Origin of the sequence: Nocardia higoensis NBRC 100133, from assembly GCF_000308595.1 — a bacterium.
GTDB lineage: Bacteria > Actinomycetota > Actinomycetes > Mycobacteriales > Mycobacteriaceae > Nocardia > Nocardia higoensis.
Map to the genome: position 1 here is coordinate 57,328 of NZ_BAGA01000079.1, position 56,489 is coordinate 113,816.

General features: G+C 69.9%; 58 protein-coding genes (2 of these 58 only partly in view). 40 read left to right on the forward strand and 18 right to left on the reverse strand.

All coding sequences use genetic code 11. The features are described from left to right. Window positions 1-216: the beginning of a YncE family protein gene (locus tag ON26_RS14185; RefSeq protein ID WP_040796584.1), read on the reverse strand. 807 nt of this gene lie to the left of the window's left edge; 216 of the gene's 1,023 nt are visible here — the first part of the coding sequence; the start codon lies at window positions 214-216; its stop codon lies off the left edge, out of view. Between the two features lie 146 nt (window positions 217-362). Between ON26_RS14185 and ON26_RS14190 the strand changes: the two genes are divergently transcribed. From ON26_RS14190 to ON26_RS14210, 5 genes are all read left to right on the forward strand, one after another. Continuing rightward, window positions 363-722 (forward strand): hypothetical protein, encoded by a 360-nt coding sequence (locus ON26_RS14190; RefSeq protein WP_040796585.1) that lies wholly within the window; start codon window positions 363-365, stop codon window positions 720-722. 6 nt (window positions 723-728) lie between these two features. Then, the gene (locus ON26_RS14195; RefSeq protein ID WP_040796586.1) at window positions 729-1,268 is read left to right on the forward strand and encodes a WKL family lipoprotein; all 540 of its coding nucleotides are present in this window, start codon (window positions 729-731) and stop codon (window positions 1,266-1,268) included. A gap of 72 nt (window positions 1,269-1,340) precedes the next feature. After that, the gene (locus ON26_RS14200) at window positions 1,341-3,380 is read left to right on the forward strand and encodes an MMPL family transporter (protein WP_245545852.1); all 2,040 of its coding nucleotides are present in this window, start codon (window positions 1,341-1,343) and stop codon (window positions 3,378-3,380) included. A gap of 127 nt (window positions 3,381-3,507) precedes the next feature. Continuing rightward, entirely contained in the window at window positions 3,508-4,395 is an 888-nt protein-coding gene (locus tag ON26_RS14205) for an NmrA family NAD(P)-binding protein (RefSeq protein ID WP_040796648.1), read from the forward strand. A 50-nt stretch (window positions 4,396-4,445) separates the two neighbouring features. After that, window positions 4,446-4,910: an NUDIX domain-containing protein gene (locus tag ON26_RS14210; protein ID WP_040796588.1), complete on the forward strand. Its 465-nt coding sequence runs from the start codon at window positions 4,446-4,448 to the stop codon at window positions 4,908-4,910. Window positions 4,911-5,157: 247 nt separating this feature from the next. On the opposite strand, the gene ON26_RS14215 is transcribed toward ON26_RS14210, so the two are convergent. The 4 genes from ON26_RS14215 to ON26_RS14230 are packed head-to-tail and all read right to left on the reverse strand — an operon-like array spanning window position 5,158 to window position 9,171. Continuing rightward, a complete protein-coding gene (locus tag ON26_RS14215) occupies window positions 5,158-6,030 on the reverse strand; it encodes a heme ABC transporter ATP-binding protein (protein WP_051027066.1) in 873 nt (290 codons plus the stop codon). After that, window positions 6,027-7,136: a FecCD family ABC transporter permease gene (locus tag ON26_RS14220; RefSeq protein WP_040796589.1), complete on the reverse strand. Its 1,110-nt coding sequence runs from the start codon at window positions 7,134-7,136 to the stop codon at window positions 6,027-6,029. Before ON26_RS14220 ends, ON26_RS14215 begins: the two co-directional genes overlap by 4 nt. Beyond that, on the reverse strand, window positions 7,133-8,161 hold the full coding sequence (locus ON26_RS14225; RefSeq protein ID WP_051027067.1) for a heme/hemin ABC transporter substrate-binding protein: 1,029 nt from the start codon (window positions 8,159-8,161) through the stop codon (window positions 7,133-7,135). Before ON26_RS14225 ends, ON26_RS14220 begins: the two co-directional genes overlap by 4 nt. Before the next feature lie 47 nt (window positions 8,162-8,208). Continuing rightward, on the reverse strand, window positions 8,209-9,171 hold the full coding sequence (locus ON26_RS14230) for an aldo/keto reductase (protein ID WP_040796651.1): 963 nt from the start codon (window positions 9,169-9,171) through the stop codon (window positions 8,209-8,211). A 202-nt stretch (window positions 9,172-9,373) separates the two neighbouring features. Between ON26_RS14230 and ON26_RS14235 the strand changes: the two genes are divergently transcribed. From ON26_RS14235 to ON26_RS14265, 7 genes are all read left to right on the forward strand, one after another. Then, entirely contained in the window at window positions 9,374-10,315 is a 942-nt protein-coding gene (locus ON26_RS14235; protein WP_174375400.1) for an undecaprenyl-diphosphate phosphatase, read from the forward strand. 53 nt (window positions 10,316-10,368) lie between these two features. Then, window positions 10,369-11,106, forward strand: a complete 738-nt coding sequence (locus tag ON26_RS14240; RefSeq protein WP_040796590.1) for a histidine phosphatase family protein — start codon at window positions 10,369-10,371, stop codon at window positions 11,104-11,106. Window positions 11,107-11,160: 54 nt separating this feature from the next. Continuing rightward, on the forward strand, window positions 11,161-11,745 hold the full coding sequence (locus ON26_RS14245; protein WP_040796653.1) for a DUF3090 domain-containing protein: 585 nt from the start codon (window positions 11,161-11,163) through the stop codon (window positions 11,743-11,745). 3 nt (window positions 11,746-11,748) lie between these two features. Then, window positions 11,749-12,573 carry an SCO1664 family protein gene (locus tag ON26_RS14250; RefSeq protein ID WP_040796591.1) on the forward strand — a complete coding sequence of 275 codons (825 nt, stop codon included), beginning with the start codon at window positions 11,749-11,751 and terminating at the stop codon, window positions 12,571-12,573. A 162-nt stretch (window positions 12,574-12,735) separates the two neighbouring features. Continuing rightward, window positions 12,736-13,974, forward strand: a complete 1,239-nt coding sequence (gene mshC / locus ON26_RS14255) for a cysteine--1-D-myo-inosityl 2-amino-2-deoxy-alpha-D-glucopyranoside ligase (RefSeq protein ID WP_040796592.1) — start codon at window positions 12,736-12,738, stop codon at window positions 13,972-13,974. Window positions 13,975-14,017: 43 nt separating this feature from the next. Further along, on the forward strand, window positions 14,018-15,103 hold the full coding sequence (locus ON26_RS14260) for an MBL fold metallo-hydrolase (protein WP_040796593.1): 1,086 nt from the start codon (window positions 14,018-14,020) through the stop codon (window positions 15,101-15,103). Window positions 15,104-15,188: 85 nt separating this feature from the next. Next, window positions 15,189-15,734 (forward strand): DnaJ family domain-containing protein, encoded by a 546-nt coding sequence (locus ON26_RS14265; protein ID WP_083884077.1) that lies wholly within the window; start codon window positions 15,189-15,191, stop codon window positions 15,732-15,734. Here the strand turns inward: ON26_RS14265 and ON26_RS14270 are convergent. Next, the gene (locus ON26_RS14270; RefSeq protein ID WP_051027068.1) at window positions 15,721-16,194 is read right to left on the reverse strand and encodes a nitroreductase family deazaflavin-dependent oxidoreductase; all 474 of its coding nucleotides are present in this window, start codon (window positions 16,192-16,194) and stop codon (window positions 15,721-15,723) included. The genes ON26_RS14265 and ON26_RS14270 overlap by 14 nt on opposite strands. 197 nt (window positions 16,195-16,391) lie before the next feature. Between ON26_RS14270 and ON26_RS14275 the strand changes: the two genes are divergently transcribed. The 4 genes from ON26_RS14275 to ON26_RS14290 are packed head-to-tail and all read left to right on the forward strand — an operon-like array spanning window position 16,392 to window position 19,525. Next, window positions 16,392-16,796, forward strand: coding sequence for a TOBE domain-containing protein (locus ON26_RS14275; RefSeq protein WP_040796594.1), 405 nt, complete (start codon window positions 16,392-16,394; stop codon window positions 16,794-16,796). Continuing rightward, the gene (modA, locus tag ON26_RS14280; RefSeq protein WP_083884078.1) at window positions 16,796-17,617 is read left to right on the forward strand and encodes a molybdate ABC transporter substrate-binding protein; all 822 of its coding nucleotides are present in this window, start codon (window positions 16,796-16,798) and stop codon (window positions 17,615-17,617) included. The genes ON26_RS14275 and modA overlap by 1 nt, the downstream gene beginning before the upstream one ends. Beyond that, window positions 17,614-18,426, forward strand: coding sequence for a molybdate ABC transporter permease subunit (gene modB / locus ON26_RS14285; RefSeq protein ID WP_040796595.1), 813 nt, complete (start codon window positions 17,614-17,616; stop codon window positions 18,424-18,426). Before modA ends, modB begins: the two co-directional genes overlap by 4 nt. A gap of 49 nt (window positions 18,427-18,475) precedes the next feature. After that, window positions 18,476-19,525 (forward strand): sulfate/molybdate ABC transporter ATP-binding protein, encoded by a 1,050-nt coding sequence (locus ON26_RS14290; RefSeq protein WP_040796596.1) that lies wholly within the window; start codon window positions 18,476-18,478, stop codon window positions 19,523-19,525. A 45-nt stretch (window positions 19,526-19,570) separates the two neighbouring features. Here ON26_RS14290 and ON26_RS14295 read toward each other — a convergent pair whose 3' ends face one another. Beyond that, window positions 19,571-20,119: a helix-turn-helix domain-containing protein gene (locus ON26_RS14295; protein ID WP_040796597.1), complete on the reverse strand. Its 549-nt coding sequence runs from the start codon at window positions 20,117-20,119 to the stop codon at window positions 19,571-19,573. A gap of 89 nt (window positions 20,120-20,208) precedes the next feature. On the opposite strand from ON26_RS14295, the gene ON26_RS14300 reads away from it, so the two are divergent. The 9 genes from ON26_RS14300 to ON26_RS14335 all read left to right on the forward strand — a co-directional run bounded on the left by ON26_RS14300 (window position 20,209) and on the right by ON26_RS14335 (window position 27,668). Further along, window positions 20,209-20,427, forward strand: a complete 219-nt coding sequence (locus ON26_RS14300) for a DUF5808 domain-containing protein (protein ID WP_040796598.1) — start codon at window positions 20,209-20,211, stop codon at window positions 20,425-20,427. Window positions 20,428-20,546: 119 nt separating this feature from the next. Next, the gene (locus ON26_RS14305; RefSeq protein ID WP_040796599.1) at window positions 20,547-21,269 is read left to right on the forward strand and encodes a dienelactone hydrolase family protein; all 723 of its coding nucleotides are present in this window, start codon (window positions 20,547-20,549) and stop codon (window positions 21,267-21,269) included. Window positions 21,270-21,438: 169 nt separating this feature from the next. Next, window positions 21,439-22,182: an SDR family oxidoreductase gene (locus tag ON26_RS14310; protein WP_040796600.1), complete on the forward strand. Its 744-nt coding sequence runs from the start codon at window positions 21,439-21,441 to the stop codon at window positions 22,180-22,182. A 319-nt stretch (window positions 22,183-22,501) separates the two neighbouring features. Further along, window positions 22,502-22,678, forward strand: coding sequence for a DUF8730 family Cys-rich protein (locus tag ON26_RS35215; protein ID WP_085999011.1), 177 nt, complete (start codon window positions 22,502-22,504; stop codon window positions 22,676-22,678). Between the two features lie 98 nt (window positions 22,679-22,776). Further along, window positions 22,777-24,948: an MMPL family transporter gene (locus ON26_RS14315; RefSeq protein WP_083884079.1), complete on the forward strand. Its 2,172-nt coding sequence runs from the start codon at window positions 22,777-22,779 to the stop codon at window positions 24,946-24,948. A gap of 83 nt (window positions 24,949-25,031) precedes the next feature. Next, complete coding sequence (locus tag ON26_RS14320; protein ID WP_040796602.1) at window positions 25,032-25,301, forward strand: metal-sensitive transcriptional regulator; 270 nt, start codon at window positions 25,032-25,034, stop codon at window positions 25,299-25,301. A gap of 44 nt (window positions 25,302-25,345) precedes the next feature. Beyond that, window positions 25,346-25,591, forward strand: coding sequence for a YgaP family membrane protein (locus ON26_RS34555; protein ID WP_040796603.1), 246 nt, complete (start codon window positions 25,346-25,348; stop codon window positions 25,589-25,591). A 44-nt stretch (window positions 25,592-25,635) separates the two neighbouring features. After that, the gene (locus ON26_RS14330) at window positions 25,636-26,034 is read left to right on the forward strand and encodes a DUF302 domain-containing protein (protein WP_040796604.1); all 399 of its coding nucleotides are present in this window, start codon (window positions 25,636-25,638) and stop codon (window positions 26,032-26,034) included. Window positions 26,035-26,078: 44 nt separating this feature from the next. Further along, a complete protein-coding gene (locus tag ON26_RS14335) occupies window positions 26,079-27,668 on the forward strand; it encodes an FMN-binding glutamate synthase family protein (protein ID WP_040796605.1) in 1,590 nt (529 codons plus the stop codon). A gap of 4 nt (window positions 27,669-27,672) precedes the next feature. On the opposite strand, the gene ON26_RS14340 is transcribed toward ON26_RS14335, so the two are convergent. From ON26_RS14340 to ON26_RS14365, 6 genes are all read right to left on the reverse strand, one after another. Next, window positions 27,673-30,015 (reverse strand): heavy metal translocating P-type ATPase, encoded by a 2,343-nt coding sequence (locus ON26_RS14340; RefSeq protein WP_040796606.1) that lies wholly within the window; start codon window positions 30,013-30,015, stop codon window positions 27,673-27,675. A gap of 225 nt (window positions 30,016-30,240) precedes the next feature. Next, window positions 30,241-31,197: a non-homologous end-joining DNA ligase gene (gene ligD / locus ON26_RS14345; RefSeq protein ID WP_040796607.1), complete on the reverse strand. Its 957-nt coding sequence runs from the start codon at window positions 31,195-31,197 to the stop codon at window positions 30,241-30,243. A 40-nt stretch (window positions 31,198-31,237) separates the two neighbouring features. After that, the gene (locus tag ON26_RS14350; protein WP_083884081.1) at window positions 31,238-31,633 is read right to left on the reverse strand and encodes an SDR family oxidoreductase; all 396 of its coding nucleotides are present in this window, start codon (window positions 31,631-31,633) and stop codon (window positions 31,238-31,240) included. A gap of 90 nt (window positions 31,634-31,723) precedes the next feature. Beyond that, a complete protein-coding gene (locus ON26_RS14355) occupies window positions 31,724-32,506 on the reverse strand; it encodes a crotonase/enoyl-CoA hydratase family protein (protein WP_040796608.1) in 783 nt (260 codons plus the stop codon). Window positions 32,507-32,581: 75 nt separating this feature from the next. Next, on the reverse strand, window positions 32,582-33,235 hold the full coding sequence (locus ON26_RS14360; RefSeq protein WP_040796609.1) for an enoyl-CoA hydratase-related protein: 654 nt from the start codon (window positions 33,233-33,235) through the stop codon (window positions 32,582-32,584). Further along, complete coding sequence (locus ON26_RS14365) at window positions 33,232-33,855, reverse strand: TetR family transcriptional regulator (RefSeq protein ID WP_040796658.1); 624 nt, start codon at window positions 33,853-33,855, stop codon at window positions 33,232-33,234. Before ON26_RS14365 ends, ON26_RS14360 begins: the two co-directional genes overlap by 4 nt. Window positions 33,856-34,015: 160 nt before the next feature. Between ON26_RS14365 and ON26_RS14370 the strand changes: the two genes are divergently transcribed. Continuing rightward, window positions 34,016-34,567: a TetR/AcrR family transcriptional regulator gene (locus ON26_RS14370; RefSeq protein WP_040796610.1), complete on the forward strand. Its 552-nt coding sequence runs from the start codon at window positions 34,016-34,018 to the stop codon at window positions 34,565-34,567. Between the two features lie 46 nt (window positions 34,568-34,613). Here the strand turns inward: ON26_RS14370 and ON26_RS14375 are convergent, their stop codons facing one another. After that, complete coding sequence (locus tag ON26_RS14375) at window positions 34,614-36,824, reverse strand: molybdopterin oxidoreductase family protein (protein ID WP_040796611.1); 2,211 nt, start codon at window positions 36,822-36,824, stop codon at window positions 34,614-34,616. Here ON26_RS14375 and ON26_RS33400 point away from each other — a divergent pair. Continuing rightward, on the forward strand, window positions 36,808-37,167 hold the full coding sequence (locus ON26_RS33400) for a hypothetical protein (protein WP_157171898.1): 360 nt from the start codon (window positions 36,808-36,810) through the stop codon (window positions 37,165-37,167). The two genes, ON26_RS14375 and ON26_RS33400, sit on opposite strands and share 17 nt — an antisense overlap. A 592-nt stretch (window positions 37,168-37,759) precedes the next feature. On the opposite strand, the gene ON26_RS14380 is transcribed toward ON26_RS33400, so the two are convergent. Both ON26_RS14380 and ON26_RS14385 read right to left on the reverse strand, forming a co-directional pair. Further along, the gene (locus ON26_RS14380) at window positions 37,760-38,683 is read right to left on the reverse strand and encodes a DUF5995 family protein (RefSeq protein ID WP_040796659.1); all 924 of its coding nucleotides are present in this window, start codon (window positions 38,681-38,683) and stop codon (window positions 37,760-37,762) included. 172 nt (window positions 38,684-38,855) lie between these two features. After that, window positions 38,856-39,881 carry a zinc-dependent alcohol dehydrogenase family protein gene (locus tag ON26_RS14385; protein WP_040796612.1) on the reverse strand — a complete coding sequence of 342 codons (1,026 nt, stop codon included), beginning with the start codon at window positions 39,879-39,881 and terminating at the stop codon, window positions 38,856-38,858. A gap of 248 nt (window positions 39,882-40,129) precedes the next feature. On the opposite strand from ON26_RS14385, the gene dinB reads away from it, so the two are divergent. Then, window positions 40,130-41,335 carry a DNA polymerase IV gene (gene dinB / locus ON26_RS14390; protein WP_040796660.1) on the forward strand — a complete coding sequence of 402 codons (1,206 nt, stop codon included), beginning with the start codon at window positions 40,130-40,132 and terminating at the stop codon, window positions 41,333-41,335. Between the two features lie 50 nt (window positions 41,336-41,385). Here dinB and ON26_RS14395 read toward each other — a convergent pair whose 3' ends face one another. Together ON26_RS14395 and ON26_RS14400 are read right to left on the reverse strand one after the other, a co-directional pair. Continuing rightward, the gene (locus ON26_RS14395) at window positions 41,386-42,825 is read right to left on the reverse strand and encodes an FHA domain-containing protein (RefSeq protein WP_051027069.1); all 1,440 of its coding nucleotides are present in this window, start codon (window positions 42,823-42,825) and stop codon (window positions 41,386-41,388) included. Next, a complete protein-coding gene (locus ON26_RS14400; RefSeq protein WP_051027070.1) occupies window positions 42,822-43,046 on the reverse strand; it encodes a hypothetical protein in 225 nt (74 codons plus the stop codon). Before ON26_RS14400 ends, ON26_RS14395 begins: the two co-directional genes overlap by 4 nt. Before the next feature lie 153 nt (window positions 43,047-43,199). Here ON26_RS14400 and ON26_RS14405 point away from each other — a divergent pair, with 153 nt between their 5' ends. The 12 genes from ON26_RS14405 to nuoL form a co-directional block, all read left to right on the forward strand. Next, complete coding sequence (locus ON26_RS14405) at window positions 43,200-43,610, forward strand: Rv3143 family two-component system response regulator (RefSeq protein ID WP_040796613.1); 411 nt, start codon at window positions 43,200-43,202, stop codon at window positions 43,608-43,610. A gap of 351 nt (window positions 43,611-43,961) precedes the next feature. Then, complete coding sequence (locus ON26_RS14410) at window positions 43,962-44,342, forward strand: NADH-quinone oxidoreductase subunit A (protein WP_040796614.1); 381 nt, start codon at window positions 43,962-43,964, stop codon at window positions 44,340-44,342. Window positions 44,343-44,389: 47 nt separating this feature from the next. Next, window positions 44,390-44,944 (forward strand): NuoB/complex I 20 kDa subunit family protein, encoded by a 555-nt coding sequence (locus ON26_RS14415; RefSeq protein ID WP_040796615.1) that lies wholly within the window; start codon window positions 44,390-44,392, stop codon window positions 44,942-44,944. Further along, window positions 44,941-45,729, forward strand: a complete 789-nt coding sequence (locus ON26_RS14420; protein WP_083884082.1) for an NADH-quinone oxidoreductase subunit C — start codon at window positions 44,941-44,943, stop codon at window positions 45,727-45,729. The genes ON26_RS14415 and ON26_RS14420 overlap by 4 nt, the downstream gene beginning before the upstream one ends. A 56-nt stretch (window positions 45,730-45,785) precedes the next feature. Further along, a complete protein-coding gene (locus ON26_RS14425) occupies window positions 45,786-47,093 on the forward strand; it encodes an NADH dehydrogenase (quinone) subunit D (protein ID WP_040796664.1) in 1,308 nt (435 codons plus the stop codon). Further along, window positions 47,090-47,833 (forward strand): NADH-quinone oxidoreductase subunit NuoE, encoded by a 744-nt coding sequence (gene nuoE, locus ON26_RS14430; RefSeq protein WP_040796616.1) that lies wholly within the window; start codon window positions 47,090-47,092, stop codon window positions 47,831-47,833. Before ON26_RS14425 ends, nuoE begins: the two co-directional genes overlap by 4 nt. Next, on the forward strand, window positions 47,830-49,155 hold the full coding sequence (gene nuoF, locus ON26_RS14435) for an NADH-quinone oxidoreductase subunit NuoF (RefSeq protein ID WP_040796617.1): 1,326 nt from the start codon (window positions 47,830-47,832) through the stop codon (window positions 49,153-49,155). The genes nuoE and nuoF overlap by 4 nt, the downstream gene beginning before the upstream one ends. Next, window positions 49,152-51,662: an NADH-quinone oxidoreductase subunit G gene (locus ON26_RS14440; protein ID WP_051027071.1), complete on the forward strand. Its 2,511-nt coding sequence runs from the start codon at window positions 49,152-49,154 to the stop codon at window positions 51,660-51,662. Before nuoF ends, ON26_RS14440 begins: the two co-directional genes overlap by 4 nt. Then, window positions 51,655-53,481, forward strand: coding sequence for an NADH-quinone oxidoreductase subunit NuoH (nuoH, locus tag ON26_RS14445; RefSeq protein ID WP_040796618.1), 1,827 nt, complete (start codon window positions 51,655-51,657; stop codon window positions 53,479-53,481). Before ON26_RS14440 ends, nuoH begins: the two co-directional genes overlap by 8 nt. Next, window positions 53,478-54,317: an NADH-quinone oxidoreductase subunit J gene (locus ON26_RS14450; protein ID WP_040796619.1), complete on the forward strand. Its 840-nt coding sequence runs from the start codon at window positions 53,478-53,480 to the stop codon at window positions 54,315-54,317. The genes nuoH and ON26_RS14450 overlap by 4 nt, the downstream gene beginning before the upstream one ends. Further along, window positions 54,314-54,613 carry an NADH-quinone oxidoreductase subunit NuoK gene (gene nuoK / locus ON26_RS14455; RefSeq protein WP_040796620.1) on the forward strand — a complete coding sequence of 100 codons (300 nt, stop codon included), beginning with the start codon at window positions 54,314-54,316 and terminating at the stop codon, window positions 54,611-54,613. Before ON26_RS14450 ends, nuoK begins: the two co-directional genes overlap by 4 nt. A gap of 16 nt (window positions 54,614-54,629) precedes the next feature. Continuing rightward, window positions 54,630-56,489: the 5' portion of an NADH-quinone oxidoreductase subunit L gene (gene nuoL / locus ON26_RS14460; protein WP_040796666.1), read on the forward strand. It continues 24 nt past the right edge of the window; the window shows 1,860 of its 1,884 coding nt (coding positions 1-1,860); it begins with the start codon at window positions 54,630-54,632; the stop codon falls past the right edge of the window.

The window sequence follows — 56,489 nt, forward strand, 5'->3', positions numbered from 1 at the left end:
CAGCCCGGTGCCCGATTCGGCGAGCAGGACATCGACGGGGCCGGGCAGCGCGAACAGGTCACCGGCCGGGGTGACGGTGGTCGGCGGGGCGGGAGCCGCGGTGGCCGGCTCCCTGGTCGCGACCTGCGCGCCGGGATCGTCGGAACCGCAGCCGGTGAGTACCAGCAGCGAGGCCACCACCACCAGGATCGGGGAAACCGGACCGCCAGGGCGCATCCACCGAACTCCTTCACCACCGGAAAAATCGACACTCCATCTGACCATGCGACCCCGACACACCGACCGACCGGGGTCCGGCGGGTCGCCGTGTCGGTGATCGGCGTTACGGTGAACGTCCCAGCGTCCGACCCAGGGAGAAGTGTGTGGCCGCCGAGCAACGATCGGGGTTCGCCGTCGACGATGTCACTCTCGGCCGGTTCGCGCACGGCTTCGGCACCGCCGAGGACGGCAGGCCCTTCGCTTTCCGCACCGTGCGTGCGGTGCTGTCGCTGGAGATCTACCGCGCCGACCTCGACGCGGGCGCCGTGCCCGGACCCGAGGACATCGTCGCCGTCGCCCAGGCGCGGGTGACCGATGTCGACCTCGACGACGAACGCAGCGTCGTCGCACTGGTCCGTGACCTGATCCCGACGGCCGAGGCGGTGCAGCACGACCCGACTCCGCGTGGGGTGACGGTGCGGGCCCTGCTGGGGCGACTGGGATCTGTCCTAGATGGTAAGTAGGTAGTGATGCACCCCACTCGTTCGTTACGGACCGCGCTCGTCGCAGCCGCCCTGATCGTCCTCGGCACGGTGACCGCCTGCGGGTCGGACACCTCCGACGACGCCGCTGTCGACGCGGCCCGCTCCAAGGCGATCGCCGCCTTGTCGTCCTCGGCGGCCGCCACATCCAGTTCGATCGCCGCGCGCACCATCCCGACCGCCGCGGAGCTGGACGCGCAGATCAAGCGTGCGCTGGACCCGGCGCTGCCCGACAGCGAACGCACCGCCCTGATCGAGGACGGTGACGCCTTCCGCGACGCCATCCCCGACATGTACAAGGCGTTGCAGGACAACCCGCGCGCGGTCTACGGCGTCACCGACCCGGTCTTCGACAACCACGACGGCACCCTGACCGCGACGATGCGCCTGGACAAGGACGGCACCGGCACCGCGGTGCGCACCACCATCGTGCACTTCGTCTACCTCGACGACCGGTGGAAGATCTCCCGCGACGATCTGTGCGGGATCCTGCGTTCGGCCGATTACCGCACTCCGGCCTGCGGATAGAGTCCCGACGCGCTCATGTTGCATTCCGGTTCCCTGCGGTGGGGGCGTTTCGTCCACCGTCATCGTTTCCTCGTGCTCGCGTTCGTGGCGTTCACGGTTCTGCTGTCGGGCTGGTACGGCCGTGATCTGGGTGATCGGTTCACCCAGGAGGGCTGGTTCGACGAGTCCAGCGAGTCGGTCGCCGCGGCGAAGCTGGCCGACACCACCTTCGGCCGCGACACCGACTCCGACCTGATCCTGTTGTTCACCGCCCCCGAAGGCGCCACCGTCGACGATCCGCCGGTGCGTGCGGCGGTCACCGGGTATCTGGCCGAACTGTTACGCGACTACGACGAGCAGATCCTCAAGATCGACAGCTATTGGGACAGCCCGTTCGCGGGCCAGGCCACCGACGCCACCCACACCCACGCCTTCGCCAGCGTCGGATTGCGCGGGGACGGCGGCACCGAGACCGTCGAGAACTATCTCGAGATCCAGGCCGCGCTCGATGCCGGTGTCGTCGGCGGCGGTCCCGGCGGGACGACGGTGCAGCTGGCCGGATTGCAGCCGATCGTCGAGGGCATCAACATCGGCATGCAGAACGACATCCGGCGCGCGGAACTGATCGCGCTGCCGCTGGTGGCCATCCTGCTGTACTTCGTGTTCGGCGGCGTGGTCGGCGCGCTGCTGCCGGTGCTGATCGGCGGCATGACAGTGCTGGGCACCCAGGGCATCCTGCGCGGCCTCACCGACCACATCGACGTGAATGTGTTCGCCAGCGCGGTGATGACGCTGGTCAGCCTCGGTCTGGCCATCGACTACGGGCTGTTCACGGTGACCCGGTTCCGGGAGGAGCTGGCCGCCGGGCGCAGCGTGGAGGAGGCGACCGCGCGCACGGTCGCCACCGCCGGGCGCACGGTGCTGTTCTCCGCGGCGATCATCGCGGTGAGTCTGGCGGCGCTGTTCATCTTCCCCAACGGCGTGCTGCGCTCGGTTCCCTACGGCGGTATCAGCTCGGTGCTGCTGGCGGCGGTGCTGTCGGTGACGGCGTTGCCTGCGGCGCTGGCCATCGCCGGACACAATATCGACTTCCTGGGCTGGAAACGGTTCTCGCGCACCAAGACCGAAGCCGAGATCGATGCCGGGTTCTTCTCGAAGCTGGCGACGGTGTCGATGCGGCGGCCGTGGACGGTGACGCTGTCGATCGTGTTCGTGCTGCTGGCGCTGGCGGTGCCGTTGCGCCACATCGAGTTCGGCGGGATCAGCGAACGCTATCTGGCCTCGGACAATCCGGCGCGGGTGGCGCAGGAGGATTTCGACGAGCTGTTCCCCGGTTTCCGCACCGAGCCGCTGCGGCTGGTGGTGGTCGGCGCGGATTCGGCCCAGCTGGGCGAAATCCGCCAGGCCGCCAACCAGATCCCGGGGTTGACGGGCCGGTTCGAACCGGCAGTGCCCACCACCGACGGCATCAACGTCCTCGACGCGGGGCTGCGGGACAAACGCGACGCCGACGCGGTGATCGCGGCACTGCGCGCGATTCCGGAACCCGAAGGCGTGGAAATCATGGTGGCCGGGGTGCCCGCGCTGGAACGCGACAGCATCAACGGCCTGCTCGAGGGCCTGCCGCTGCTGTTGCTGATCCTGGTCGCGGCCGCGCTGGCGATCATGTACGCGGCGTTCCGGTCGGTGGTGCTGGCGGTCAAGGCGGTGGTGATGAGCGCGTTGAGCCTGCTCACCACCCTCGGCATCCTGACGTGGGTGTTCGTGCAGGGGCACGGCGCCGGGGTCTTCGATTTCACGCCGGGGCCGTTGATGTTCGCGGTGCTGGCGTTGATCGTGGCGGTGATCTTCGGGTTGTCCACCGACTACGAGGTGTTCCTGCTCTCGCGGGTCAGCGAAGCCCGCGCGGGCGGCGCCGAACCGCAGGAGGCGATCCGCTACGGCATCGCCCACACCGGCAGCGTGATCACCTCCGCGGCGGCGATCCTGATCGTGGTGACCGGCGCGTTCGGGTTCTCCGACCTGGTGCTGATGAAGTACATCGCCTACGGCATGATCGCCGCGCTGCTCATCGACGCCACCGTCATCCGGCTGATGCTGACACCCGCGGTGCTGAAACTGATCTGGAGATGAACCGGCCGAACCAGGGATCGGATACCGCTGATCGAAATCCTTGATCGGCGTTTCGGCGGGCATTGTGCTCGAGCGGCAGGGGCGCGGCATCCGGCCGTGCCCGGTACGCCTGGGAGAGGACGAATCCATGATCTTGGTGACGGCGGCGACCGGTTCCATCGGCAGTCATCTGGTGCGCCGGCTACGGGAACAGGGCGCGCCGGTGCGGGCGCTGGTCCGTGACGACGCGAAGGGGCGCTCGCTCGGAGTCGACTACGTGGTCGGCGATTTCGACGACCCCGCGTCGCTGACGGCCGCGCTCGACGGCGTGGAGCGGGTGTTCCTCAACGGGCCGGGCGCGCTACCGGTCGAGGGGGAACAGCCCGCGGTGCGCGGGCAGAAGGCGGTGATCGATGCCGCGCGGGCAGCGGGCGCCTCGCATGTGGTGAAGGTGTCGGTGTGGGACGCCGCGCCGGGGGCGCCGCTGTCGCAGGGCGTGCACTGGGAGATCGAGGAGTATCTGCGGGCGTCCGGGCTGGGCTGGTCGGCGTTGCGGCCTGCCGGGTTCATGCAGAACTTCCTGGCACCGACGGCGTTCACCCCCGACGGCCGGTTGATCGCCTCCTACGGTGACGCCGCCGTCGCCTACATCGACGCCGCCGATATCGCCGCGAGCGCGGCCGCCGTGCTCACCGCCGGGCAACCGGATTCGGGTGGGGTGGTGCTCACCGGCAGCGAAGCGCTCACCGATGCCGAGGTGGCTGAGCAACTTTCGAAGATCCTGGGCCGCACCGTCGAACTCGCGCCCTTCCCCGCTTCCTCGATCGCCTCCGCGCTCAGCGCCCAGGGCCTGCCCGGCTGGTTCGCCGCACAGCTCGCGACGCTGGTCGAGCAGGTCGCCGGGGGCGCGCAGAGCGTCCCAACGACGGGGGTGGCGGAGCTGACCGGACGTCCGGCGCGCAGCTTCGCGGAGTTCCTCGCCGACAATGCCGACGCGGTGCGCGCGGCGGCGGATTCGGCGGCTACCGGCCTGTAAAGCGTTTCCGTCCAGTACTTCTGGCGGAAGATCCTGCCAGACTCGCAGTCATGAGCGACTACATCGCATGGCTGCGCGGATTCGTCGGCCACGCACCGATCCAACTGCACTACGCCGCCGCGGCCGTCATCGACAACGGGCGGGTGCTGCTGCGGCGGCGCGCCGAGGACCAGGGCTGGGGACTGCCTTGCGGCACGGTCGAATTGGGAGAGACGGTCCGCGACGCGGCGGTGCGTCAGGTGGCCGAGGAGACCGGGTTGGAGGTGAAGGTGAACGCCCTGCACGGCGTGTACAGCGGGTATCGGCACCGCTTCGCCAATGGTGATGTGGCGCAGACGATCACGACGGTGCTGCGCTGCGGCATCGTCGGCACGCACGCCCAATCGCTCGCCCCGCAGGTGCAGGAGCTGCGGTTCTGTGATCTGGACGAGGAGCTGCCGGGGCCGCTGATCGACGAACTGCACGCCGACCTGCTGGCCGATCTGCGTGCGGGCCGGGTCAACGTACTGCGCTGAGGGTCGCGGGCTGACCGTCGTCACGGTCGACGCGCTGTCGCGGTGACAGGCGGTCAGGCCATCGGCGAGCGAGCGGCCCCGGCAGGGTCGGGCCGACACCGAGCCCGGTCCCTGCCGCGGTCGCACCGTGACGATGCCGTCCGCCGGCCCCGGCCGCGGCGGTCGGCCGCGCAAGGACGACGACGGCGGCCGCGGGGCGACGACGTGGCGGGAGACTCCGGGTCACCCGGGGCATGGCCGGCGGTGTTCAGCCGCGGGCGGGCAGGACGAGCTGGGCGCCGGTGACCGGGTGGTCGAAGACGTCGACGGGGTGCTGGTAGACGCGGCTGAGCAGGTCGCTGGTGAGCACCTCACGGGGTGGGCCGTCGGCAGCGATACGGCCGGCTTCCAGGACGGCGACGCGGTCGGCGTAGGCGGCGGCGATGCCGAGGTCGTGCAGCACGACCACCACGGCCGCGCCGGCGGCGGCGCGGGCGGCGGCCAGTTCGAGCACATCCTCCTGGTGGCCGAGGTCGAGGGCGGCGGTGGGTTCGTCGAGCAGCAGGGTGGGGGTGTCCTGGGCCAGGACGCGGGCCAGGGCGACGCGGGCGCGTTCACCACCGGAGAGGGTGGGGAAGGAACGCTCGGCGAGGTGGGCGACATCGGCGTCGGCGAGGGCCTGCGCGACGATCCGCTCGTCGTCGACCTCACGGGGGGTGCGGGCCCAGGGGGCGCGGCCCATGGCGACGACTTCGCGGGCGGTGAACGGGAAGCCGACGGTGTGGCTCTGCGGCAGCACGGCACGGCGGCGGGCCATGTCCAGGGGCGTCCAGTGGGTGAGGGGGCGGCCGTCGAGTTCGACCTGCCCCGCACCGGGGGTGATTTCCCCGGCGAGGGCGGCCAGCAGGGTCGACTTACCCGCGCCGTTGGGGCCGACGAGGGCGACGAGCTCCCCGGCGGCGACCTGGAAGCCGACGCCGTCGAGGACGCGACGTGCGGGGCCGGCACCGCCGCGGCGCGACACCGTCAGGTCGACCGCGCGCAGGGTGAGCTGTCCCGGTTCGGGAGTGGCGGGCAGGTCGTGGGTACGGGTGAGCGCGGCCAGACGGTGGCGCAGCGACAGGGTGTCGGTGGTGGTCATCCCCAGCCTCCGGATCGGGCGCGGGTGCGGCGCAGCAGCCAGAAGAAGAACGGCCCGCCGACCAGCGAGGTGAGCATGCCCAGCGGCAGGTCGGCATTGTCGACCAGGGAGCGGGCGCCGACATCGGCGGCCAGCAGCACCACCGCGCCGACGATCGCGCTGAGCGGGATCAGCACCCGATGGCCCGGTCCGACGATCATGCGCACCACGTGCGGCACGATCAGCCCGACGAACATGATGATGCCGGTGAACGCGACACCGGCGGTGGCCAGCACCGCGACGATGACGATGACAGTGCGCCGCAGCCTCTCGACATCGACGCCGAGGTGGCGGGCCGCGGATTCGCCGAGCGCGAGCAGGTCCAGCCGCGACGCCACCGCCGCGGCGGCCACCACGCCGACGCAGGTCAGGGTCGCGACCACACCGACCGCTTCCCAGGTGGCGCCGTTGAGGCTGCCCAGCTGCCAGAACACGAGCTGGTCGCGGGCTGCGGGGGAGGCGATGAACAGCAGGAAGGCGATGAGGCCACCGGCGAAGGCGTTGATGGCGACGCCGGTGAGCACCAGGGTCACCACTTCGGTGCGCCCGTTGGCGCGGGCCAGCACATACACCAGCATCGTGGTGATCAGTCCGGCGACGAACGCGGCCAGCGCCACCGACCAGGAGGCGACGAACGCCCCGCCGAGCACGATCACCGCGCCCGCGCCCACAGCCGCGCCCGAGGACACCCCGATCACGCCGGGCTCGGCCAGCGGGTTGGCGAACACCCCTTGCAGCAGCGCGCCCGCGGTGGCCAGCGCCGCACCGACGAGGATCGCCAGCAGCACACGCGGGAACCGCACCTGCCACAGCGTGACGTCACCGGCCGGATGGGCGGGCATCGGGCCCCAGTCCAGGCCGATGCGGTGGAAGACGCTGCCGGCGACTTCGGCGGGGCTCGTGGGCACCTGCCCGATGGCCGCCGACGCCGCGGCCAGCACCACCAGCGCGAGGACGGCGACGGTGAACGCGACGACCGCCCGCGACCGGGTCCGCGCGTGCGGCGGCGGGCTGGTCGGGGTGGGGTGGGTTCCGGGGGCGGCGTCGATGTCGGCGCGGCTGCTCATGCCTGCGCGCCGTACACCGCGTCGGCCAGGGCTTGCACGACGCGTCCGGTGTTGGGGCCGAAGCTGAGCAGCACCGCATCGGACATGTCGACCACGCGCCGGTCGGCGCCCGCGGGGGTCTGGGCGATGCCGGGCACTTTCAGCAGTCCGTCGATGCCGCCGAGGGAGTTCAATCCATCGGTCATGACCAGGATCACCTGGGGCGCGGCGGCGATCATGGCCTCGCTGGTGATGGCGGTGAACGGCTCGGTGAGCCCGGCGGCGGTACCCGCGTCCTGTCCACCGATGGCGGTGATCAGCGAGTCGGCGCCCGAACCGGGGCCGGCGAGCATGGTGATGGCGCTGCTGCGCAGATACAGGAACGCGATACGCGGCGAATCCTGCCGCGCGGGCACGGCCGCGCCCGCGGCGTCGATCTCCTGGCGGGTGCGTTCGGCCAGCGCCTGCCCCCGCGCGGGTACGCCGAGGGCGTCGGCGACGGCCTGGATCTGCGGGCCGACCTTCGCCATGCTGCGTTCCGGGTCGAAGTAGACGACGGTGATGCCGACCGCACGCAACTGTTCGCGCACGGCGGGGGAGGCGCTGGTGCTGTCGGTGAGGAACACCGTGGGCCGCAGCGCGAGGATCGCTTCGACGTTGAGCGAACCGCTGCCGCCGGTCACGTTCGGCACATCGCGCACCGCGGGGAACGATGCCGCGACGCTGCGCCCGACCAGCCGCTCGCCGAGGCCGAGCGCGTACACGGTCTGGGCGAGGGTGCCGTAGCGGTCGGCGGCGATGATGCGGTCGGCGGAGGTGACGGTGACCTCGGCGCCGTCGAAGCTGCGCACGGTCACCGGGAGCGCCGGTTGCGGGGCCTCGCCGATCGGGACGGGGTCCAGGTCGGTGAGGGTCGCGGTGGCGGGACCGGCGCCGTCGCCGGAGCTGCCGGAGCCGCAGGCGGTCAGCGCCGCGATCACGGCGAGCGCCAGCGCCACCAGCAGCAACCGCACCGAACCGGACCGGACACCGTCGCGCACCTTCATGAAGGCAAGCCTAATAGGCCTCCGGTCGGCGGGCCCGCGCGCGGACCTCAGTCGGTGCGGGCGCTCACATCGTCGAGGGCGGCGGCGATGGCGCGCGGCAACTCCAGGGTCTCGGCGGCGAGCACGCCGGTGAGCTGGCCGATGTCGCGGGCGCCGACGATCATGCTCGACACCCCGGGCCGGTCCCTGATCCAGGCCAGCGCCACCGCCAGCGGCGAGGTACCGAGACCGTCGGCGGCGGTGACCACGGCGTCGACCACGCGGGTGGCGCGTTCGTCGAGCCGGTGGCGGATCTCGGCGGCGGTGGCCTCGTCCGCGCCGCGCGAGTCGGCGGGGACCCCGTCACGGTATTTGCCGGTCAGGATGCCACCGGCCAGCGGCGCCGAGGCGATCACCCCGACCCCGTGGTGCGTGGCGGCGGGCACGAAATCGGCTTCCGCGCCGCGTGCGAGCAGCGAGTACGGGGTGTGCGCGGCGACGATCGGCGCGATCGCGGCCAGCCCGGCCAGCTGCCACGCCGAATACCCGCGCACCCCGGCGTAGCGGGTCTTGCCCGCGCGGATCGCGTGCTCGAGGGTGTCGGCGATCTCCTCGAGCGGGGTGCGGGCGTCCCAGGCCGCGACATGCCAGATATCGAGGTGGTCGGTGCCCAGTTCGAGCAGGGTCCGGTCGAGTTGGCGCAGCAGCTCGCGCCGGGAGGTGTCGATCCAGGTGCGTGGCAGCGCGGGCAGATCGGCGGAGGCGGCGGCGGTGGCGGGGTGCACCCCTGCGCACCCGCTGAGTACCAGCTCGTCGCGGGACACCAGGTCCCCGAGCAACTCGGCCAGGATGCGCTGGGACGCGCCGCCGGTGTAGGCGGGGGAGGTGTCCACCAGGGTGCCTCCCGCTTCCACGAACGCCGACAGTTGCCCGGCCGCGTCGTCGGAGTCGGTGTGCGACCCCCACGTGTGCGTGGCCAGACCTATCCGCGACACCCGCAGACCACTGCGGCCCACCGTGCGCTGCTCCATCACCTGATCCCCGTCTTCGTCACCCGGCAAGCCTAAGGTGTGCCGAGGCCGGTCGAGCTCACCCGCGCCCGCGTCTGCCTGTACTGTCGCTGCGTGATCGCGACGGTCCGCACCGCGCCGGTCGACGCCGCGAAACCAATTGCCCAGCGGCGTAACGAGTTTTCGGGCAACGAAGCTTTCGAGCAGGAACGTTGGAGGTTGTGTGGTCGAGTCGATGACCTGGGTGCAGGCACTGATACTCGGGCTGGTCCAGGGATTGACCGAATTCCTGCCGATCTCCTCCTCTGCGCACCTGCGCATCGTGTCCTCGGTGTTCTTCGGCGAGGACGCGGGCGCCTCCTTCACCGCGGTCACCCAGCTGGGCACCGAGGCCGCGGTGCTGGTGTACTTCGCCAAGGACATCGGGCGCATCGCGGTCGCGTGGTGCACCACGGTGTGGGCGAAACTGAAGGCCGCCACCGGCCCGAAGGTGCCCGTCCACGACCAGCCCACCACCCGTCTGCCGGTCATGACCGCCGACAACCGGCACTACTTCGAGCTCGAGGCGCAACGCGAACTGGACTACCGCATCGGCTGGTACGTGATCATCGCGACCATCCCGATCGGCGTGCTCGGCCTGCTGTTCAAGGACGAGATCCGCACCGGCGCGCGCAATCTGTGGCTGATCTCGTTCATGCTGATCGCGTTCGCGCTGGTCATCGCGACCGCCGAGCACTACGGCAAGCAGCTGCGCCCGCTCGAGAAGCTGACCACCCGAGACGGCCTGATCATGGGTTTCGCCCAGTGCCTGGCGCTGATCCCCGGCGTGTCCCGTTCGGGCGCGACCTCCTCGGCCGGTCTGTTCCTCGGCCTCGAGCGGGCAGCCGCGGTGCGATTCTCGTTCCTGCTGGCCATCCCCGCGGTCACCGCCTCGGGCCTGTTCTCCCTGCCGGACGCCTTCGAACCGGCCGGTGAGGGACTCAACGCCTCCGGCGCCCAGTTGCTGGTGGCGACCGTGGTGTCCTTCGTCGTCGGCTACGCCTCGGTGGCGTGGCTGCTGCAGTTCGTGTCCAAGCATTCGCTGAACTGGTTCGTCGGCTACCGCATCGTGCTCGGCCTGATCATCATGGGCCTGCTCGCCGGCGGGGTGATCTCGGCGACGTGATCTCCCACCGTGCACCTGCGACCGGCCGCACCCGGTCCCGTTAGGCTGGCCGCATGACGGTGATCCTGCTGCGCCACGGCGTGTCCACGTCCAACACCGCGCGCACCCTCGCCGGCCGCAGCGAAGGAGTCGACCTCACCGAGCACGGCGACGAGCAGGCGCGTGCGGTGGCCGAGCGCCTGGCCGGGCTCCCGATCCGGCACATCGTGCACTCGCCACTGCTGCGCTGCCGCCGCACGGTGGCGCCGCTGGCCGAGAAACTGGGCCTGGATCCGCGGGCCGAGGACCGGATCATCGAGGTCGACTACGGCGACTGGACCGGCAAGGTCATCGCCGACCTGCTGAAGGAACCGCTGTGGAAGGTCGTGCAACGGCATGCCTCCGGCGCGATCTTCCCCGGCGGCGAAGGATTGGCGCAGGTGCAGCAGCGCGCGGTGGCCGCGATCCGCGAGCACGACCGCGCCTTCGCCGAACAGCACGGTCACGATGTGCTGTGGGTGGCGTGCACGCACGGTGACGTGATCAAGTCGGTGCTGGCCGACGCGCTGGGCATCCACTTGGACGGCTTCCAGCGCATCGTGGTGGAACCGGCCTCGGTCAGCGTCGTCCGCTACACCCCGCACGCCCCGTACGTGTGGCGGATGAACGACACCGGCGCCGACCTGGGCGCGTTGGCGGCGGTGCGTGAACCCGCGCCGGATTCCGAACGCCGCGAACATCCCTCCGGGCCGGTGCCCGGTGGCGAGGTGGGCGGCACGTCCGGGGCGGATAATGAGAATGCGCAACGGTAGCGGTCATCTGCCGTGGGTAGTCGATCTACAGACATCGATCTGGAGGAGGTGCTGATGGCACGAGCGATTCACGTATTTCGCACTCCGGATCGATTCGTCGCCGGGACCGTGGGTGAGCCTGGCGACCGCGCGTTCTACCTCCAAGCCGTCGAGCAGCCGCGGGTGGTGAGCGTGCTGCTGGAGAAGCAACAGGTGAAGGTGCTGGCGGATCGGATGGGGCTGCTGCTGGACGAGGTGGCGCGTCGCTTCGGCGCCGAGGTGCCGCCGCAGGCCGAGGACGTCTCCGACACCGATCCGCTGGTCACCCCGATCGATGCCGAGTTCCGGGTCGGCACCATGGGTTTGGGCTGGGATGCTGATGCCGGCGCGGTGGTCGTCGAGCTGCTGGCGATCACCGAGACCGAGGTCGACGAGTCGGTGGTGCTCGACGACACCGAGGAAGGCCCGGACGCGGTGCGGGTGTTCCTGACCCCCGAGCAGGCGCGGGAGTTCGCGCTGCGGTCGACGAAGGTGATCGCCGCCGGCCGCCCGCCGTGCCCGCTGTGCGGGGAACCGCTTTCGGCGCGCGGGCACATGTGCGTGCGCACCAACGGCTACAAACGCGGTGAGATCTTCGGCGCTGCCGACGAAGAGGAGTGAACGGTGGGCGAGCCCGACCGGTTGCGCACCGGTGAACTGAGCGTGGTCGGCCGGATCAGCACCGCCAGCAACGTCACCCTCGTCTGCGAGATCGCCCCACCCGATCTCGACGACGCCGCGGCGCCGCTGCGGGTGGTGTACAAGCCCGTGCGCGGGGAACGCCCGCTGTGGGACTTCCCCGACGGCACCCTCGCCGGACGCGAGGTGGCCTCCTATCTGATCTCCGAGGCGATCGGCTGGGGCGTGATCCCCGAGACGATCCTGCGCGAGGGCCCCTACGGGCCGGGCATGGTGCAGCGCTGGGTCGACTCCGCCGACCACCACAGCGATGTGCATGCCGGTCGCGCGCCGCGCCTGGATCTGGTCGACCTGTGCCCGCCCGCCGCGGTGCCCGACGGGTTCCGGGAAGTGTTGCGCGCGATGGACGACACCGGCGAGGAAGTCTCGCTCATCCACGCCGACGACCCGCGCCTGCACCGGGTGGCGGTACTCGATGTGATCCTCAACAACGCCGACCGCAAGGGCGGGCACGCGCTCGAAGGGGTCGACGGTCAGGTCTACGGCGTCGACCACGGCATCTGCCTGCACCGTGAGCACAAGCTGCGCACGGTGTTGTGGGGATGGGCGGGCACCCCGATCGACGCGACCCTTGTCGAGGACATCGCCGCGTTCGCGAAGGCGCTGTCGGGTCCGCTGGCCGACCGGCTGTCGGTGTACATCACCGACACCGAGATCGCGGCATTGAGCGAACGCACCCGGGAATTGCTCGACCATCCGGTGATGCCGCGCCCGCGCACGGGGCGGCCGATCCCGTGGCCCGCGTTCTGAACCCTTCCGCTGGGATTCTTCTGTTCCGCCGGATCGCAACCGTTGACCGTCGCCGATGGTTTGCGGGTCACGGCAGGTAGCGGGCCCCGCCCGGATGCGGCCGCACAGCCACTGTGCCGGGGTGTGCGGCGGCACAGCTGTCACGACAACTACTCTCGACTCATGCAGTCCTGGTCCGACACCGCCCTACCGACCGTTCCCGGAGCAGGGCCGCCGTTGCGGTTGTACGACACCGCCGATCGTCAGGTGCGTCCGTTGGCTCCCGCGGCGACGGCCACCATGTACGTCTGCGGCATCACGCCCTACGACGCCACCCATCTCGGTCACGCCGCCACCTACCTGACGTTCGACATCGTCAACCGGGTGTTGCGCGACAACGGCCACGACGTGCACTACGTGCAGAACATCACCGACGTCGACGACCCGCTGTTCGAGCGCGCCGAACGCGACGGCGTGGACTGGCGTGATCTGGGCGACCGCGAGATCGAGTTGTTCCGCACCGACATGTCCGCGCTGCGGGTGCTGCCGCCGCGCGACTATGTGGGCGCGATCGAATCGGTCGACGAGGTCGTCGAATTCGTGCAGAAACTGCTCGCCAACGGCGCCGCCTACACCGTCGACGACGCCGAGTTCCCCGACGTCTACTTCCGCATCGACGCCACCGAGCAGTTCGGTTACGAGTCCGGCTACGACCGCGAGACCATGCTGCGGTTGTTCGCCGAACGCGGCGGCGACCCCGACCGTCCGGGCAAACGCGACCCACTCGACGCGTTGCTGTGGCGCGCCGCCCGCCCGGGTGAACCGTCCTGGCCCGCCCCGTTCGGCCCCGGCCGTCCGGGCTGGCACATCGAGTGTTCGGCTATCGCGTTGAACCGACTGGGCCCGCAGCTCGACATCCAGGGCGGCGGCAGCGATCTGATCTATCCGCACCACGAATACTCCGCCGCGCACGCCGAATCGGTGGTCGCCGGGCGCCGCTTCGCCCGCCACTATGTGCACGCGGGCCTGATCGGCCTGGACGGCGAGAAGATGTCGAAGTCCAAGGGCAATCTGGTGCTGGTCTCCACACTGCGTGAAGCCGGGGTGGATCCGGCCGCGATCCGGCTCGGCCTGCTCGCCGGGCACTACCGCCAGGACCGCATGTGGACCGACGCGATCCTCGACCAAGCTCTGCTGCGCCTGGCCCGCTGGCGCCACGCCGCCGCCCTGCCCTCGGGTCCCTCCGCCGACGACACGATCGCGCGTCTGCGCCAGCATCTGGCCGACGACCTGGACACCCCGAAAGCGCTCGCCGCCGTCGACAACTGGGTGCACGACGCCACCGAGTACGGCGGCTCCGACACCGCCGCGCCCGCCGCGCTGGCCGCCGCGGTGGACGCGCTGCTCGGTGTCGATCTGTGAGCTCCCGCTTGCTCGCGGGGATCGGGCGTGATGTGGTGCTGACGTGTGCAGCATCGATCCTCGTCATCTGATCGGACGCGCCGCCGCGCTCGGTGCCGGGCTGCTGGCCGCGTCACCGCCGCTGTCGGCGGTGCAGGCCGGTTCGCCGCGCTGTGTGGCCGCACGCACCCGGTTCTTCGGCGCCGAGGTCGTCGACCAGGTCACCGGCGCGGTCCGCGCCGATCGGGTGGTGCTGTCGTGGGTGGGCTGCGCCACCTACGCGGTGGCCATCGGCGGCGCGGTGCTGCTGCTGGACGCCTGGGTGCCGAGGCTGACCAGTTCCGGTTACGTACCCGCCACCGCGCAGGATCTGGCCGATCTGCGCCCGGAGGCGATCTTCATCGGCCACGGCCATTTCGATCACGCCGCCGACGCCGGACCGATCGCCGCGGCCACCGGCGCCACCGTCTACGGCACCGCCGAGCACTGCGCCGCGATCCGCGCGCAAGTCACCGCAGCCACCTTCCCGACGGTGGGCCTGGGCGATGCACGCACCCCGATCGGACGCCGCGAGGACCGCACGGTGGGCCCGGTGCGCCTGGCGGTGGTGCGGCACCTGCATTCCGCGCGCACCCCCACCGACCCCGCCACCGCCTCGCCCCGCTTCTTCCCCCGCCCGGAACTGGGCCCGATCCTGCGGCATCCGCCGTCGCTGTCGGATCTGCGCCGCACGGTGCCCCGTCTGCTCGACGCCGAGGGCGGGGTGCTGCTCTACCAGTTCCGCGTCCCCGGTTTCGCCCTGACCTGGCACGACTCCTCCGGCCCGCTGTGCGAGGTCGCCCCGCAGGTGCTCGACGTGCTGGCCGAGCTGCCGCCCACCGACGTCCACATCGGCGCGGTGCAGGGCTACAACCAGATCAGCAACGGCCTGCGCGATCCGCGCACCTACATCGAGGCGCTGTCGCCGACGGTGTTCGTGCCCACCCATCACGACAACTGGTTGCCCGGCCTGACCGCCTCGGCCGCCAACTACGGCCCGCCGCTGACCGCCGAACTCGAACGCATCGCCGCGCCGTTGCGCCCGCAGATGCGCGCGTTGCACGACCCGCAGGACTATCTGGCCCCGCACCGGCTGACGTTCGCGCTGTAGGCCCGGCCGCGCAGACCACGCGGGCGGGCGATTCCCTCGGCCGCGGCGCCGGTTCTGCCCGGCTGTGGTTCCTACGATGGACGGTATGACCGAGCGCAAGCCTGTCGAGGACACGTTCGAGTCCTGGGTCGACAAGCAGATCCGGGAGGCGACCGAGCGCGGCGAGTTCGACAATCTGCGGGGCGCGGGCAAGCCGATCCCCGGTGTGGGCTCGCATGTCGACGAGCATTGGTGGATACGCGACTATCTGCGCCGCGAGGGGGTCCCCGCCGACGGGCTGTTGCCGGATTCGCTGGTGTTGCGTCGTGATCGTGAACGGCTGGGGGAGCGGGTGGCCGAGTGTGACACCGAGGCCGAGGTGCGGGCGGAGGTCGCGGCGTTGAATCGGCGGATCGTCGCGTGGCTCCAGACGCCGACGCCTCCGCATGTGCCGATCGCGCCGGTGCATACCGAGCAGGTGGTCGGGGCGTGGCGGGAAGAGCGGGCCCGCGAGCGCGCGGCTCGCCGCGACAGCTCCGAGGCGAGTCACCACCGGCCCGCCGAGACGCGCTCGTCCCCGGTCACCGGTGCGGACGTCGGCGCCGGGCCCGGTTGGTGGCGGGCGTTGCTGCGGGTTTTCAGACGGCGGTGAGGCGCACCACCGGATATTCGCGCTCGGATTTGCGTTGGTATTTCTCGTAGCGCGGCTGTTCACGCAAGATCCGGGTCCACGCTTGGGCACGATCGGCGCCCTCGAGGCGCTGCGGGCGCACCGGGCGCGGTGCGGACCCGCTGAATTCGATGGCGGCCTGGGCGGGGTGCGCCATGAGGTTGGCGTACCAGTCGGGGTGACGGTCGCCGCCGCCGGAGGCGACGATCAGCCAGGAGTTCTCGCCGTCGGCGAACCAGGCCAGGGGTGATTCACGGTGTGCGCCGCTGCGACGGCCGGTGGTGTGCAGGATGAGGGTGTTCATGCCCATCATCTGTCCGCCCTTGCGGCGGATGCGGGTGACGGTGCGGGCATTGGTCGTTCGCTGGAACCACAGCGACAGACGCCGCAATGGGCCGGGCGCCTGTTCGCCGGCGCTCGTCTTCGGCTGTTGCTCGGTCATGTTCGGCCACCTCCGGTTCGTTTCGTCGGGTCGGGCCCCGGACGGTGCTGCCGCTGTCCGGCCCCGTGGACCACGCTAGATGCGATGCCACCGGGAAAGCTTCTCGATTCCTGATCGGTTCGCGCGCGAAGCTGATCTTCGAGTGCGCGGATCCGTTCAGCTGTCGAATCCGTAGATGCGGGAATATACTGCCGATCGTGTCGAATCTGCGGATCAGCGAAGTGGCCGAACTCGTCGGAGTCAGCGATGACACCGTGCGCCGCTGGATCGACCAGGGACGCCTCGAGGCGATTCAACTCGACAGCGGCCGCAAGGGGGTCGGCGGCCGCGCGCTGGCGGAGTTCCTGCGCGCGCATGCCGAGGCGCCCGCGGTGGGGGCGACAGTGGCGGCCTCGGCCAGGAACCGGATGCGCGGGATCGTGACCCGGGTGGTCAAGGACACGGTGATGGCGCAGGTGGAGATGCAGGCCGGGCCGTTCCGGCTGGTGTCGTTGCTCAGCCGCGAATCGGTCGACGAGCTCGGTCTCGAGGTCGGCAGTGTCGCGGTGGCGTCGGTGAAGTCGACGCATGTCGTAGTGGAGATACCGGAAGGGCTGAGCTGATGAGGACGATCGCGGGAACGCGCACGGTTGCCGGCAGACGGACGGCGCGCGGCGCGGGGCTGCTGATGGCGGCAGCGGTGGCTTGCGTCGGCGTGGCGGGCTGCGGTTCCGACGACAGCACGGCCACCGACGGCTCCGCGGAGGTGTCGGGCACGGTGACGGTGTTCGCCGCGGCGTCACTGACAGAGGTGTTCACCGAGCTGGGGGAGAAGTTCGAAGCCGTCCACCCCGGGGTGGACGTGGTGTTCAGCTTCGCCGGTAGCTCCGCGCTGGCCCAGCAGATCGATCAGGGCGCGCCCGCCGATGTGTTCGCCTCGGCGGCACCGAAGAACATGCAGCAGGTCCGCGACAGCGGGCAGGTCACGGCCGAACCGCTCGTATTCGTCCGCAATCGGCTCGAAATCGCTGTCCCGCAGGGTAATCCGGGCGATGTGACCGGGCTGGCCGACTTCGCCGAGCCCGATCACAAGATCGCGTTGTGCGCCGAGCAGGTGCCCTGCGGCGCGGCCGCGGCGACGGTGTTCGAGGCCGCGGGCATCACTCCCGCGCCCGACACCCGCGAACAGGATGTGAAGGCGGTGCTGACCAAGGTCGCCCTCGGTGAGGTCGACGCGGGGCTGGTGTATCGCACCGATGTGCTCTCCGCGGGCGGCAAGGTCGAAGGCATCGACTTCCCCGAATCGGCCGCAGCGGTCAACGATTATCCGATCGCGGCGCTGGCCGGCGCGCCGAATCCGGCCACCGCGGCGGCGTTCGTCGATTTCGTCACCTCCGAGCGGGCCGAGCCCGTCTTCACCGCCGCGGGATTCGACGTCCCGTGACCGCGCCGGCACGACGGCGGTCGGTGCTCGGGCGGCGGCCGCTGGTGCTGGTGCTGCCCGCGGTCTGCGGACTGGCGTTCCTGCTGGTCCCGTTGATCGGGCTGCTGTTGCGCGCACCGTGGGCGAGCGTGCCGAGCCGGCTGTTCAGCGCGGAAGTCGGTCAGGCGCTGCGACTTTCGCTGATCTGCGCGAGCGCGGCCACGGTGATCTGCCTGCTACTGGGAATTCCCCTGGCGTGGTTGCTGGCGCGCGCCGAGCTGCCGGGGCGCGGGCTGATCCGGGCCCTGGTGACGGTGCCGTTGGTGTTGCCACCGGTCGTCGGAGGTGTGGCGCTGTTGCTGGCACTGGGCAGGCGCGGGTTCGTCGGCCGCTGTCTCGACGAGTGGTTCGGGGTGTCGTTGCCGTTCACGACCGCCGGGGTGATCGTGGCCGAGGCATTCGTGGCCATGCCTTTCCTGGTGATCTCGGTGGAGGGCGCGTTGCGGGCCGCCGACCCGCGGTTCGAGGAGGCGGCCGCGACGCTGGGCGCGAGCCGCTGGTACGCCTTTCGCCGGGTGACCTTGCCCTCGGTGATGCCGGGGGTCGTCGCGGGCGCGGTGTTGTGCTGGGCGCGCGCGCTCGGCGAATTCGGCGCCACCATCACCTTCGCCGGCAATTTTCCCGGCCGGACGACGACCATGCCGCTGGCGGTGTACCTGGCGCTCGAGACCGACCCCGACGCCGCGATCGTGTTGAGCCTGGTGCTGCTGCTGGTGTCGGTGGTGGTGCTCGTCGCGTTGCGGGAACGCTGGATCCGGGGTGTGGTGTGAATTCGCCGCGTGAGCCGGCGTTCCGGCGTGCGGCGAGCGCGGGTGCGCGATGAGCCTGTCCGCACGATTGCAGGTCACCCGAGGCCGATTCGCACTCGACCTGCCGTTGGAGGTGGAGGCGGGCGAGGTGATCGCTCTGCTTGGCCCCAACGGCGCGGGCAAATCCACCGCGCTGCGGGCGCTGGCCGGGCTGCTGGCGCTCACCGGCGGACATATCCGTCTCGACGAGCACCTCTGGGACGCGCCGCCGTCGGTGTTCGTGCCTGCCGAGCAGCGCCGGGCCGGTGTCGTGTTCCAGGACTATCTGTTGTTCGGGCATCTCTCGGCCCTGGACAATGTCGCGTTCGGGCTCCGCGCGCGGGGTGTGCGGCGCGCCGCGGCGCGGACCCGCGCGCTCGACTGGCTCACGCGGGTAGGGCTGCCCGAGGTGGCCGAGCGTCGCCCCGGCGCGCTGTCGGGCGGTCAGGCTCAGCGGGTCGCGCTGGCCCGCGCCCTGGTCACCGAGCCGCGGCTGTTGTTGCTCGACGAGCCGCTGGCCGCGCTCGATGCCGCCACCCGTCTGCAGGTGCGTACCGATCTGGGGCATCATCTGCGCGACTATCCCGGTCACACGGTGCTGGTCACCCACGATCCGCTCGATGCCATGATCCTGGCCGACCGGCTGATCATCGTCGAGGACGGCGCGATCGTGCAGCAGGGCGCCCCCGCCGAGGTCGCCGCGCGCCCGCGTTCGGACTACGTCGCCCACCTGATGGGGCTGAACTTGTATCGCGGCCGCGCGCACGGCAGCGTGGTCGATCTCGACGGCGGCGGGCACCTCACGATCGCCGAACCCGCCGAGGGCCCGGTGTATGTCACCTTCGCCCCGCACGCGGTGGGCCTGCATCCCGAGCGTCCCGGCGGCAGTCCACGCAACAGCTGGCTGGTCACCATCGCCGGGATCGAACAGCACGCCCACACCACCCGCGTCCGTCTCGACGGAACACCCTCGGTCCTGGCCGATATCACCGCCGCGACGGTCGCCGAGCTGCGCTTGAGCCCGGGCCGGCAGATCTGGGCGGCGGTGAAAGCGACCGAAATCCGTTCGTATCCGGCCTGATCGCCGCGCGGTGATCGGTATCGCCTGGCGACGACCGAGCCACCGTCAGGCGTCGGGCGCGTCAGGGGTCTGCGGGCCGGGCAGCATCACGGTGCGCAGCATGCGCAGTTTGCGGCCGGGTGCGGGGCCGTTGTTCGTCAGCGGCACGATCGCCGCCGCCAAGGCCTGGCCGAGGGCGTCGAGTTCGGCGTCGTCGAGCCAGAGTCCGGACACGCTGTAGCCGATGCCGTCGCGGGCGAGGTCGATCTCGCCGCGTGCGAGGTAGCGGTCGAAGTCCAGCATCATGCCCGCGATATAGGCGAGGAAGGCGCGGCGGTGGTCTTCGGCGGTCATCGTGGCGAGGTCGCCGGGGTCGATGCCCGCGGCGGCCAGTTCCAGCCGGTAGGTGCGTTCGACGGTGCCGCGGACGCGGCGTTCGTCGGCGACGGTGAGGACGCCGCCGTCGACCAGGCGGGCGATATGGCGGTAGAGGCTGCCCGCAGGCACGTCGCCGAGTTCTTCGCCGAGTGCGGCCGTGGTCAGGCTCCGATCGCCGAGGAAGGCCTGCACGATGCGCATACGTACCGGGTGCAGCAGCAGTTCTACCGAGTCCACGGCACCGATCTTACCGCCATTATCACTTATGAGAATATTCGTGCTATCGTGAATATCGAAGCAAGCAACGCGCCGGAAGGGACGACGCAATGACCGAGCGGAACAACCCCCACATCCCCGAACCCCAGGGCACCCTGGCGGGCATGCCCTACGACTGGCGGCCGCCCACCGCGCAGCGGATGCGGGCGCGCTGGTGGAATCCGAACGATCCGCGTCTGTTCACCCCCAAGGCTTTCGGCTGGGGCTGGGATCTGAACCTCTACCGGGTGCTGCACCCGCGCGGCGGAAAGGCCGAAGCCGGTCGCTGACCGGAGCACGACGAGCGGGGCCCGTGGCGTGATCGCCGCGGGCCCCGCTTCCGTTCGGTCCCACAAATGCCGATCGGTTCATCTGCGCGGCGATCTCGCCTGGCCTACATTCGGATCCCATGCTGACCATCGACCTGCCCGCCCCCGACGGCACGATCGAGGCCGTGATCGCCCGCCCCGACGGCGACGGCCCCTGGCCGGGCGTGGTGATCGTCCACGACGCCACCGATTTCGGCGCCGATGTGCGCAAGCACGTCGCCATGCTCGCCGAGCGCGGCTACCTGGCCATCGCGCCGAACCTGTTCTCCCGCGGCCGCACCCGATGCATCCGGTCGGTCATGCGCGCGCTGTGGTTCACCGGCGGCCGCAACGACGCCGAAGCCGCACCGGTGCGCGACATCCTCGCCGCCCGCGACCACCTGCTTGCCGACCCGCAGTGCACCGGCCGCACCGCCGTGATCGGCTTCTGCATGGGCGGCGGCTTCGCTCTGCTGACCGCGCCGCACGGTTTCGACGCCGCGGCCCCCTTCTATCCGGGCCTGTACGGCGATTACCGTTCCCTGCTCGACGGCGCCTGCCCGATCGTCGCCAGTTACGCGGGCCTGGACCCTTCGCTCATCGGTGCCGCGGACAAACTGAAGCGCTCCCTGGTCGATCTCGGTGTCCCGCACGACATCAAGACCTATCCGCGCGTCACCCACGGCTTCGCCAACACCTTCCCGGCCGAACCGTTGCTGCGCGTCACCGGCCTGGGCTACAACGAGGCCGCCACCGCCGACGCCTGGCAGCGCATCTTCGCCTTCTTCGACCGGCACCTGACCCGGCCGCCCGCCGACGACTGAGCAGCCACCGGGGTGGGCAGCGCCGCCGGCCCCACTCGCGGGCGTACGCTTCTCAACGGTTCGCCAGCCGGTTCGGCTCCCGCGGAACCCGCACGAAGTCACCGACCATCTCGTCATCGATACGGCAGACCCGACGGGTCCCGAACGAAGCTCGAATGGAAGGAACGCCATGAAGATCGTGATCATCGGCGGTACCGGGCTCATCGGCTCGAAGCTCGTCGCGCATCTGGGCGAGTGGGGACATCAGGCGGTGGCCGCCGCACCGAGCACCGGCGTGAACGCGCTCACCGGCGAAGGCCTGGGTGCGGCGCTCACCGGCGCCGATGTCGTGGTGGATGTGTCCAATTCGCCATCGTTCGCCGACGACGACGTGATGACCTTCTTCCGCACCGCCACCACGAACCTGCTCGCCGCCGCCGAGCAGGCCGGAGTCGGTCATGTCGTCGCACTCACCGTGGTGGGCGCCGACCGGCTGCCCGAGTCGGGGTATTTCCGGGCAAAGGTGGCGCAGGAGAAGCTGATCACGGAATCGGGGCTGCCGTATTCGCTCGTGCACGCCACCCAGTTCTTCGAATTCGCCGCCGGCATCGCCGACACCTCCACCGTCGACGGCCAGGTGCGACTGACCGATGCCGGTGTGCAGCCGATGGCCGCCGAGGATGTGGCCGCCGCAGTGGCCCGGGTCGCCGCCGCCGCACCGCTCGACGGCAACGTCGAGATCGCGGGCCCAGAGGCGTTCGGCCTGGATCGGTGGATCCGCACGGTGCTGCAGGCGCACTCGGATCCGCGTCCGGTGGTCACCGACCCGCGGGCCCGCTACTTCGGCGCTGTCCTGGGCATCGACAGTCTGCTGCCCGGACCGGAGGCGCTGCTCGCTCCGACACGACTCGAGCAGTGGCTGGCCCGCAGCTGATACACCGACCCTCGCGTCGGTTCCGGCACCCGATCGCCACCACGATGACCGGTGTGCCCCCCTGGGTCGCACTGTCGTGTGGTGAACACCTCCGACGCGCTGCCGCCGGAGCCCTTCGGAGGTGGCCTCCCGGTATTCGATTCCGGGGACGGGGCTCACAGTGGCCCGATGTGGACAGGCCGATGGATACCCCCTAGGGTATAGCGGGTACCCCCTGGGGTATCTCGCGCGCGCATCCGGACGGAACCGGTCGCCGTATGAGGGCAGCTGTGCGCCTCATATACCCCCGGGGGTATAGTGGCACGACGAAGGAGATCGCATGTGTTATCCGGTCACTTGCTCCATCTGCAAGAAGACGACCTGGGGCGGTTGCGGCTCGCATGTCGACAGCGTCATGAGAAGGGTCCCCGCGTCGCGCCGCTGCGAGTGCAAGAAGGGCGCGGCCACGAACACTGCGATCGGATCCGGATTCTTCGGCCGGTTCCTCGGCCGCTGAGTGTATGACCGCCGACCGCCCGTGGGCGGTCGGCGAACAGATCACCCCGGGCGCAGTGCGCCCTTCTATATACCCCCACCCGTATCAGGAGGCTTTGAATGAGCAGCAACAACGCTGTCCGGGAGGATCAGCCGCCAACGACGAAATCGGGCGCCGCCCCGCCGAAGCCCGGGGCGCTGGCTCGCCTGGGCACGGTCATGACCTCGCACACGAAGTGGGTCATCGGTGTGTGGCTGATCGCGCTGGTCGCGCTCGGGGCGGCCGCGCCGACCGTGTTCAGCTCGCTCGCCGGAGCCGGCTGGCAGGCCAACGGCTCGGAATCGGTGCGCGTGCGCGAACTGGCCCAGCAACACTTCGGGGGCAACTCCTCGGCGGCCGTTCAGGTGGTCGTGCACTCCGAGGACAAGCAGGTCTCCGATCCCGCGGTGCAGCAGGTCATCGCCGATGCCACCGCGATATTCCGGGCAGACCACCGATTCGGCGAGGTGATCGCCCCGCAGCCCGGGATGTCGGTCAGCCCCGACGGCCACACCGGAATCCTGATCGCCGGCGCGAATGCGAGCACCGACGACATGGTCAAGGCGGTCGACGAACGCAAAGCCGAGTTGACGGCCCTGTCCACCGACGACGTCGAGGTCTATCCCACGGGCGCGTCCGCGCTGTGGAGCGACTTCAACAAGGCCAATCACGACGCGATGATCAAAGCGGAGATGATGTCGTGGCCGGTGACGCTGGCGATCATGGTGCTCGCCTTCGGTTCGTTGGTCGCCGCGGGACTGCCGTTGCTGCTCACCCTGGCAGGCCTGGTCGCCTCCGCGGGCGGCTTGGTGCTGCTCAACTCCCTGACGCCGATCTCGGTGTGGGCGATGAACTTCGCGATGATGTTCGCCCTCGCACTCGGCATCGACTACGCCCTGTTCCTCGTCGCACGCTTCCGTGACGCCCTGCGCAAGACCGGAGATCCGCGTGCCGCGGTCGCCGAGACCATGGACACCGCGGGCAAGGCGGTCGTGCTGTCGGGGCTGACGGTGCTGATCAGCCTGTCGGCTGTGCTGCTCGTGCCCGCTCCGGCCGTGCGGACCATGGCTGTGGGCATCATGATGGCGGTCGTCTTCGTCCTCGCCGCCACCTTGACCCTGCTTCCCGCGGTCCTCGGCAAGCTCGGGCCGAAGGTGAACGCGGGTGCGCTGCCGTATGCCAAGCGACAGGAACATCGCTCCCCGCGGTTCGAGGCGTGGGGCAACCTGCTGCACAGGCACCCGTGGCCGTTCGCCGTCGGCTCCCTGCTGGTGCTGATCGCGCTGTCGCTTCCCGTGCTGGGATTGAAGGTCGCCATGCCCTCCATCGAGGTCGTGCCGACCGACGCCCCGGTGCGCCAGGGTTATGAACTGGTCCAGGCACAGATGGGGGAGGGTGCGCCGGGCATGCTCCAGATCATCGCTCCCGCCGCGGATGCGCAGGCGACTGCCTCGGCCGCCACGGCGACACCGGGTATCGCCATGGTCACTCCGCCGATGCCGGCCGCGGACAACTCCGGCTATGTGATGCTGCAGGCGATGCCGGATGTCGATCCCTCCGACGAGGCCATGGGCTCGATCCTCGACCGGCTGCGTGCGGATCTGCCCGCGCAGGCAGTGGTCGGCGGCGCGCCCGCGGAGAACCTCGATCTGCAACAGGCCCTCGACGACTACCTGCCGGTGATCATCGGCATCATCCTCGTGCTCGGCTTCGCGCTGCTGCTGGTCGCGCTCCAGGCGCCGCTGATCGCGATCCTGGGCACGGTGGTGAGCCTGCTGTCGACCGCGGCGGCATTCGGTGTGGCGAAGCTGATCTTCCAGGACGGCCACGGTGCCGGACTGCTCGGCTTCACTCCGCAGGGCTTCCTGGACGGCTGGGGACCGGTGTTCTTCTTCGCGATGATCTTCGCCATCGCGATGGATTACACGGTGTTCCTGCTCTCGACCGCCAAGGAGCATTACGAGGAATCCGGCGACACGAAGGTCGCGCAGGTCATGGGATTGGCGCACTCGGGTCGCGTGATCGCCGCGGCCGCGGCGGTGATGGTGGCGGTGTTCTTCACCTTCGCCCTCGCCGAGCCGCTGCCGCCGAAGGAGATGGGCATCATCCTCGGTGTCGCGGTGCTCCTGGACGCGGTCTTCATCCGGTTGGTGCTGCTGCCGGTGCTGCTGCGACTGACCGGTCATGCCGCGTGGTGGTCACCGGCCTGGCTGCGCCGGATGCTGCCGGACATCAGCTTCTCCCACAGCTGAGGCGAAGGGGTATGTATGGCCGGGTTCACCCTGCCCTACATACCCCTAGGGGTATACTGGGAGGGTCGACGAAAGGAATCGCCATGGTGGGAAACGACGAGAACATCGCACTGGTACTCAACAGATTGCGCCGCGCGCAGGGACAACTCGCCGGGGTGATCTCGATGATCGAGAGCGGCCGCGACTGCAAGGACGTGGTCACCCAGCTGGCCGCGGTTTCGCGCGCCCTGGACCGGGCCGGATTCAAGATCGTCGCCAGCGGTCTGCGTGAATGCCTCACCGGCGAAACCGAGAACGGCAAGGAACCCCTGACCGAAGCCGAGCTGGAAAAACTCTTCCTCGCACTGGCCTGACACCTGCGCCAGGCCCGCACACCCCCCGCGACAAGGAGAATCTTGTGAACAGCCTTCCACGCCATCACGGCTGGAACGTCGAACGAGTGGTGCCGCTGATGGCAGGGACGATGGTGCTGCTCAGCGTGATCCTGAGCGCGGCCGTCACACCGTGGTGGCTGCTGCTCACCGGGTTCGTGGGCGCCAACCTGGTCTTCTACGCGGCGGTCGGATGGTGCCCGGCCAGCTTGATGATGGAAAAGGCCGGACTCCAGCGCGCCGCCTGCCGCGTCCCGGCACCCCAGCGATGAACATCCCAGAAGGTATCGACGATCGACCAGACGGAGGCACACCGATGAACCTGGCACTGTCCACCACCCTGAAGACGTCCTTCGACGACGCCGTCAGCCGAACCCGTGCGGCCTTGCAGGAACAAGGATTCGGCGTGCTGACCGAGATCGACATGCAGGCCACTCTCAAAGCCAAGCTCGGCGCCGACATGGAGCGCTATCTGATCCTCGGCGCCTGCAATCCGCCGCTGGCACACCGGGCCGTGGAGGTGAACCGTCAGATCGGCCTGCTGCTGCCGTGCAACGTGATCGTGCGCGACGCCGACGACGGCACGGTCCTGGTGGAGGCGATGAACCCCGAGCTGATGGTCCAGGTGACCGGCGAGCCGGCACTCGAAGTGGTCGCCGAGGAAGCCGGCCGCCGCCTGCGGTCCGCGATCGACGCCCTGGCCGCGGAGAACTGAGACCCGCCGCGCCACGCCGATAGGAACAGGGAGAAGGTGCCCCCATGTTGCGGTTCTTCCTCGTCGGTTTCCTCGGCCTGACCCTGGTGGTGGTCGGCGTCGTCGCCGCTGTCGGCGGCTGGGGGTGGTGGGTGCTGGTCGTGCTCCTGGCGTTCTTGCTGGGAGTCGGCACCTACGATCTCGTGCAGCGGCGGCATTCGGTGCTGCGCAACTATCCCGTCCTCGGCCACATGCGCTACCTGCTCGAAAGCGTCCGTCCGGAGCTGCAGCAGTACTTCATCGAACGCAACTTCGACGGGCGCCCCTTCGACAGGGACGTGCGCACTGTCATCTACGAACGCGCGAAGGGCATCCACGGCGAACTGTCGTTCGGCACCGAACGCGACATCGGCGAGATCGGTTACGAGTACCTGGTGCATTCGACCGCCCCGGTACCCGAACCGGAGCAATTGCCCCGGGTACGGATCGGGGGACCGGACTGCAGCGCACCGTACTCGATGTCGCTGCTGAACGTCTCCTCCATGAGCTTCGGCGCCCTGTCCGCCAACGCCGTCATGGCATTGAATCGCGGGGCCGCACGGGGTGGATTCGCCCACGACACCGGCGAGGGCGGACTGACGCCCTACCACCTGCACGCCGGCGGTGATCTGGTGTGGGAGATCGGATCGGGCTACTTCGGCGCCCGCGACCGGGACGGGAACTTCGACCCGGCGGAGTTCGCGGACAAGTCGGCCAACGAGCAGGTCAAGGCGATCTCGCTCAAGCTCAGCCAGGGAGCCAAGCCCGGCGTCGGCGGGGTCCTGCCCGCCGCGAAGGTGAGCGAGGAGATCGCACGCTATCGAGGCGTCCCCGCGCACGAGAAATGCGTCAGTCCCGCGGCGCACTCGGCGTTCTCCACACCCCGCGAAATGGTCCTTTTCCTCGCCCGGCTGCGTGAACTATCCGGAGGCAAACCCGTCGGTTTCAAGCTCTGCGTCGGATCACGCGGCGAACTGCTGGCGATCTGCAAGGCCATGCTCGCCGAAGGGACGGCGCCGGACTTCATCATCGTCGACGGCGCGGAGGGCGGCACCGCCGCGGCACCGCTCGAGTACGAGGACAACGTGGGTCTTCCGCTCACCGACGGGCTGATGACGGTCCACAACGCGCTCGTCGCCACCGGACTGCGCGACCGCATCAAGATCGGCGCCAGCGGCAAGGTCGCCACCGGCAACGACATCGTCAAACGACTCATCCAAGGGGCCGACTACACCAATTCCGCGCGGGCGATGATGATGGCGATCGGATGCATCCAGGCACAGCGCTGTCACACCAACACCTGCCCGGTCGGAGTGACGACACAGGATCCGAAGCGAGCACGGGCTCTGGATGTGACGGACAAGGCGATACGCGTGCAGCGATTCCAGGAGAGCACAGTGCGGCAGGCGGTCCAGCTCATGGCGTCGATGGGCGCCGGTGGTCCCGGCGAGCTGACGACCGACATGCTGCGCAAGAAGACCTCGCCCACCATGATCAGTTCCTACACCGAGCTGTACGAATGGCTCGCCCCCGGTGAGCTGCTGGCAGCACCGCCGTCCACCTGGGCATCGGATTGGCATGCCGCCTCACCCGATTCGTTCCGGCCCGCGCGATAGGCGGCTAACCGGCGCCTTCGCTCTCCGGCGCCAGCGTGAAATAGTTCTCCTCCTCCTGCACGAAGTGCAGTTTCAGCAGCGCATACAGCCCGTACAGGGCGGCGAGCAGGTCGTCACATTGGTCGGCCCGCAGACCGCCCGCCGCATCGGCCTGCGCGAGATGCGCGCGCAGCCGACGGCTGAGCCGATCGATCTCGGCATGCATGCGGCTCATCGTCGCGGTCGCCTCCCCACCACCGAGCGGCACCGCCAAGGCGGGGTAGAGCTCACTGTCCTCGGCGTGTTCGTGCGGCAGCAGCGTGTCGAACAGAAACGCGTCGGTGCGGCGCAGCGCCGCATGCGCGGCGACGAGGTCACCGGCGGCGAGCAATTGGGCGGTCTCGCGCAGGATCGACAGCTCGTCGCGCAGCTCGTCGTGTTCGGCGGAGAACCTGTGCAGCATGATCTCGGTGTCCTCGGGCAGATTCAGCTCACGGGCTCGGTCACCGCGCAACGCACGCAGGGCGTTGAGGATGACCGCGACATCGATGCCCTCCTGCAGCAGCGCGCCGACCGCCGGAGGCAGATACCCGAACGCGGCGAATCCCATCGCGATCAGCGACAGTCCCATGCCGACAGTGGCGCTCTGCACGGCGATGCGACGTGAGCGGCGAGCGATCTCCATCGCGTCGGCGAGCGGGTCGAGCCGGTCGCTGGTGAGCACGATGTCCGCGCTCTCCGAACTCGCCGTCGACCCGCGGGCGCCCATGGCGACGCCGACGGTCGCGGCGGCGAGCGCGGGCGCGTCGTTCACGCCGTCGCCGACCATCACCGTCACCGCGGACTCCCGCTCGGCGCGCACGCCCGCGACCTTGTCGGCCGGGGACTGCTCGGCATAGACCTGGTCCAGACCGAGGACGGACCCGATCTCCTCCGCGGGCTCGCGCCGGTCACCGGTGAGCATGACCAGCCGGTTCAGCCCCGCCGAGCGCAACCGGCGCAGCGTGCGGGAGGCGTCGCGCCGCAACGGGTCCACGAACAGCAGGGCGCCCGCGAGATCCCCGGCCACCGTGATCCACGCGACCACCGCACCGTCGAGGGCGGCACGGCTCTGCACCGCCCGCGCCCATCCCGGCGCGTCGGCGGGCAGGGTCAGCGTGCCGACAGTGACCCGACGGCCGTCGACGGTGGCGGACACACCGGTACCGGCCTGCTCGTCGACGTCGGTGGGCATCGACAGCGCCAGCCCGCGCATCTTCGCCTCCTGCACGATGGCCGCGGCGAGCACGTGCGGGGAGAGCTGATCGGCGGAAGCGGCCAACCGCAGCACTTCGGTGGCGTCGCCGCCGGGGGCGGTGACGATATCGGCACTGGTGGGACGACCACTGGTGAGCGTGCCGGTCTTGTCCATCACCAGCGTCGTCGCGTGCCCGAGATTCTCGAGCGCGCCGCCGCTGCGGATCACCACGCCCAAGCGCGAAGCCCGCGACAGTCCCGACACGATCGCGACCGGCGCCGCGAGCAGCAGCGGGCACGGGGTCGCCACCACGAGAACAGCGACCGCACGGGTGGCCGAGCCGCTCAACAGCCACGCGAGCCCGGCCATGACCAGCGCCAAGGGCAGGAACCAGGCCGCGACCCGGTCGGCGATCCGCACCACCGGGGCGCTCTCGGCGGCGGCCTCGCGGGCCAGGCGCACGATACCGGCGTAGGTGCTGTCCTCGGCAGTGGCGCTCGCATGCATCTCGAAAGCCCCACCGGCGTCGACGACGCCGCTGCGTATCGCCTCCCCGGTCCGGCGCTGCACATGCATCGGCTCACCGGTGAGCACGGATTCGTCGAGCACCGCGAGCTCGGAGGTGAGCCAGCCGTCGACCGGGACCACCTCGCCCGGTCCGACGACCACGATGTCACCGACAACGACCTCGGCCAGCGGCACCACTTCCAACTCGTCGCCGACTCGCCGGCGAGCCGTGCGCGGAGCACGCTCGAGCAGGGACCGCAGATCCTTGGTGGCGCGGCGTTGCGCGGCCGCGTCGAGGGCCTGCCCGGAGGCGAGCATGACACCGATCAGCGCGCCTGCGACGTACTCGCCGACCAGCAAGGTGCCGAGCAAGGAGAGCACCGCGATCAGGTCGACCCCGACCCGGCCGTGCCGCAGCGCGTCGATCACCCACCATACGGCCGGCACAACAGCGACCACGGTGCCCGCGATCCAGCAGGCGTCGGCGACGTCGCGGGCATCCGCCAGCCACGCGACACCGCCCGCCACCAGAGCTGCCACACTGGCGACGAGGAAGATCAGCTCGCCCCGAGCGCGTATTCGCTCATACCATGCGGCCTTCGGCGCCGCCGGCGCATCGGTCATGGCGCCGCTCCCTCTCCGATGCGATCGGACTGCCCTGTCTCCCTCGAGGCTACCTGGATCGCCCTGCGCCGACGCCGGTCGGCGCACCGGGTCTGCGACCGGACTCTGCGGCGTCGGATTCGCCGCCATCCCATGCTGCGGTCGCATCGCGATGTCGCCGACGTCGGCATGTCGCGGGTAATCGTCCACCGCCGGCTCCGGCTGCCGGCGCGGAGCAGCCTCGGCTCAGCTCGGCGTGTGGACCTCGCCGGGTTCCTTGTCGATGCGCAAACCCCGCCAGCTCGGATGCCGCAGCCCTTCGGAGGTGGCCTCCCGATATTCGATATCGGCGACGAGCTCGGGCCGCACCCAGTGCGCGGCGACCGCGACAGCACGCGGCACGGGCAGGTCGAACGGGGAATCGGCCCGCGGAATCTCGTCGAGGCGGGCACGCAGCCGAGCGCGCTCGTGCTGTTTCCAACCCGTGCCGACATTGCCGATGTGCACCAGCCGCCCCTGCGCGTCATAGGCGCCCAGAATCAGCGAACCGAACGAACCACGCACCGAACCCTGCCCCGGCAACCATCCGGCGATCACCGCTTCGGTGGTTCTGCGCAGCGGCATCTTGATCCAGGCGCTGCTGCGCGCGCCGGGCCGGTACGGGGAGTCGAGACGTTTGGCGACGATGCCCTCGAGGCCGTGATCGGCGGCGTCGGCGACCAACAGTCCGGGGTCGACATCGGTCCACACCGGGGACAGCTGCAACGGCGGATGAGTCAGATCCAGCCGGTCCAGCAGCGCGCGGCGGTCGGCATAGGACAGTCCGACGGTCGGACGGCCGTCGAGGACGAGCAGGTCGAAGATCATGTAGAGGACCGGCACCTCACGAATGAGCTGGGCGGAGGGCACCCGCACGTGCATGCGCCGCTGCAACCGGGAGAACGACGGCGCACCGTGCTCGCCGCCGGGGGCGATGATCTCCCCGTCGAGCACCGCGCCCTCGGCCGCGACCCGTTCGGTCACCGCGGCGGCGATCTCGGGGAAGGAGGTCGTCACCTGCTTGGCGTTACGGCTGTAGAGGACGCATTCCCCGGAGGTGGTGTCGGCGACGGCGCGCATGCCGTCCCATTTCATCTCGAACCCCCACCCGCTCGGATCGGCGGGCGGGGTCCCAGCGGTGGCCAGCATCGGCGCGGGCGCCATGCCATCAGCATATCGGCAGCAAATAGCGATATGGCTGGTGTCAGCTCTGCGCGGTGGGCCGGACGACGAGTTCGCTCACATCCACCGTGCCGGGCCGATCGATGGCGAAGGCGATGGCCTCGGCGATCGCCCGGGCGGGCAGGCCGATGCTGTCGCTGGTCCGTTTGATCGCGGCACGCACCTCGGGGTTGCTCGACGCCTCGACGAAGGGAGTGCGGACCATTCCGGGAGACACCGTCGTCACGCGCAGGCAGTCACCGGCTTCCTGACGCAGTCCCTCGCAGATCGCGCGCACCGCGACTTTCGTGCCCGCGTACACCGCCATGTTCGGCACCACGCGATAGGCGGCGGTGGAGGCGGTGGTGATGAAATGCCCGCTGCGCTGGGCACGGAGGACGCAAACGCTTGCGCCACAGCGGCGGCGACGTGCGCGAATACGCCTACACCGCCTTCCACGTCGCCGAGCACCCCGATAACACGCTCGTGGTCTACGCCGCGCCGCAGTAGATCCGGCGCGGCGGCCCGCTCATTCGCCCCGCCACTGCGGCGCACGCTTCTCGGCGAACGCGCGCGGTCCTTCGGCGGCATCCTTGCTCATGAACACCGGGATGGTCTGTTCGGTGTTCATCTGCCAGATCGGCTGATCCCAGTCGGAACCGAAAGCCGCGGCCCGATGGATGATCCGTTTGGAGGCGCGCACCGCCAGCGGCGCGTTCGCCGCGATGGTCTCGGCCAGTTCCAACGCCTCCGGCAGCACGCGATCGGCGGGAACCACCCGATTGACCAGACCCCACTGCACAGCGGTCGCGGCGTCGATCGGCGTGCCGGTCAACGCCATCTCCAGGGCGACCTTCTGCGGGATCTGACGCGGCAGCCGCAGCAGACCGCCCGCCGCCGCGACCAGCCCGCGCTTGACCTCCGGCAGGCCGAGCTTCGCCTCCTCGCTCATCACCGCCACATCGCAGGCCAGCACGATCTCGGTGCCGCCGCCGAGGGCGAACCCGTTGACCGCCGCGATCAGCGGCTTGTCGACGAAATGCTGCACCAGCCCCGCGAATCCGTACTCCGGATGCTGCGGGTCACCGATATCGCGGCCCTGCGCGAGCGCCTTGAGATCCGCGCCCGCGCAGAACGCGCGCCCGGCTCCGGTGATCACCCCGACCCGCAGCTCGGGATCGCCGGCCAGTTCTTCGAGCGCGGCGCCCACCGCGCTCGACAGTGCCGAGTCGACGGCGTTCATGGCCTCGGGCCGGTTGAGCGTGATGACGGCGACCTGACCCCGGCGTTCCAGGGTGGCGGCATCGGACATGAGCTGACCTCCTCGCTACGACCCGCCACGGTGCGGGCCCGCTGCAGCCACCAACCTACCGTCCGAGCTCCCGGCTCACGGGGTGGTCAGGGCCGTGACCGCGCCGGCGAACATGGTGTTCTTGATCGCGGCGAGCGTGCCGGAATCCTTGCTGCCCAAGGGGCGCACGTATCCCAGCGCCACCTCGAGCAGCTGGTCCTCGGCGACGGCGGCGTCCACCAGTCCCGTCGACTCGGCGTCGGCGCCACCGAAACGGCGTCCCGTGGTCATGGACGCGACCTGCGCCCTCGGGGTCAGCTTCGCCTGGATCAGCGCCGCCATGCCGGGCGGGAACGGGATGCGGATGTCGACCTCGGGGAAGCAGAAGAAGCCGCGGTCGGCGCGCATGGCCCGGAAGTCGTGGGCGATGGCGAGCATGGCGCCTGCGCCGAACGCGTGACCGTTGACCGCCGCCGCGGTCGGCAGCGGGAAGGTCAGCACCCGCGCCAGCAGCGCCTGCACCTGCCCGACATACCACTGCATGCGGTCGGCGTTGGCGCCCAGCCACTCCAGATCCAGGCCGTTGGAGAAGAACTTGCCGGTCGCCGTCGTCACCAGCGCGTGCGCACCCTCGGCGAGCACCGTGTCGAGGTGGGCGTTCACCTCCTCGAGGAATGTGGGGGAGAAGCGGTTCTCGTCGTCGCCGAGGTTCAGCACGGCGATGGAGTCGCGAATATCGAGGCTGGTCACAGGGTTTGCCTTTCCGGTGGGGTGATATCGGGAACAGGGATGGCCAGGATCGCGCGGACCGCGGCGCGCAGGTGTTCGCGTGCCAGCGGATCGGCCCAGCGGTCGCGACGCAGCAGCAGCGCGGTCGGCAGATCGACCAGGCAGCTGGTCAGCACCTCGACCGCGCGCCGATCACGCCGCCCCCAGCGGCGCATCGACAGCTCGATCAGCAGGTCGATCAATTGCCGTTCGGTGGCGGCGATCCGGGCGGCGAGGTCCGCGGGCAGCTCGGCGCCGAGCAGTTCGTCGCGCGAGACGGTGAGCACCAATCGCGCGGAGGCGGGGAAGCGCTCGGCGAACACGCATGGCGCCTCGGCGGCCGCGACGATCGCCTCGACGGGATCGCTGCCCGCGCCGCCGGCGAGTTCACGTTGCAGTTCCAGGAACCGGTGCGCGGCCCGCAACCAGGCGCGCCCCAGCAGACCCGCCCGGGATCCGAAGGTGTGATAGAGCGCGCCGTTGGACATTCCGGTCACCGCGGCCACCGCGCGCACCGTCACCGCCGCCGGACCCGAGCGCGCGGCGAGCGCTTCGGCGGCGTCGAGCACGACGTCGGGGTCGTGTACCCGGGGGCGTGGCATGAGCGAAACCATAACAGAGCGCTTGCTCTGTTATTCGGGGGGCCGGAAGTGTGCGGGGTTGCGCACGCGCACTACAGGATTCACGACCGGTGGCGCCACCGATACGGTAGCCTTCGACCAGCTCCCCTCATCCCGCCCGAACGAACGGAATGGCACCCGCATGTCACGAGTCGTCACCAAGGAGCAGTACTTCCACACCGCTCTCGAGGTGCTGGCCGAACTCGGATTCAAAGGGCTCAACATCGGCGTCCTGTGCCGACAGCTCGGCGTCACCAGCGGCTCGTTCTACCACCACTTCGGCAGCTGGCAGGGCTTCGTCGACGCCCTGCTCGAGCACTGGGAGAACCGCCAGATCCTGCAGCTGCGCGAGCGCAACTTCAACCAGGGCAACCCCGACGACGACGTCGCCGCCATGGCCGACCTCGCCCTCGGCCTGCACCACGCCGCCGAAGCCGCCATCCGCGCCTGGGCGGGCAATGACGAATCGGTGAACCTCGCCCTCAAACGCGTCGACGAATCCCGCCGCCGCACCGTCCACAAAGCCGTCATCGGCGTCATCGGCGACGACCACACCGCCACCGTGGTCACCTCACTGGGCATGTCCATGCTCGTCGGCTACCAGCAGATCGCCGCGGGCGGCGGCGACGGCACCTCCCTCGACGACCTGCTCACCCAGTACAAGCGACTGATCTACTCCCACGTCCGACGCTGAACCCGGCCCAGGACGCGGCCGGGTCCGCCCGGAAATACCGCGTGACCTACACCGGATTCCCCGTCGACACCTGCGCACCGGACTCCGCATCCTCCTCGACCCGCGCAGCGGTGACCCGCACCCACGTGCTGTTCACCGCCGAGGTCCCCGAAAACGGATCCACCAGCGCCGGATCCGGCAGCAGATTCGCATTCGCCCCCGGCAACGACGCCGCCACCGACCACCCCACACCGGGCTCACGATGCCCCCACCCGTGCGGAACCGCGACCGCACCGGCACGGATCTCGTCACTGACCTCCAGAGCCACCACGATTGACCCGGTAGCGGAGACGACCTCCACCAGATCACCATCGGCGAGCCCGCGCGCCCGCGCATCCTCGGGATGCATCAACGCGGTGCAGCGAACACGCCCCTTCACCATCGACGGCAGATTGTGCAGCCAGGAGTTGTTGCTGCGCAGGTGACGACGACCGATCAACTTCAGATCGAAACCGTCCGGCGCCGCCGTCAACGCCCGCCCCGCCACCGCCTCGTCGACCAGCTCCCTGGCCGCGCGCACGAATTCCTCCGGCGCCACATGCACCTTCCGGTCCTTCGTCGCGATGATCGACCGCAACCGTGGTCGCAGCGGACCCAGATCGATACCGCCGGCCGAATGCCGCACCTTCGCCACCGTCACCCCCTTGCGGCCGCGCCGCAACACGCCGTAAGGACCGGTCGCCATCGCCAGCGCGGTCAACCGCAGCGGGGAAGCCACCCCGAACACCGCGTTCACCGCCCGCCCGACGACCGGACGCACCGGCAGCGGCAGCACCTCGGTCACCAGCCGCGCCAGAATCTGCCAGTCCTCGAGCCCCTCGGCAGCCGGTTCGAACACCCGCGCATCGAAGCGCACGTTATTGCGCACACTGAACACCGGGAACAGGATGTTGAGATCCTCGCGCTCGAGCTGTGACACCGGCGGCAGGATGATGTCGGCATGCCGGGTCGTCTCGGTGATGTACATGTCCACCGCCACATGGAAATCCAGCGATTCCAGCGCCGGCGTCAGCCGCCCGCCCTGCGCCGTGGACAGCACCGGATTCCCGGCATAGGTGACCATCGCCCGCACCCGCTGCGGCCCCTCGGTGAGGATCTCCTCGGCCAGCGCCGCCACCGGCAGCTCGCCGCGGAAGGACTTGTAGGCCCCCGACCGGTCGGTCCAGCCCCCGTGCCCCACACCGAGGAATCGCGCGAAGGGCAACGGATCGACCGGGGGAGTGGCATACATCTGCCCGCCCGGCCGATCCAGGTTTCCGGTCACCGCGTTGATCGTGTTCACCAGCCAGTGCGTCAGCGTCCCGGTCACCTGCTGGCACACCCCGACCCGGGCGTAGAGCACCGCCGAACGCGCCGCCGCATGCTCGCGCGCCAGCCGCCGGATCGTCTCGGCGTCCACACCCGCGGGCCCGGCCATCGCCTCCGGGGTCACCTCGGCCACCAACGCCCGCAGTTCGTCCCAGCCCGAACACAACCGGCGCACCGCGCGCTCGTCGCACAGCCTCTCGGTCACCAGCACGTGCAGCACGGCCAGCAGCAGGTACACATCCCCGCCCGGCGCGACAGCCACGTGCTCGTCGGCCAGGCGCGCGGTCTCGGTGCGCCGCGGGTCGATCACGACCACCGCGCCGCCGCGCTCACGCACCGCTTTGATCCGCTGCTTGGCGCCGGGCATGGTGGTCACCGAGCCGTTGGACACGGCCGGATTGGCGCCGAGGACCACCAGCCGGTCGGTGCGGTCGATATCGGCCACCGGCATCAGCAGGTTCGATCCGTACATCTGCCAGGCCGCGAACTCCTGCGGGAACTGGTCCATGGACGAGGCGGTGTAGAAGTTGCGCGTCAGCAACGCGATGCGCAGCAGCACGCCGTAGAGCACCGAGGAACTGTGCGCCGCCGGATTGCCCAGATACATCGCGATCGCATGCGGCCCGTGTTCGGCGCGCACCGCCCGCAGCCGCCGCCCCACCTCGGCGAAGGCCGCGTCCCAGCCGATCGGGACGAACTCGTCACCGACCCGTTTGACCGGGGTGCGCAATCGATCGGGGTCGTGATGCAGGCCGGCCATCGCCGTGGCTTTGGGGCAGATGTAGCCCTTCGACAGCACATCGTGGGGGTTGCCTTCGATCCGCGTCACCTGTGTGTCTTCTACAGTCACCAGGATCCCGCAATGCGCTTCGCACAGCGTGCACTGTCGAGCGATGGTTTCGGTGCTCATGGTTCTTCGCGCCACCTTCCACGGTCCTGCGCTCAGGCTACCGCCGGATCCACACCCACAAGAGAGACTTCCGGCCAATTCGTCTCATTTTCTCATTACCGCCATCGATACGACAGCCCAGGCCCGACCCGACGCCGCCGCCGCACCCGGCCGGCGCCCCACCGCCGGCGAATCCACCCGGAACTGCACAGCCGGGACCGAGACAGGCACCTACATCCAGAACATCCCGCCCGGCGCGGAACGACCGCTGCCGATGGTCCTCGACGTGCACGGCTTCATGGAACCGGCCTTCCTCGAACACTCCGGCACCGGTTCGCCGCGCTCGCCACGGCCGGATTCGTGACGATCACCCCGCAGGTGAGCGAATTACGGAGCCCCGGAACGCCCACGAAGATCGCGGGCCGCAGGTCGGGTCCGCGAGCCACCGCGGCAGTATCGGCTGCGAAAAGTGCGGGCCGACAAAGGGATCGACCACCCAATAATCGTCACGTGACGTTTGAAAGGGTTGCCAGGGGGAGCCGAGGGGAGTGGTCGACCGAGCGCATGCGGGCCGCCGAACAGGCCGTCTCGAGACGTGGAACCACGCACCGGAAATTTTCCGGTGAAAATGGCTTGGCGTACAGGCGATTCGGGCGCGCCCGACCCGAACCGACCGCAGGGCGCATGAGGCGACGGGATACGGCACAAGCGACGTTCGGGCGCGCCGACGAGCCGGCGTGGGGCCAGGGCGGGGTCGACGGACGTGAGGGTGCGCGACACGGAGGGTCCGGCACGGAAACCATCGGGCGGGCAACGCAATCGAACCCCTTCTGCCGATCCCGTTGTCGCGCCGATAATCTACATTATGTCAACTAAGCTGCGTATTGCATCAGATGAAACACCCCCCCTGCCTCGCCGATGCCTGACACCGTTGCCGGAGTTCGACTGCGCGCAGTTCAGAGAAGTCCGCGGCCGGAGAGGATTTCGAAGGCGTCGTCGGCGGTGCGCCACAAGGCATCGATCTCGGCGCGAACGGCGGGCCGCAGAGCTGGATCCTGCAGGGCCAGACCGTTTCCGAAGATGACCACGTTGGCTCCCGCGTCGGCCACGCGCAGCAACGGCCCGCTCGCCTCCCCCGCACCCACGACCGCGTCGAGCCCCTCGCCGAGGAAATAGAACCGCCACAGCGGGCCGAGGTCGCCGCCGTAGATCGCCTTCGTGAGGTCGACGATGAGGAACCCGTCGGTGGCGATGGCGTCGACGATGCGGAAGTAGTCGACCGCGTTCGCGGGGGTGGCGCGGGTGGCGGCCACGGCCTCGGCCAGGTCGACGGTGAGGTGGGCGTTGTATCCGGCCATCGCCACCCGGGCCGCGGACAGTTCGCAGCGGCGGGTGAGGGCGAAGTAGTGGGCCCACTGCGGATCGGTCGGCGCGCCGGTGAATTCGGCGTGCACATTGCGCAGGAAACGCAGCAGCAGATCGAGGCTGATCCGGTGGGCCCATTCCGGGTCGTCGAACGCGGCCGGATCGCGTTGCAGCGGCAGTACCGCGGACCGCTCGACGGCGTCGAGCCCCAACGCCAGCAGTCCGCGCCGATCCCGATGCTCGACCAGGATCTCGGTGATACGCCGATGCCGCTCGATCGCGGTCTCCAAGCGGCCGAGCGCGGGCCCGGTCGCTTCGTCGGATATGTCGGAGGTGTCGGAGAGCTCGCCGATCTCCGTCACGCTCGCCGAGCTCAGCGGTGCACCACAGGCGGCGTTGTCGACGACGGCCGCGGCCGGGGCGGGCGAGACCAGGGTCAGCGCGGCCAGGGCCGAGGCGAGCGTGGCGGAGAAGGCCGTGCGGACGGACAGGGCCCCGGGGTGCTCATCGGTCATGATCACGGCGCTTTCGCATCGGCAGAACGAGAACGGGATCGAATGTGCGCACCCCAGCAGGGCGTGTCGGCAGCCTAGCCGGTGCGCCGGGCTGCACGAGTGAGCGAACCGCGGCGTTTCACGCGTGTCGCCGGACGTCGCGGTGTGGTGGTGGCGGGCGGACCTCCGGGTGTCAGACGGTGAGCAGGACTTTGGTCGCGCGGCGCTCGTCCATCGCCCGATAGCCCTCGGCCGCCTCGTCCAGCGGAAGGGTGAGATCGAAGACGTCGCCGGGGTGGATGGCGCCGGCGACGACGAGGTCGATCAGCTCGGGCAGGAAGCGGCGTACGGGGGCAGGACCGCCGTGCAGGTGGACGCCGGAGAAGAACAATTGCATGCCGTCGAGTTGCACGTCGTGGGCGACGCCGACGTAACCCACGTGCCCGCCCGGACGGGTCGATCGGATCGCCTGCTGCATCGACTCCTGGGTGCCGACGGCCTCGATCACCGAGTGCGCGCCGAGTCCTCCGGTCAGCTCCTTGATCCGCGCCACGCCCGCCTTGCCGCGTTCCTCGACGATGTCGGTGGCCCCGAATCTGCGGGCCAGCGCCTGGCGATCGGCATGGCGGCTCATCGCGATGATGCGGTCGGCACCGAGACGGGCGGCGGCCAGCACCGCCGACAGGCCGACCGCGCCGTCACCGACGACCGCGACCGTCTTGCCCGGCCCCGCTTCGGCCGCCACGGCGCCGAACCATCCGGTCCCCAGCACGTCCGACGCGGCGAGCAGGTGCGGGATCAGCTCGGGTGCGGGTTCACCGCCCGGCACCGGCACGAGGGTGCCGTCGGCGAGCGGCACACGCGCCCGCTCGGCCTGGGTGCCGATCGAGCCCATACCCACCGCATGGACGCAGCGGCTCTGATAGCCGGCCCGGCAGATCTCACAGGTGTTGTCGGAGGCGAAGAACGAGCCGACCACGAAGTCGCCGACCCGCACCGCGCTGACCTCCGAGCCGATCTCCTCGACGACACCGACGTACTCGTGTCCCATCGGCGACGGGCCGTCGACCTTCTCGATCCCGCGATAGGGCCACAGATCGGACCCGCAGATGCAGGTCGCGGCGATGCGGATGATCGCGTCGGTCGGCTCGACGATCGTCGGATCCTCTCGCTCTTCCACTCGCACGTCGCCGGGAGCGTGCAGCACGACACCACGCATGATCGGTTCTCCTTCACAGGTCTGAGCATCCTCCGGACAAGGTCGAGTCAACTCCCCAAGGCCGCGATACCCCTCGACCGGGGCGCCCGGTGGTCACATTGCTCACGATTCGCCGGGACACACCGCCGGGTGATCGGGGTGGGTAGCTCGGCCGGACCGGCGACTCTCGCGAGTATGTCGGACCCGCGTGCGAGCATGGGTTCGTGTCCGAATCCGAACAGCGCCTCGTGCCGCCGCCGTCGTCGGCGATGGGTGAGCGCGAGGTTCGCCGCGACGCCTCGATCCTGCACGCCGACCTGGACTCCTTCTACGCCTCGGTCGAACAGCGTGACGATCCGAGCCTGCGTGGGCGGCCGGTGATCGTCGGCGGCGGAGTCGTGCTCGCCGCCTCCTACGAGGCGAAGGCGTTCGGCGTGCGCACCCCGATGAACGGGGCACGGGCGCTGCGGCTGTGTCCGCACGCCGTCGTGGTGCCGCCGCGCATGAGCGCCTACGCGGCGGCCGGCAAGGCCGTGTTCGAGGTGTTCGGTGATGTGACTCCGCTGGTGGAGGGCATCTCCATCGACGAGGCGTTCCTCGATGTGGCCGGGCTGCGCCGGATTTCGGGTGAGCCCGTCGACATCGCGCGCGGGCTGCGTGCCCGCATCCGTCACGAAGTCGGCCTGCCCATCTCGGTCGGCATCGCACGCACCAGGTTTCTCGCCAAGGTGGCCTCCGCGGTCGCCAAACCGGACGGGCTGCGGCTGGTCGAACCCGAACGCGAACTCGAATTCCTGCATCCGCTGCCGGTGGAGCGGCTCTGGGGTGTGGGCGAGGTGACCGCCCGGACCCTGCACGAACACGGCATCACGAGGATCGGGCAGCTCGCCGAGCTCGGGGCGGACGGATTGCGCGGTATCCTCGGACCCGCCGCCGCCCGCCATCTGTCCGCGCTGGCGATGGCCCGCGACCCTCGCCGCGTCGAAACCGGAAAGCGGCGCCGATCGATCGGCGCGCAGCGCGCCCTCGGCCGCCGCCACCGCGAGCCCGAAGAGATCGACTCCTACCTGCACGGCCTCGTCGACCGACTGGGCAGGCGTCTGCGCGCCGCCGACCGGGTGTCGCGAACCGTGGTGCTGCGCTTGCGTTTCGACGACTTCTCGCGCGCCACCCGCTCGCGCACCATGCTCTCCCCCACCGACGACACCGCGATCCTGCTGGGTGTGGCGCGCGGGCTGCTCGCCGATGCCGTGCCGCTGATCCGGGAGCGGGGCCTCACACTCGTCGGCCTGGCGTTGACCGGTCTCGCCGACGCCGACCCCCGGCAGTTGGTCCTGCCGCTCGCGGACCGCGCCGACAGCACCCTCGATCGGACGCTCGACGATCTGCGTCGCCGCTTCGGCTCGTCGGCTGTCACCCGCGCCGCACTGATCAACCGAGGTGAGGGGATATCGGTCCCGCTGCTGCCGGATTGAAGCCACCGGGCCGGTGGCGCGGGCGGCCGGACAGCGGTCGGGAGACCGGTTCAGCGCCGCCCGTGCGGGGAGTCGAAACCGAAGGTCCGGCCACCGATCAGCACCTGGGCGCCGGGCCGCAGGACGACCTGGTGGCCGGGCGCGGCACGGACCCAGTCCGGTCGGCTGGGCTGCAGGATGTGCGTGCCGTTGGCCGAACCGCGGTCGATCACGGTCACATCCCAGTCCACGAGCCGGATCTCGGCGTGTACCCGCGACATCCCGCCGGAGCGGTCGGGCAACCGGATCGGCCGGGCGCCGCGGCTCACCGCGCCGGCGTGCTCGGGTTCGCGGCCGAGTACGCAGTCGGAGTCGAGCACGTAGGAGGTGCCGTCGTCGAGGACGAGCACGCCCAGGGGTGGGCGGACACCGTCGACGAGCACGTCGGTGCGCGGGTCCAGGCGGATACCGCATACCGCGCAGCACGACACCCGCGGATCGTTGAGGTGACCGCGGGCGCACTCGACGCCCTTGACCACCGCCGCCGGTCCACGATCGCCGGGCGGTTGCGCGGCGGCCACGCGCTCGCGGCCCGAGGCCGGTGCGAGCGTTTCCGCCAGATCGGGATCGATCGCACTCGGCCCGGAATCCGCGGACGTCGAGTCACGCACGGCCCGCCGCGGTCCTTCCCGTTCGGTCGGCTCCCGTTCGGGATGCCCGGCGCGGTCAGGCGCCGGCGTCCCGGGTTCGGACTCGCGGAGTTCCGCGTTCTCGGGGTCGGCAGCGCGCGCCTGCGGGTTGTCGAGGGGTCGCGGGACCGGACGGGCCTGCCGGCGCTCGCCGGAGTCGGTCGGCCCGATCCGAGTCCCCGGCTCGCTGTCACCTCGCCCGCTCCCACGTTTGCGCAGGTCGATGGTCGCGGCATCGGCGGAAACGCCCTCGGGGTCCGCTGCCCGCGCTCGCGCCGTCGCAGGTTCGGTCTTCTCCCCCCGCCACAGCACCGCACCCGATCCCGGCGTGATGCCCTCGTTCAGGGCGAACACCCCGCGGCTGGGCAGCGCGGATGCGGTGTGCCCGGAATCGTCGTCGACGAACAACCCGACGCCCACCGCGGGCGCGGGCGACACCAGCCGGTCGACGGTGAAGCCCGCATCGCGCCCGCGCAGCACTTCGATGCGCACGCCGTCGGCGAGCACGGCGGTGATGCCGCCGTGCAGCAGCACCGCGACGCTGCGGCCGTCGGGGGTGACGATCCCGAATTCCGCTTCTTCCTCCGAGCCCTCCGGCATCGACATCAGCCAGGTCGTCGCCAGCCGTGCCACCGCGCGGCCCCGGCGGGCGGTCGCGCCGACGCTCACCTCGCGCACGATGTCGAGCAGCGAGGTCATCGTGCGGGCCGCGATCGAGTCGTCGTCCGGCGGCCCGGATTCCCGATGCGCCACCACCAGCACCGCCCCCGCCGTCCGCGCGACCAGATGCGTGCCGGCCAGCACCTCGACCTGGGTGTTCACCGCAACCGACCGTCCCGGAGCCGCCGAAGACGGAACACCGCACGCATCGGGCCGTTGAGCACGAGTGTGGTGTTGCCGACGAGAACCAATATCAGCGCCCCCTCGTCGACGACGGTCGACAACCCGAACAGGGTGGGCCGGTTCTTCTCCCACCGGAACTGCCGCGGGAAATGATAGTGCAGTTCCCGCCCCACCCCGACCAGCACGGGGCCGACCGGCACCGAGAACGTGCCCCGGCAGGAGTCGGCGAGCCGGTCGGCACGACGGGGGTGGCGTGGCGCAGCCGCCCGCGCCGTGCCTCGCAAACCGCACCGGCACAACAGATCCCGTGGAAGTTGCGGCGGCTGAACCGTTCCCGGACGTACCATTCCCCCGTGGCCGACGAGACGCGAGGTACCGCACTGCGGGTTCTGGTCTACAGCAACGATGCCGACACCCGGCGTCAGGTGGTGCTGGCCGTGGGCACTCGCCCGCATCCCGACCTACCCGAGCTCGAATTCCTCGAGGTCGCGACCGCGCCGTCGGTGATCGAGCAACTGGACGCGGGCGGGATCGCTCTGGCGATTCTCGACGGCGAGGCGGCTCCCGCGGGCGGGCTCGGCATCGCCAAGCAGCTCAAGGACGAGTTGAGCCAGTGCCCGCCGATTCTCGTCCTCACCGGTCGCCCGGACGACGCCTGGCTGGCCAAGTGGTCGCGCGCCGAGGCCGCGGTCGCCCACCCCATCGACCCGCTGCGTCTGACCGAGTCGGTGGTCGAGCTGCTGCGCAACCGCCACGCCGCCTGATTCATATCCATCACAAATGACTGAGCCGCCCCGGGGGTGGCCGGCTTTGTCGTGCCGCACGGCGCTCGTGGCGCTCCGGCCCCGCCTGCCCCACCAGGTTCGATTACCGCCGTTTCGGTCATGAATCGCAGTCGCGAATTCGATCAAAACCCCCGCCGTATTCGGTCATAGCGCCCGCGCGACAGTTGTAATCTGTGCTCTAGCTCACAAATGACCGGGTAGTCGAATGATCGCCCCGTCGCGATGGACTCTGCCCACCAGCCCCGGACGCCCGTACGCCGCTCGGTCGTCCAACCGCTCGATCGTCCAACCGAAGCGAGGAGCCTCGGCTCACAAGGAGGGGAAACGCTCGTGAACCTGGAAACCCCCACCCTCGTACTCGGCGCGCTGGCCGCGGCTTTCGCGATCTTCTCGGTCCTGCTCTCGGCACTGCTCGGCCCCAAGCGCTACAACCGGGCCAAACTGGAAGCCTACGAATGCGGCATCGACCCGACCCCGCACGCCGTGGCGGGCGGACCGGGAGACGCTGCCGGACAACGGTTTCCGGTGAAGTACTACCTGACCGCGATGCTGTTCATCATCTTCGACATCGAGATCGTTTTCCTCTACCCGTGGGCCGTGCATTTCGACGCGCTGGGTCTGTTCGGTCTCGCCGCCATGGCGTTGTTCATCGTCAACGTCTCGATCGCCTACGCCTACGAATGGCGTCGCGGCGGGCTCAGCTGGGACTGATCGCCGCCGGAGTTCGCCCGCACAGTGGAAGTGAGTGTCAGTCGGATATGGGTCTCGAGGACAAACTGCCCAGCGGATTCCTGCTGAGCACGGTAGAAGATTTCGCCGGATACCTACGCAAGGGCTCGCTCTGGCCCGCCACCTTCGGCCTGGCCTGCTGCGCCATCGAGATGATGGCCACCGGCGCAGGCCGTTACGATCTCGCGCGCTTCGGCATGGAGGCCTTCCGCGCCTCGCCCCGGCAGGCCGATCTGATGATCGTGGCCGGGCGGGTCAGCCAGAAGATGGCGCCGGTGCTGCGTCAGGTCTACGACCAGATGGCCGAACCCAAATGGGTGCTCGCCATGGGGGTGTGCGCGTCCTCGGGCGGCATGTTCAACAACTACGCGGTGGTGCAGGGCGTCGACCACGTCGTCCCCGTCGACATCTACCTGCCCGGCTGCCCGCCGCGCCCGGAGATGCTGCTGAACGCGATTCTGGCGCTGCACGAGAAGATCGCGAACACCCCGATGGGCGTGAACCGGGAGGAGGCGGTGCGCGCCGCCGAGCGGGCCGCGCTCGCGGCCACACCCACCATCCGGATGGAGGGGCTGCTGCGATGACCTTCGACGTCTCCGACAACGCCACCTCGGGAAACCCGGCGGACTCCGGAACGAACGCGAACATCCCCGACCCCGGCGTCGGCCCCGAATCCACCATTCCGCCAACCGAATCCGAGGCCCGCAGCGCGGAGGTGATCGGTGTCCGGCGTGGCATGTTCGGCATCCGCGACTCCGGCGACACCTCCGGCTACGGGCGTCTGGTCCGGCCGGTCCTGCTGCCGGGCAGTACCCCGCCGCCCTACGGCGGCTACTTCGACGAGATCGTCGACTCGCTGATCGTCGCGCTCGGCGGAGAGGGGGCCGGCTTCGCCGAGGCAGTGGAGAAAGTCGTGGTGTTCCGCGGCGAACTGACCCTGCACGTACGCCGCGAGCATCTCGAGCCCGTCGCCCGCGCGCTGCGCGACGATCCGGCCCTGCGATTCGAACTCTGCCTCGGCGTGAACGGCGTGCACTATCCCGAGGACGCCGGCCGGGAGCTGCACGCGGCCTATCAGCTGCGTTCGATCACCCACAACCGCACACTGCGCCTGGAGACCTGCGCCCCCGACGCCGACCCGCACGTCCCCTCGCTGTTCGCGGTGTACCCCACCACGGACTGGCACGAGCGCGAGACCTACGACTTCTTCGGCATCGTCTTCGACGGTCACCCGTCGCTGACCCGCATCGCCATGCCCGACGACTGGCGTGGCCACCCCCAGCGCAAGGACTACCCGCTCGGCGGGATCCCGGTCGAATACAAGGGCGCGCGCATCCCGCCGCCCGACGAGCGGAGGGCGTACAGCTAGTGAAGGACACCGACATCCGGCCCGGGCGCGACCGCGCCGCGGGCCAGGCACAGCCGATCGATCCCGATACCGAGCACGGCGAAACCATCGTCACCGTCTCCGGCCGGGACTGGGACACCGTCACCGAAACGCTGGGCGACGCGCGCGAAGAACGCATCGTCGTCAACATGGGCCCGCAACATCCCTCCACGCACGGGGTGCTGCGGTTGATCCTGGAGATCGAGGGCGAGACGGTGGTCGAGGCCCGCTGCGGCATCGGCTATCTGCACACCGGCATCGAGAAGAACCTCGAGTTCCGCAACTGGACCCAGGGCGTCACCTTCGTGACCCGCATGGACTACCTCTCACCGTTCTACAACGAGACCGCCTACTGCCTCGGAGTGGAACGCCTGCTCGACATCACCGAACAGATCCCCGAACGCGCCAGCGTGATCCGGGTACTGCTGATGGAGCTCAACCGCATCTCCTCGCACATGGTCGCGCTGGCCACCGGCGGCATGGAGCTGGGCGCGCTGACCCCCATGCTGTTCGGCTTCCGCGAGCGCGAACTGATCCTCGACGTGTTCGAGGTCATCACCGGCCTGCGGATGAACCACGCCTACATCCGCCCCGGCGGATTGGCCCAGGATCTGCCCGACGACGGCGTCACCAAGGTCCGCGAACTGCTCGGCATCATGCCGAAGCGGTTGCGCGACATGGAACACCTGCTGACCGAGAACCCGATCTTCAAAGCCCGCACCCAGGACGTCGGCTATCTCGATCTGACCGGCTGCATGGCGCTCGGCGTCACCGGCCCGGTCCTGCGTTCCACCGGGCTGCCGCACGATCTGCGCAAGAGCCAACCCTATTGCGGCTACGAGAACTACGAGTTCGACATCCCCGTCACCACCGGCTGCGACTGCTACGGGCGCTACCTGATCCGCGTGGAGGAGATGAAGGAGTCGCTCAAGATCGTCGAGCAGTGCCTGGACAAGTTGCGTCCCGGCCCGGTGATGGTCGACGACAAGAAGATCGCCTGGCCCGCCGATCTGCAGCTCGGCGCCGACGGTCTCGGCAACTCCCCCGCCCACATCGGCCGCATCATGGGCAGCTCCATGGAGGGCCTGATCCACCACTTCAAGCTGGTCACCGAGGGCATCAGGGTGCCCCCGGGCCAGGTGTACGTGGCGGTGGAGTCCCCGCGCGGCGAGCTCGGGGTGCACATGGTCAGCGACGGCGGCACCCGGCCGTACCGGGTGCACTATCGCGACCCTTCGTTCACGAATCTGCAAGCGGTGGCGGCGATGTGCGAGGGCGGCATGGTCGCCGACGTGATCGCCGCGGTCGCGAGCATCGACCCGGTGATGGGTGGTGTCGACCGATGAGCGACCGACAGTCCGAACCGATTCTCCTGCAACTGACCACGCGCCCGGAGCCGTATCCGCCCGCCGTGCGCCAGCGCCTCGAGCTGGACGCCAAGGACATCATCGCCCGCTACCCGCATCCGCGCTCGGCGCTGCTGCCGCTGTTGCACCTGGTGCAGTCCGAGGACGGTTACGTGACCGGAACCGGCATCGAATTCTGTGCCGCGCAACTGGATCTGACCGGCGCGGAGGTCACCGCGGTCGCGACCTTCTACTCCATGTACCGGCGCACCCCCACCGGCGATTATCACGTCGGCGTGTGCACGAACACGCTGTGCGCGGTGCTCGGCGGCGACGCCATCCTCGCGGACCTGACCGCGCATCTCGGGGTCGCGCCGGGCGAGACCACTCCCGACGGCGCGGTCACCCTCGAACACATCGAATGCAACGCGGCCTGCGACTACGCGCCGGTGGTGATGGTCAACTGGGAGTTCTTCGACAACCAGACCCCGGAGTCGGCGCGCGCACTCGTCGACGCGCTGCGCTCGGGCGAGCAGGTCCGGCCCAGCCGCGGCGCCCCGCTGTGCACCTTCCGCGAGACCGCCCGCATCCTGGCCGGCTTCCCCGACGAGCGGCCCGGCGCACTCGACGGCGAGGCGGGCAAGGCCACCCTGGCCGGGCTCGACGTGGCTCGCGAGCGTGGCATGAGCGCGCCCCGACCGGACAGCGCCCCGCGACCGGATGCGGAGGGATCGCGATGAGCACGCCACTGGCCCCCGTCCTGAGCGCGCACTGGGACGACCCGCAGGCGTGGACCTTGGCGAGCTATCTGAGCCGCGACGGGTACGGCGCCGTGCGCAAGGCGCTGCGTATGGAGCCCGACGAAGTGATCCAGGCCGTCAAGGACGCGGGTCTGCGCGGCCGCGGCGGCGCCGGCTTCCCGACCGGCCTGAAATGGGGCTTCATCCCGCAGGGTCCCGGCCCGGATGGCGCCGTCCAACCGCACTACCTGGTGGTCAACGCCGACGAGTCCGAACCCGGCACCTGCAAAGACATCCCGCTCATGCTCGCCACCCCGCACACCCTGATCGAGGGCGTGATCATCGCGGCCTACGCAATCCGGGCGAACACCGCGTTCATCTACCTGCGCGGCGAGGTCGTCCCGGTGCTGCGCCGCCTGCGCGCCGCTGTCGACCAGGCCTACGCCACCGGCCTGCTCGGACGCGACATCCTCGGCTCCGGCTTCGACCTGGAACTGATCGTGCACGCCGGCGCGGGCGCCTACATCTGCGGTGAGGAGACCGCGCTGCTCGATTCGCTCGAGGGCAGGCGCGGCCAACCCCGGTTGCGTCCGCCGTTCCCCGCCGTGGCCGGTCTCTACGCCTGCCCGACGGTGGTCAACAATGTCGAATCCATCGCCAGCGTGCCCGCCATCATCGCCAACGGCACCGACTGGTTCCGGTCGATGGGCAGCGAGAAGTCCCCCGGTTTCACCCTCTATTCGCTGTCCGGGCACGTCACCCGCCCCGGACAGTACGAGGCGCCGCTGGGCATCACCCCGCGCGAGCTGCTCGACTACGCGGGCGGAGTGCGCGCCGGGCACCGGGTCAAATTCTGGACGCCGGGCGGTTCCTCGACCCCGCTGTTCACCGACGAACACCTGGATGTCCCGCTGGACTACGAGGGCGTGGCGGCGGCCGGATCGATGCTGGGCACCAAGGCGCTGCAGATCTTCGACGAGACGACCTGCGTGGTGCGCGCGGTGCTGCGCTGGACGGAGTTCTACGCCCACGAATCCTGCGGCAAGTGCACCCCGTGCCGGGAGGGCACCTACTGGCTGGTCCAGCTGCTGCGCCGCATCGAGAACGGCGAAGGCACCGCCACCGACCTCGACAAGCTGCTCGACATCAGCGACAGCATCCTCGGCAAATCGTTCTGCGCCCTCGGCGACGGCGCCGCCAGCCCGATCATGTCCTCGCTGAAGCACTTCCGCGAGGAGTACGCCGCGCATCTCGACGGTGCGGGCTGTCCGTTCGATCCCGCGCGCGCCACGGCGTGGGCCGAGGCAGGAGGGGTTCGATGACCGTCACCGTCAGCAGCAATGCCAGCGACTTGGCGCCGGCCGACCTGGTCACCGTCACCATCGACGGAGTCGAGGTCAGCGTGCCCGCCGGGACGCTGGTGATCCGCGCGGCCGAACTGATCGGCATCCAGATCCCCCGCTTCTGCGATCACCCGCTGCTCGAACCTGTCGGCGCCTGCAGGCAATGCCTGGTGGAGGTCGAAGGGCAGCGCAAGCCGGTGGCCTCCTGCACGCAGACCGTCGCCGACGGCATGATCGTGCGCACCCAGCTCAGCTCCCCGGTCGCCGCACGCGCGCAGCAGGGCGTGATGGAACTGCTGCTGATCAACCACCCGCTCGACTGCCCGGTGTGCGACAAGGGCGGCGAGTGCCCACTGCAGAACCAGGCGATGTCGACCGGCCGCCCGGAATCCCGCTTCGAAGGCGTGAAACGCACCTATCCCAAACCGATTCCGCTCTCGAGCGCGGTGCTGCTCGACCGGGAACGCTGCGTGCTGTGCGCCCGCTGCACCCGCTTCTCCCAGCAGGTGGCCGGTGATCCGTTCATCGAACTGATGGATCGCGGCGCACTCGAGCAGGTGGGCACCGCGCAGGCGCAACCGTTCGAGTCGTACTTCTCCGGCAACACCGTGCAGATCTGCCCGGTCGGCGCGCTCACCGGGACCAGCTACCGATTCCGCGCCCGGCCCTTCGACCTGGTGTCCTCGCCGAGCGTGTGCGAGCACTGCGCCTCCGGTTGCGCGCAACGCACCGATCACCGGCGCGGAAAGGTGCTGCGCCGCCTGGCCGGTGACGATCCCGCCGTCAACGAGGAATGGAACTGCGACAAGGGCCGCTGGGCGTTCACCTACGCGGATCTGCGCGATCGGATCACCGCCCCACTGCTGCGCGGCGACGACGGTGAACTGCGCCAGGTGTCGTGGTCGGAGGCCATCGCGGCGGCCGCCCGCGGCCTGCGCGCCGCCCGCGGCAATGCCGGTGTCCTGGTGGGCGGACGGGTCACCGAGGAAGACGCCTACGCCTACGCCAAATTCGCCCGCACCGTCCTGGCCACCAACGACATCGACTTCCGGGCCAGGCCGCACTCGGCGGAAGAGGCCGACTTCCTGGCCGCCCGCATCGCCGGACAGGGCATCACCGTCGATTACGGCGGCCTCGAACGCGCGCCGATCGTGCTGCTGGCGGGTTTCGAGCCGGAAGAGGAATCCCCCATCGTCTATCTGCGGCTGCGCAAGGCCGCGCGTCGCCGCGGACGTGCGGTGATCTCGCTGGCGCCGTACGCCTCACGCGGCCTGGAGCGGATGTCGGGCACGCTGGTGCCGACCGCGCCCGGCGCGGAACCGCACCTGCTCGACGCCATGCACCATGCCGACGCCCTGCTCGATCTGCCGATCGATGGCGTCGACGCCGAGACTCTGCGCACCGCCGGACGGCTGCTGCGCGAACCGGGCGCGGTGATCATGGTCGGCGAGCGGCTGGCGACGGTGCCCGGTGCGTTGTCGGCGGCGGTGCGCCTGTCCGAGGAGACCGGGGCCGCGCTGGCGTGGGTGCCGCGGCGGGCGGGCGAGCGCGGCGCGGTCGAAGCGGGCGCGATGCCGGGTCTGCTGCCCGGCGGTCGCCCGTCCTGTGACGCGCGGGCCCGTGAACAGGTAGGCGCGCTGTGGCGGTGCGACGACCTGCCCACCGCGACCGGACGCGACACCGCGGGCATCCTCGACGCCGCATCGGAGCTCGGTGCGCTCCTCGTCGGCGGTGTCGAACCCGCCGACCTGCCCGATCCGGCGGCGGCGCGGGCCGCGCTCGAGCGGGCCCCGTTCGTGGTGAGCCTGGAATTGCGCCACAGCGAGGTCACCGATCGTGCCGATGTGGTGTTCCCGGTGGCTTCGGTGACCGCGAAGGCGGGCACCTTCCGCACCTGGGAGGGGCGGGCGCGCTCGTTCGACACCGTGCTCGGCGATTCGACGGTCCTGCGCACCGCCGCACCGCTGTCGGATCTGCGGGTACTGCACGCGCTGGCCGCCGCCATGGGTTCGGCGTTGGCCCTGCCCGATCCGGCGGCGGCGCGTGCCGAACTCGCCACACTCGGCATATGGGACGGTCCGCCCCTCGCGCCCCCGGCGCATCGTGCGCACCCGCCGACGCGTCCCGGCCCCGGCACGGCGGTGCTGGCGAGCTGGCGGATGCTGCTGGACAGCGGGCGGATGCAGGACGGCGAGGAGAACCTGGCGGGCCTGGCCCGCACGCCGGTGCTGCGGTTGTCGGCCGCGACGGCCGCCGAGATCGGCGCGGGCAGCGGCGACCAGGTGGAGGCGGCGAGCGAGCGCGGGGCGATCGTGCTGCCGCTGCAGATCACCGACATGCCCGATCGGGTGGTGTGGGTGCCGATGAACTCCCCCGGTTCGGCGTTGCACGAACAGCTCGCCGTCGCGACGGGCAGCGTGCTGCGGCTGCGCCGGGCCGAGAACGCGTCGGCCGCGACGAGCGCGCGGGAGGACGACCATGCCTGATCTCTCACTGTTCGGTCACGACCCGTTCTGGCTGGTGCTGGCCAAAGCGGTGTTCGTGTTCGTGTTCGTCATCGTCATCCCGCTGGTCGCGGTGCTCGCCGAACGTAAAGTCGTCGCGCGTATGCAGATGCGGATCGGCCCGAACCGGGTCGGCCCGTTCGGTTCCCTGCAGTCGGTCGCCGACGGCGTGAAGATGGCGTTCAAGGAAGACCTGATCCCGGCCATCGTGGACAAGCCGATCTACCTTCTCGCGCCGATCATCTCGGTGATCACCGCGTTCATGGCGTTCGCGGTGATCCCGCTCGGCGGCGAGGTGTCCGTCGTGGGCAACGCCACCGCGCTGCAGCTGACCGACATGCCGGTCGGTGTCCTCTACGTCCTGGCCATCACCTCCATCGGCGTCTACGGCATCGTGCTGGCCGGCTGGGCGTCGGGTTCCACCTACCCATTGCTGGGCGGTCTGCGCTCGACGGCGCAGGTGATCTCCTACGAGATCGCGATGGCACTGTGCTTCGCCGCGGTGTTCCTGCACGCGGGCACCATGGCCACCTCCGGGATCGTCGGCGCGCAGCATCCGACCTGGTTCGTGTTCCTGCTGCTGCCCTCGTTCCTCATCTACTGCGTGTCGATGGTCGGCGAGACCAACCGGGCACCGTTCGACCTGCCCGAAGCCGAGGGCGAACTCGTCGGCGGTTTCCACACCGAGTACTCCTCGCTGAAGTTCGCGATGTTCATGCTCGCCGAATACGTGAACATGGGCACCGTCTCGGCGCTGGCGACGACTCTGTTCCTCGGCGGGTGGGGCGCCCCGTGGCCGTTCAACATGATCGACGGCGCGGACGCGGGCTGGTGGGGTCTGCTGTGGTTCACCGTCAAGCTGTGGTCGTTCATGTTCGTGTTCGTCTGGCTGCGCGGCACCCTGCCCCGCCTGCGCTACGACCAGTTCATGCGGCTGGGCTGGCAGCTGCTCATCCCGGTCTCGCTGCTGTGGGTGATGGTGGTCGCGGGCGCGCGGCTGCTGCGCTCGGAGGGCTACGAGTGGGCGATCACCGCGCAGGTCGTGCTCGGCGTGGTGATCACATTGGCGATGATCGGCCGATTCCTGCATGCCGGGAAGCGCTCCGGCGCCGCACCCGCACCCGCGGACGAACCGGCATCGGACAACGCGGTGTTCCTCGGGTTCCCGACGCCGCCGATGCCTGCCGATACGCACCGTGTCGATCCGAAGGGTGGGCTGCTCGAGCCGCTCGCCGGGTTCGTGGTCACCGCGGCCACGATGTTCAAGAAGCCGAACACCGAGTTCTATCCCGAGGAGAAGGTCCCGACGGCGCCGCGCTATCACGGCAGGCACCAATTGAACCGCCATCCCGACGGTCTGGAGAAGTGCATCGGCTGCGAGCTGTGCGCGTGGGCCTGCCCGGCGGACGCGATCTACGTCGAGGGCGCCGACAACACCGCCGAGGAGCGCTACTCCCCCGGCGAACGCTACGGACGCGTGTACCAGATCAACTATCTGCGGTGCATCGGTTGCGGTCTGTGCATCGAAGCGTGCCCGACCCGCGCGCTGACGATGACCAACGACTACGAACTCACCGACGACAACCGCGCCGGGCTCATCTACGAGAAGGACCGGCTGCTGGCACCGCCGGCCCCGGACATGCAGGCTCCGCCGCACGCGATGGCGCCGGGGGCCACCGAGGCCGACTACTACCTCGGCCTGGTGCCCGGCTCCACGGACAACGCCCACGCGGCGAACGGCCATGCGAACGGTTCCGCGGAGAAGCCCGCCGTCGCCGCCGCGGAAGGAGGCGCGCGATGACCACGCTCATGGCCGCCGAAACCCTCACCAGGACATCGACCGGTGAGGCCGTGCAGTTCTGGATCCTCGCGCCGCTGGCCGTGCTCGGCGCGCTCGGCATGGTGTTCGCCGCCAAGGCCGTGCATTCGGCGATCTGCCTGGCCGCCACCATGATCACGTTGGCGGTCATGTACATCGCCCAGGACGCGCTGTTCCTGGGCGTGGTGCAGATCGTCGTCTACACCGGCGCGGTGATGATGCTGTTCCTGTTCGTCATGATGCTCGTCGGCGTGGATTCCGCGGAATCGCTGCGGGAGACGATCCGGGGCCAGCGTCTGGCCGCGGCCGTGGTCGGTGTCGGGTTCGGGTTGTTGCTGATCGCCGGGATCGCGATCGGGATCCGCGAGTCGGGGGTGGTGTTCCCCGGCGGCGGATTCCCGGGCCGGGATGTGATCGCGGAACTGGCCGAGCTGGTTTTCCTGCGCTACGTGTGGGCGTTCGAGTTGACCGGCGCGCTGCTGATCACCGCGACCATCGGTGCGATGCTGCTCGCCCATCGCGAGAACTTCGGCCCGCGTCGCACCCAGCGGGAGCTGGCGCGCAGCCGGTTCCGCGACGGCGTCTCCCGCGCTACCCCGTTGCCGACGCCGGGGGTCTACGCCCGGCACAACGCCGTCGACGTCCCGGCCCGGCTGCCCGACGGTTCCTTCGAGGAGCTCTCGGTCAGCACGATCCTGCGCCATCGCCGCACCAGGGCACTCACCGAGGCCGCCGTCCTGTCGGTGGACTCGGACGACGGTTCCCGGAGCGAGGTGGCGCGGCGTCCCGATTCCGCCGATGAGGAAGGCACCCGGTGAATCCAGAGAACTACCTGTTCCTGTCCGCCCTGTTGTTCACCATCGGCGCGTCCGGAGTCCTGTTGCGGCGCAACGCGATCGTGGTGTTCATGTGCGTGGAACTGATGCTCAACGCGGTGAACCTGGCGTTCGTCACCTTCGCCCGGCTGCACACGAATCTCGACGGTCAGGTGATCGCCTTCTTCACCATGGTGGTCGCCGCCGCCGAGGTGGTCATCGGCCTGGCCATCATCATGGCCATCTTCCGTGCCCGCCGCTCGACCTCGGTCGACGACGCCAGTCTGCTGCGGTTCTGACATGGACGGCTCCGACATGGCTACCGCGCCCTTGTATCTGCTGCCCGCGCTGCCGTTGGCAGGCGCCGCCGTGCTGCTGTTGCTCGGCCGGCGCGCCGACCGCTGGGGGCATCTGCTCGCCACCCTGACCGCACTCGCCTCGTTCGCCGTGGCCGTGCTGGCCTTCGCCGACATGCTCGGCCGCGCCGATGGCGCCCGCGCGATCGGCGCGGAGCTGTTCACCTGGGTGCCGGTCGCGAGCCTGCAGGTGGAATTCGCCCTGCGCCTGGATCAGTTGTCGATGTGCTTCGCGCTGCTGATCACCGGTGTCGGGTCGCTCATCCACGCGTATTCGATCGGCTACATGCGCGATGATCCGGGCCGCAGGCGCTTCTTCGCCTACCTGAATCTTTTCTTGGCCGCGATGCTGATCCTGGTGCTGGCGAACAACTATCTGGTCCTGTATCTGGGCTGGGAGGGCGTCGGCCTGGCCTCCTACCTGCTGATCGGGTTCTGGTTCCACAAGCCGTCGGCGGCCACGGCGGCGAAGAAGGCGTTCGTGGTGAACCGGGTCGGCGACACGGGGCTGGCGCTGGCGATGATGGTCATGTTCGCCACCTTCGGCTCGGTCGATTTCGACGGGGTGTTCGCCGCCGCGCCCGGCGCGAGCGAGGCGACGCTGACCGCGATCGGATTGCTGTTGCTGCTGGCGGCGTGCGGCAAGTCCGCGCAGGTGCCGTTGCAGTCCTGGCTCGGGGACGCGATGGAGGGCCCGACCCCGGTGTCGGCGCTCATCCACGCCGCCACCATGGTCACCGCGGGCGTCTACCTGATCGCCCGCTCCAACGCCATCTTCGACCTGGCGCCGGGCGCCCAGTTGGCGGTGGTGCTCGTCGGCGCCGTGACCTTGATGTTCGGCGCGATCATCGGTTGCGCCAAGGACGACATCAAGAAGGCGCTGGCCGCCTCGACGATGAGCCAGATCGGGTACATGGTGCTCGCCGCGGGCCTCGGCCCGGCCGGTTACGCCTTCGCGATCATGCATCTGCTCACCCACGGCTTCTTCAAGGCCGGGCTGTTCCTCGGCGCGGGCTCGGTCATGCACGCGATGAACGACGAAACCGACATGCGCCGCTACGGCGGGCTGCGCACCCTGCTACCGATCACCTACCTCACTTTCGGTCTCGGCTATCTCGCCATCATCGGTGTGCCGCCGTTCGCCGGGTTCTTCTCCAAGGACAAGATCATCGAGGTCGCCTTCGGTTCCGGCGGCGCCGGTGGCTACGCCTTGGGGACGGTGGCGCTGCTGGGCGCGGGCCTGACCGCCTTCTACATGACCCGCGTCATGCTGATGACCTTCTTCGGCGAACGACGCTGGGCGCCGGACACCCACCCGCACGAATCACCGGTGTCGATGACCGGCCCGATGATTCTGCTGGCGATCGGTTCGGTCGCCTCGGGCGGACTGCTGGTGCTGGGCGATTCGCTGCAGAACTGGCTCGAACCCGTGGTCGGGGCCTCGCACGCCGAGCACGCGCTGCCCGCGAGTGTGGTGACCGGGCTGGCGCTGGCCGTCGTGGCGATCGGTGCGGGCGTGGCCTACCTGCGCTACGGTCGCGCCGAAATCCCCCGCACCGCACCGGAAGCGAGTTTCGCGACCGTGGCCGCACGCAACGATCTCTACGGTGACGCGGCCAACGAGGCGTTGCTGATGCGGCCGGGTCTGCATCTGACCCGGTCGCTGGTGTTCGTCGACACTCGCGGTATCGACGGGCTGGTCAACGGCATCGCCGCGTTCATCGGCGGATTGTCGGCGCGGGCGCGACGCGTCCAGACCGGGTTCGTGCGGTCCTATGCCCTGTCCATGTTCACCGGCGCGGCCCTGGTGGCCGCCGCC

Coding starts and splice junctions, on each gene's coding strand:
- ON26_RS14310 (WP_040796600.1), top strand. CDS start 21,439: ATGAAGATCGTGATCATCGGCGGTACCGGGCTCATCGGCTCGAAGCTC.
- ON26_RS14265 (WP_083884077.1), top strand. CDS start 15,189: ATGACCGAGCGCAAGCCTGTCGAGGACACGTTCGAGTCCTGGGTCGAC.
- dinB (WP_040796660.1), top strand. CDS start 40,130: ATGGGTGAGCGCGAGGTTCGCCGCGACGCCTCGATCCTGCACGCCGAC.
- nuoH (WP_040796618.1), top strand. CDS start 51,655: ATGCCTGATCTCTCACTGTTCGGTCACGACCCGTTCTGGCTGGTGCTG.
- ON26_RS14230 (WP_040796651.1), bottom strand. CDS start 9,171: ATGGAGCAGCGCACGGTGGGCCGCAGTGGTCTGCGGGTGTCGCGGATA.
- ON26_RS14365 (WP_040796658.1), bottom strand. CDS start 33,855: ATGCCACGCCCCCGGGTACACGACCCCGACGTCGTGCTCGACGCCGCC.
- ON26_RS14450 (WP_040796619.1), top strand. CDS start 53,478: ATGACCACGCTCATGGCCGCCGAAACCCTCACCAGGACATCGACCGGT.
- ON26_RS14210 (WP_040796588.1), top strand. CDS start 4,446: ATGAGCGACTACATCGCATGGCTGCGCGGATTCGTCGGCCACGCACCG.
- ON26_RS14330 (WP_040796604.1), top strand. CDS start 25,636: ATGAACCTGGCACTGTCCACCACCCTGAAGACGTCCTTCGACGACGCC.
- ON26_RS14195 (WP_040796586.1), top strand. CDS start 729: ATGCACCCCACTCGTTCGTTACGGACCGCGCTCGTCGCAGCCGCCCTG.
- ON26_RS14270 (WP_051027068.1), bottom strand. CDS start 16,194: ATGACCGAGCAACAGCCGAAGACGAGCGCCGGCGAACAGGCGCCCGGC.
- ON26_RS14440 (WP_051027071.1), top strand. CDS start 49,152: ATGACCGTCACCGTCAGCAGCAATGCCAGCGACTTGGCGCCGGCCGAC.
- ON26_RS14355 (WP_040796608.1), bottom strand. CDS start 32,506: ATGTCCGATGCCGCCACCCTGGAACGCCGGGGTCAGGTCGCCGTCATC.
- modA (WP_083884078.1), top strand. CDS start 16,796: ATGAGGACGATCGCGGGAACGCGCACGGTTGCCGGCAGACGGACGGCG.
- ON26_RS14245 (WP_040796653.1), top strand. CDS start 11,161: ATGGCACGAGCGATTCACGTATTTCGCACTCCGGATCGATTCGTCGCC.
- ON26_RS14380 (WP_040796659.1), bottom strand. CDS start 38,683: ATGACCGATGAGCACCCCGGGGCCCTGTCCGTCCGCACGGCCTTCTCC.
- ON26_RS14215 (WP_051027066.1), bottom strand. CDS start 6,030: ATGACCACCACCGACACCCTGTCGCTGCGCCACCGTCTGGCCGCGCTC.
- ON26_RS14315 (WP_083884079.1), top strand. CDS start 22,777: ATGAGCAGCAACAACGCTGTCCGGGAGGATCAGCCGCCAACGACGAAA.
- ON26_RS14335 (WP_040796605.1), top strand. CDS start 26,079: ATGTTGCGGTTCTTCCTCGTCGGTTTCCTCGGCCTGACCCTGGTGGTG.
- ON26_RS14375 (WP_040796611.1), bottom strand. CDS start 36,824: ATGAGCACCGAAACCATCGCTCGACAGTGCACGCTGTGCGAAGCGCAT.
- ON26_RS14320 (WP_040796602.1), top strand. CDS start 25,032: ATGGTGGGAAACGACGAGAACATCGCACTGGTACTCAACAGATTGCGC.
- ON26_RS35215 (WP_085999011.1), top strand. CDS start 22,502: ATGTGTTATCCGGTCACTTGCTCCATCTGCAAGAAGACGACCTGGGGC.
- nuoE (WP_040796616.1), top strand. CDS start 47,090: ATGAGCGACCGACAGTCCGAACCGATTCTCCTGCAACTGACCACGCGC.
- ON26_RS14290 (WP_040796596.1), top strand. CDS start 18,476: ATGAGCCTGTCCGCACGATTGCAGGTCACCCGAGGCCGATTCGCACTC.
- ON26_RS14240 (WP_040796590.1), top strand. CDS start 10,369: ATGACGGTGATCCTGCTGCGCCACGGCGTGTCCACGTCCAACACCGCG.
- ON26_RS14420 (WP_083884082.1), top strand. CDS start 44,941: ATGACCTTCGACGTCTCCGACAACGCCACCTCGGGAAACCCGGCGGAC.
- ON26_RS14340 (WP_040796606.1), bottom strand. CDS start 30,015: ATGACCGATGCGCCGGCGGCGCCGAAGGCCGCATGGTATGAGCGAATA.
- ON26_RS14205 (WP_040796648.1), top strand. CDS start 3,508: ATGATCTTGGTGACGGCGGCGACCGGTTCCATCGGCAGTCATCTGGTG.
- ON26_RS14225 (WP_051027067.1), bottom strand. CDS start 8,161: ATGAAGGTGCGCGACGGTGTCCGGTCCGGTTCGGTGCGGTTGCTGCTG.
- mshC (WP_040796592.1), top strand. CDS start 12,736: ATGCAGTCCTGGTCCGACACCGCCCTACCGACCGTTCCCGGAGCAGGG.
- ON26_RS14305 (WP_040796599.1), top strand. CDS start 20,547: ATGCTGACCATCGACCTGCCCGCCCCCGACGGCACGATCGAGGCCGTG.
- ON26_RS14415 (WP_040796615.1), top strand. CDS start 44,390: ATGGGTCTCGAGGACAAACTGCCCAGCGGATTCCTGCTGAGCACGGTA.
- ON26_RS33400 (WP_157171898.1), top strand. CDS start 36,808: ATGGTTTCGGTGCTCATGGTTCTTCGCGCCACCTTCCACGGTCCTGCG.
- ON26_RS14370 (WP_040796610.1), top strand. CDS start 34,016: ATGTCACGAGTCGTCACCAAGGAGCAGTACTTCCACACCGCTCTCGAG.
- nuoF (WP_040796617.1), top strand. CDS start 47,830: ATGAGCACGCCACTGGCCCCCGTCCTGAGCGCGCACTGGGACGACCCG.
- ON26_RS14385 (WP_040796612.1), bottom strand. CDS start 39,881: ATGCGTGGTGTCGTGCTGCACGCTCCCGGCGACGTGCGAGTGGAAGAG.
- ligD (WP_040796607.1), bottom strand. CDS start 31,197: ATGGCGCCCGCGCCGATGCTGGCCACCGCTGGGACCCCGCCCGCCGAT.
- ON26_RS14300 (WP_040796598.1), top strand. CDS start 20,209: ATGACCGAGCGGAACAACCCCCACATCCCCGAACCCCAGGGCACCCTG.
- ON26_RS14220 (WP_040796589.1), bottom strand. CDS start 7,136: ATGAGCAGCCGCGCCGACATCGACGCCGCCCCCGGAACCCACCCCACC.